The organism is Nocardioides sp. Root1257, assembly GCF_001425175.1.
Taxonomy (GTDB): Bacteria; Actinomycetota; Actinomycetes; order Propionibacteriales; family Nocardioidaceae; genus Nocardioides.
On record NZ_LMDV01000008.1, the window covers coordinates 1,179,629 to 1,233,510 of the forward strand.

The 53,882-nt window shown below is 72.2% G+C and carries 62 protein-coding genes, 4 tRNA genes and 1 riboswitch (2 of these 67 running past the window's edge); of the genes, 31 read left to right on the forward strand and 35 right to left on the reverse strand.

Features of this window, described 5'->3' with window-relative positions; translation table 11 throughout:
* The 3 genes in view from ASC77_RS13720 to ASC77_RS13730 are tightly spaced (at most 17 nt apart) and all read right to left on the reverse strand, a layout consistent with a single transcriptional unit that may run on beyond the window.
* Positions 1–496: the 5' portion of an enoyl-CoA hydratase gene (locus tag ASC77_RS13720; RefSeq protein ID WP_056153592.1), read on the reverse strand. It extends 278 nt beyond the left edge of the window; only the first 496 of its 774 coding nucleotides appear in the window; it begins with the start codon at positions 494–496; the stop codon falls past the left edge of the window.
* Entirely contained in the window at positions 489–1,064 is a 576-nt protein-coding gene (locus tag ASC77_RS13725; RefSeq protein WP_056154160.1) for an isochorismatase family protein, read from the reverse strand. Before ASC77_RS13725 ends, ASC77_RS13720 begins: the two co-directional genes overlap by 8 nt.
* 17 nt (positions 1,065–1,081) lie before the next feature.
* Entirely contained in the window at positions 1,082–2,377 is a 1,296-nt protein-coding gene (locus ASC77_RS13730) for a nicotinate phosphoribosyltransferase (RefSeq protein ID WP_156391070.1), read from the reverse strand.
* Positions 2,378–2,404: 27 nt separating this feature from the next.
* Here ASC77_RS13730 and clpS point away from each other — a divergent pair, with 27 nt between their 5' ends.
* The 7 genes from clpS to ASC77_RS13765 are packed head-to-tail and all read left to right on the forward strand — an operon-like array spanning position 2,405 to position 6,008.
* Complete coding sequence (clpS, locus tag ASC77_RS13735; RefSeq protein ID WP_235547638.1) at positions 2,405–2,695, forward strand: ATP-dependent Clp protease adapter ClpS; 291 nt, start codon at positions 2,405–2,407, stop codon at positions 2,693–2,695.
* Entirely contained in the window at positions 2,692–3,276 is a 585-nt protein-coding gene (locus ASC77_RS13740) for a DUF2017 domain-containing protein (RefSeq protein ID WP_056153595.1), read from the forward strand. Before clpS ends, ASC77_RS13740 begins: the two co-directional genes overlap by 4 nt.
* Positions 3,273–3,755: an NUDIX hydrolase gene (locus ASC77_RS13745; RefSeq protein WP_056153598.1), complete on the forward strand. Its 483-nt coding sequence runs from the start codon at positions 3,273–3,275 to the stop codon at positions 3,753–3,755. Before ASC77_RS13740 ends, ASC77_RS13745 begins: the two co-directional genes overlap by 4 nt.
* Before the next feature lie 18 nt (positions 3,756–3,773).
* A complete protein-coding gene (locus ASC77_RS13750; RefSeq protein ID WP_056153600.1) occupies positions 3,774–4,211 on the forward strand; it encodes a Mov34/MPN/PAD-1 family protein in 438 nt (145 codons plus the stop codon).
* A gap of 14 nt (positions 4,212–4,225) precedes the next feature.
* A complete protein-coding gene (locus tag ASC77_RS13755) occupies positions 4,226–4,498 on the forward strand; it encodes a MoaD family protein (RefSeq protein ID WP_056153603.1) in 273 nt (90 codons plus the stop codon).
* 5 nt (positions 4,499–4,503) lie between these two features.
* Positions 4,504–5,061, forward strand: a complete 558-nt coding sequence (locus ASC77_RS13760) for an NYN domain-containing protein (protein WP_056153606.1) — start codon at positions 4,504–4,506, stop codon at positions 5,059–5,061.
* Positions 5,058–6,008 carry a PLP-dependent cysteine synthase family protein gene (locus tag ASC77_RS13765; RefSeq protein ID WP_056153609.1) on the forward strand — a complete coding sequence of 317 codons (951 nt, stop codon included), beginning with the start codon at positions 5,058–5,060 and terminating at the stop codon, positions 6,006–6,008. The genes ASC77_RS13760 and ASC77_RS13765 overlap by 4 nt, the downstream gene beginning before the upstream one ends.
* A 35-nt stretch (positions 6,009–6,043) precedes the next feature.
* On the opposite strand, the gene ASC77_RS13770 is transcribed toward ASC77_RS13765, so the two are convergent.
* Positions 6,044–7,054 (reverse strand): alkaline phosphatase family protein, encoded by a 1,011-nt coding sequence (locus tag ASC77_RS13770; RefSeq protein ID WP_056153612.1) that lies wholly within the window; start codon positions 7,052–7,054, stop codon positions 6,044–6,046.
* 100 nt (positions 7,055–7,154) lie between these two features.
* Here ASC77_RS13770 and murI point away from each other — a divergent pair, with 100 nt between their 5' ends.
* The 3 genes from murI to ASC77_RS27240 all read left to right on the forward strand — a co-directional run bounded on the left by murI (position 7,155) and on the right by ASC77_RS27240 (position 9,471).
* Positions 7,155–7,979, forward strand: a complete 825-nt coding sequence (gene murI / locus ASC77_RS13775; protein ID WP_156391072.1) for a glutamate racemase — start codon at positions 7,155–7,157, stop codon at positions 7,977–7,979.
* Positions 7,976–8,743, forward strand: a complete 768-nt coding sequence (locus ASC77_RS13780; protein WP_056153614.1) for an MBL fold metallo-hydrolase — start codon at positions 7,976–7,978, stop codon at positions 8,741–8,743. The genes murI and ASC77_RS13780 overlap by 4 nt, the downstream gene beginning before the upstream one ends.
* Positions 8,744–8,859: 116 nt before the next feature.
* Complete coding sequence (locus ASC77_RS27240) at positions 8,860–9,471, forward strand: hypothetical protein (protein WP_056153617.1); 612 nt, start codon at positions 8,860–8,862, stop codon at positions 9,469–9,471.
* Between the two features lie 39 nt (positions 9,472–9,510).
* On the opposite strand, the gene ASC77_RS13790 is transcribed toward ASC77_RS27240, so the two are convergent.
* Together ASC77_RS13790 and ASC77_RS13795 are read right to left on the reverse strand one after the other, a co-directional pair.
* Positions 9,511–10,119, reverse strand: coding sequence for a response regulator (locus tag ASC77_RS13790; RefSeq protein WP_414813184.1), 609 nt, complete (start codon positions 10,117–10,119; stop codon positions 9,511–9,513).
* Between the two features lie 65 nt (positions 10,120–10,184).
* On the reverse strand, positions 10,185–11,345 hold the full coding sequence (locus ASC77_RS13795) for a sensor histidine kinase (protein ID WP_056153622.1): 1,161 nt from the start codon (positions 11,343–11,345) through the stop codon (positions 10,185–10,187).
* A gap of 128 nt (positions 11,346–11,473) precedes the next feature.
* Here ASC77_RS13795 and ASC77_RS13800 point away from each other — a divergent pair, with 128 nt between their 5' ends.
* The 7 genes from ASC77_RS13800 to ASC77_RS13830 all read left to right on the forward strand — a co-directional run bounded on the left by ASC77_RS13800 (position 11,474) and on the right by ASC77_RS13830 (position 16,807).
* Positions 11,474–12,376 (forward strand): ATP-binding cassette domain-containing protein, encoded by a 903-nt coding sequence (locus tag ASC77_RS13800; protein WP_056153625.1) that lies wholly within the window; start codon positions 11,474–11,476, stop codon positions 12,374–12,376.
* Between the two features lie 67 nt (positions 12,377–12,443).
* Positions 12,444–13,253 carry an ABC transporter permease subunit gene (locus ASC77_RS13805; RefSeq protein ID WP_056153629.1) on the forward strand — a complete coding sequence of 270 codons (810 nt, stop codon included), beginning with the start codon at positions 12,444–12,446 and terminating at the stop codon, positions 13,251–13,253.
* A gap of 1 nt (position 13,254) precedes the next feature.
* Positions 13,255–14,058 (forward strand): ABC transporter permease subunit, encoded by an 804-nt coding sequence (locus tag ASC77_RS13810; protein ID WP_056153630.1) that lies wholly within the window; start codon positions 13,255–13,257, stop codon positions 14,056–14,058.
* A 79-nt stretch (positions 14,059–14,137) separates the two neighbouring features.
* On the forward strand, positions 14,138–14,896 hold the full coding sequence (locus ASC77_RS13815; RefSeq protein WP_056153633.1) for an SGNH/GDSL hydrolase family protein: 759 nt from the start codon (positions 14,138–14,140) through the stop codon (positions 14,894–14,896).
* The gene (rph, locus tag ASC77_RS13820; protein ID WP_056153636.1) at positions 14,893–15,627 is read left to right on the forward strand and encodes a ribonuclease PH; all 735 of its coding nucleotides are present in this window, start codon (positions 14,893–14,895) and stop codon (positions 15,625–15,627) included. The genes ASC77_RS13815 and rph overlap by 4 nt, the downstream gene beginning before the upstream one ends.
* Positions 15,624–16,223: an RdgB/HAM1 family non-canonical purine NTP pyrophosphatase gene (rdgB, locus tag ASC77_RS13825; protein WP_056153638.1), complete on the forward strand. Its 600-nt coding sequence runs from the start codon at positions 15,624–15,626 to the stop codon at positions 16,221–16,223. Before rph ends, rdgB begins: the two co-directional genes overlap by 4 nt.
* Positions 16,220–16,807, forward strand: coding sequence for a lysophospholipid acyltransferase family protein (locus tag ASC77_RS13830; RefSeq protein WP_056153641.1), 588 nt, complete (start codon positions 16,220–16,222; stop codon positions 16,805–16,807). The genes rdgB and ASC77_RS13830 overlap by 4 nt, the downstream gene beginning before the upstream one ends.
* Here ASC77_RS13830 and ASC77_RS13835 read toward each other — a convergent pair.
* From ASC77_RS13835 to bcp, 3 genes are all read right to left on the reverse strand, one after another.
* Positions 16,795–17,664: a bile acid:sodium symporter family protein gene (locus ASC77_RS13835; protein ID WP_056153643.1), complete on the reverse strand. Its 870-nt coding sequence runs from the start codon at positions 17,662–17,664 to the stop codon at positions 16,795–16,797. The genes ASC77_RS13830 and ASC77_RS13835 overlap by 13 nt on opposite strands.
* A gap of 44 nt (positions 17,665–17,708) precedes the next feature.
* A tRNA-Leu gene (locus ASC77_RS13840) sits at positions 17,709–17,790 on the reverse strand.
* 80 nt (positions 17,791–17,870) lie between these two features.
* Positions 17,871–18,368 (reverse strand): thioredoxin-dependent thiol peroxidase, encoded by a 498-nt coding sequence (gene bcp / locus ASC77_RS13845; protein ID WP_056153647.1) that lies wholly within the window; start codon positions 18,366–18,368, stop codon positions 17,871–17,873.
* Positions 18,369–18,484: 116 nt separating this feature from the next.
* Between bcp and ASC77_RS13850 the strand changes: the two genes are divergently transcribed.
* The 6 genes from ASC77_RS13850 to ASC77_RS13875 are packed head-to-tail and all read left to right on the forward strand — an operon-like array spanning position 18,485 to position 21,545.
* A complete protein-coding gene (locus ASC77_RS13850; protein WP_056153649.1) occupies positions 18,485–19,183 on the forward strand; it encodes an energy-coupling factor ABC transporter permease in 699 nt (232 codons plus the stop codon).
* Entirely contained in the window at positions 19,180–19,464 is a 285-nt protein-coding gene (locus ASC77_RS13855; protein WP_056153652.1) for a PDGLE domain-containing protein, read from the forward strand. The genes ASC77_RS13850 and ASC77_RS13855 overlap by 4 nt, the downstream gene beginning before the upstream one ends.
* A 1-nt stretch (position 19,465) precedes the next feature.
* Positions 19,466–20,134 carry a cobalt ECF transporter T component CbiQ gene (gene cbiQ / locus ASC77_RS13860; RefSeq protein ID WP_056153654.1) on the forward strand — a complete coding sequence of 223 codons (669 nt, stop codon included), beginning with the start codon at positions 19,466–19,468 and terminating at the stop codon, positions 20,132–20,134.
* Positions 20,135–20,141: 7 nt separating this feature from the next.
* Positions 20,142–20,894: an energy-coupling factor ABC transporter ATP-binding protein gene (locus ASC77_RS13865; protein ID WP_056153658.1), complete on the forward strand. Its 753-nt coding sequence runs from the start codon at positions 20,142–20,144 to the stop codon at positions 20,892–20,894.
* A gap of 57 nt (positions 20,895–20,951) precedes the next feature.
* Entirely contained in the window at positions 20,952–21,206 is a 255-nt protein-coding gene (locus tag ASC77_RS13870) for a DUF3618 domain-containing protein (protein ID WP_056153661.1), read from the forward strand.
* A 39-nt stretch (positions 21,207–21,245) separates the two neighbouring features.
* Positions 21,246–21,545, forward strand: a complete 300-nt coding sequence (locus tag ASC77_RS13875) for a GroES family chaperonin (RefSeq protein ID WP_056154171.1) — start codon at positions 21,246–21,248, stop codon at positions 21,543–21,545.
* Between the two features lie 13 nt (positions 21,546–21,558).
* Here the strand turns inward: ASC77_RS13875 and ASC77_RS27000 are convergent, their stop codons facing one another.
* Positions 21,559–22,899 (reverse strand): hypothetical protein, encoded by a 1,341-nt coding sequence (locus ASC77_RS27000; RefSeq protein WP_056153664.1) that lies wholly within the window; start codon positions 22,897–22,899, stop codon positions 21,559–21,561.
* 190 nt (positions 22,900–23,089) lie between these two features.
* On the opposite strand from ASC77_RS27000, the gene ASC77_RS13885 reads away from it, so the two are divergent.
* Positions 23,090–25,480: a penicillin acylase family protein gene (locus tag ASC77_RS13885; protein ID WP_056153667.1), complete on the forward strand. Its 2,391-nt coding sequence runs from the start codon at positions 23,090–23,092 to the stop codon at positions 25,478–25,480.
* Here ASC77_RS13885 and ASC77_RS13890 read toward each other — a convergent pair.
* The 5 genes from ASC77_RS13890 to ASC77_RS13910 form a co-directional block, all read right to left on the reverse strand.
* Positions 25,467–26,318 carry a trypsin-like peptidase domain-containing protein gene (locus ASC77_RS13890; protein ID WP_056153668.1) on the reverse strand — a complete coding sequence of 284 codons (852 nt, stop codon included), beginning with the start codon at positions 26,316–26,318 and terminating at the stop codon, positions 25,467–25,469. The two genes, ASC77_RS13885 and ASC77_RS13890, sit on opposite strands and share 14 nt — an antisense overlap.
* 41 nt (positions 26,319–26,359) lie before the next feature.
* On the reverse strand, positions 26,360–26,779 hold the full coding sequence (locus ASC77_RS13895) for a PPOX class F420-dependent oxidoreductase (RefSeq protein WP_056153673.1): 420 nt from the start codon (positions 26,777–26,779) through the stop codon (positions 26,360–26,362).
* A gap of 1 nt (position 26,780) precedes the next feature.
* Entirely contained in the window at positions 26,781–27,128 is a 348-nt protein-coding gene (locus ASC77_RS13900) for a hypothetical protein (RefSeq protein ID WP_082574691.1), read from the reverse strand.
* 58 nt (positions 27,129–27,186) lie between these two features.
* A tRNA-Lys gene (locus ASC77_RS13905) sits at positions 27,187–27,262 on the reverse strand.
* A gap of 65 nt (positions 27,263–27,327) precedes the next feature.
* A complete protein-coding gene (locus ASC77_RS13910; RefSeq protein WP_056153675.1) occupies positions 27,328–28,899 on the reverse strand; it encodes a phytoene desaturase family protein in 1,572 nt (523 codons plus the stop codon).
* 144 nt (positions 28,900–29,043) lie between these two features.
* Between ASC77_RS13910 and ASC77_RS13915 the strand changes: the two genes are divergently transcribed.
* Entirely contained in the window at positions 29,044–31,104 is a 2,061-nt protein-coding gene (locus tag ASC77_RS13915) for an ATP-binding protein (RefSeq protein ID WP_156391073.1), read from the forward strand.
* Between the two features lie 2 nt (positions 31,105–31,106).
* On the opposite strand, the gene ASC77_RS13920 is transcribed toward ASC77_RS13915, so the two are convergent.
* The 13 genes from ASC77_RS13920 to ASC77_RS13980 all read right to left on the reverse strand — a co-directional run bounded on the left by ASC77_RS13920 (position 31,107) and on the right by ASC77_RS13980 (position 41,050).
* Positions 31,107–31,961, reverse strand: a complete 855-nt coding sequence (locus tag ASC77_RS13920) for a helix-turn-helix domain-containing GNAT family N-acetyltransferase (RefSeq protein WP_056153680.1) — start codon at positions 31,959–31,961, stop codon at positions 31,107–31,109.
* 47 nt (positions 31,962–32,008) lie between these two features.
* Positions 32,009–32,875: an alpha/beta hydrolase family protein gene (locus tag ASC77_RS13925; protein ID WP_056153683.1), complete on the reverse strand. Its 867-nt coding sequence runs from the start codon at positions 32,873–32,875 to the stop codon at positions 32,009–32,011.
* A gap of 83 nt (positions 32,876–32,958) precedes the next feature.
* Entirely contained in the window at positions 32,959–33,153 is a 195-nt protein-coding gene (locus ASC77_RS13930) for a ferredoxin (RefSeq protein ID WP_056153686.1), read from the reverse strand.
* Positions 33,150–34,346 carry an NADH-ubiquinone oxidoreductase-F iron-sulfur binding region domain-containing protein gene (locus ASC77_RS13935; protein WP_056153688.1) on the reverse strand — a complete coding sequence of 399 codons (1,197 nt, stop codon included), beginning with the start codon at positions 34,344–34,346 and terminating at the stop codon, positions 33,150–33,152. Before ASC77_RS13935 ends, ASC77_RS13930 begins: the two co-directional genes overlap by 4 nt.
* Complete coding sequence (locus ASC77_RS13940) at positions 34,343–34,945, reverse strand: hypothetical protein (protein WP_056153691.1); 603 nt, start codon at positions 34,943–34,945, stop codon at positions 34,343–34,345. Before ASC77_RS13940 ends, ASC77_RS13935 begins: the two co-directional genes overlap by 4 nt.
* Entirely contained in the window at positions 34,942–35,856 is a 915-nt protein-coding gene (locus ASC77_RS13945) for an FAD:protein FMN transferase (protein WP_056153694.1), read from the reverse strand. The genes ASC77_RS13940 and ASC77_RS13945 overlap by 4 nt, the downstream gene beginning before the upstream one ends.
* Complete coding sequence (locus ASC77_RS13950) at positions 35,853–36,146, reverse strand: hypothetical protein (protein ID WP_056153697.1); 294 nt, start codon at positions 36,144–36,146, stop codon at positions 35,853–35,855. Before ASC77_RS13950 ends, ASC77_RS13945 begins: the two co-directional genes overlap by 4 nt.
* A 93-nt stretch (positions 36,147–36,239) precedes the next feature.
* Positions 36,240–37,589: a sensor histidine kinase gene (locus tag ASC77_RS13955; RefSeq protein WP_056153702.1), complete on the reverse strand. Its 1,350-nt coding sequence runs from the start codon at positions 37,587–37,589 to the stop codon at positions 36,240–36,242.
* Positions 37,586–38,275 (reverse strand): response regulator transcription factor, encoded by a 690-nt coding sequence (locus ASC77_RS13960; RefSeq protein WP_056154174.1) that lies wholly within the window; start codon positions 38,273–38,275, stop codon positions 37,586–37,588. The genes ASC77_RS13955 and ASC77_RS13960 overlap by 4 nt, the downstream gene beginning before the upstream one ends.
* Before the next feature lie 16 nt (positions 38,276–38,291).
* A complete protein-coding gene (locus ASC77_RS13965) occupies positions 38,292–38,780 on the reverse strand; it encodes a DUF2231 domain-containing protein (RefSeq protein WP_082574692.1) in 489 nt (162 codons plus the stop codon).
* A gap of 177 nt (positions 38,781–38,957) precedes the next feature.
* Positions 38,958–39,033: transfer RNA gene (locus ASC77_RS13970), tRNA-His, on the reverse strand.
* Between the two features lie 41 nt (positions 39,034–39,074).
* Positions 39,075–39,731 carry an oligoribonuclease gene (gene orn, locus ASC77_RS13975; protein WP_056153707.1) on the reverse strand — a complete coding sequence of 219 codons (657 nt, stop codon included), beginning with the start codon at positions 39,729–39,731 and terminating at the stop codon, positions 39,075–39,077.
* A gap of 77 nt (positions 39,732–39,808) precedes the next feature.
* Positions 39,809–41,050, reverse strand: coding sequence for an OmpA family protein (locus tag ASC77_RS13980; RefSeq protein ID WP_056153711.1), 1,242 nt, complete (start codon positions 41,048–41,050; stop codon positions 39,809–39,811).
* A 139-nt stretch (positions 41,051–41,189) separates the two neighbouring features.
* Here ASC77_RS13980 and ASC77_RS13985 point away from each other — a divergent pair, with 139 nt between their 5' ends.
* The 4 genes from ASC77_RS13985 (at position 41,190) to ASC77_RS14000 (ending at position 44,242) form a co-directional block, all read left to right on the forward strand.
* Entirely contained in the window at positions 41,190–41,663 is a 474-nt protein-coding gene (locus tag ASC77_RS13985; protein WP_056153715.1) for a MauE/DoxX family redox-associated membrane protein, read from the forward strand.
* Positions 41,663–42,400 (forward strand): DsbA family protein, encoded by a 738-nt coding sequence (locus ASC77_RS13990; RefSeq protein WP_056153718.1) that lies wholly within the window; start codon positions 41,663–41,665, stop codon positions 42,398–42,400. Before ASC77_RS13985 ends, ASC77_RS13990 begins: the two co-directional genes overlap by 1 nt.
* 19 nt (positions 42,401–42,419) lie before the next feature.
* Positions 42,420–43,460 (forward strand): adenosine deaminase, encoded by a 1,041-nt coding sequence (locus ASC77_RS13995; RefSeq protein ID WP_056153720.1) that lies wholly within the window; start codon positions 42,420–42,422, stop codon positions 43,458–43,460.
* 125 nt (positions 43,461–43,585) lie between these two features.
* Positions 43,586–44,242 carry a response regulator transcription factor gene (locus ASC77_RS14000; RefSeq protein ID WP_056153723.1) on the forward strand — a complete coding sequence of 219 codons (657 nt, stop codon included), beginning with the start codon at positions 43,586–43,588 and terminating at the stop codon, positions 44,240–44,242.
* On the opposite strand, the gene ASC77_RS14005 is transcribed toward ASC77_RS14000, so the two are convergent.
* The 5 genes from ASC77_RS14005 to ASC77_RS14025 form a co-directional block, all read right to left on the reverse strand.
* Positions 44,243–46,522 carry an SCO7613 C-terminal domain-containing membrane protein gene (locus ASC77_RS14005; protein ID WP_056153726.1) on the reverse strand — a complete coding sequence of 760 codons (2,280 nt, stop codon included), beginning with the start codon at positions 46,520–46,522 and terminating at the stop codon, positions 44,243–44,245. It abuts the gene before it with no gap.
* Positions 46,523–46,672: 150 nt separating this feature from the next.
* Positions 46,673–47,431 (reverse strand): hypothetical protein, encoded by a 759-nt coding sequence (locus tag ASC77_RS14010; protein WP_056153729.1) that lies wholly within the window; start codon positions 47,429–47,431, stop codon positions 46,673–46,675.
* A gap of 26 nt (positions 47,432–47,457) precedes the next feature.
* Positions 47,458–47,531, reverse strand: a tRNA-Arg gene (locus ASC77_RS14015).
* Between the two features lie 248 nt (positions 47,532–47,779).
* Positions 47,780–49,456: a peptidoglycan DD-metalloendopeptidase family protein gene (locus tag ASC77_RS14020; RefSeq protein ID WP_156391074.1), complete on the reverse strand. Its 1,677-nt coding sequence runs from the start codon at positions 49,454–49,456 to the stop codon at positions 47,780–47,782.
* 156 nt (positions 49,457–49,612) lie between these two features.
* Entirely contained in the window at positions 49,613–50,869 is a 1,257-nt protein-coding gene (locus ASC77_RS14025) for an MFS transporter (protein ID WP_056153735.1), read from the reverse strand.
* Between the two features lie 211 nt (positions 50,870–51,080).
* Between ASC77_RS14025 and ASC77_RS14030 the strand changes: the two genes are divergently transcribed.
* Positions 51,081–52,253 (forward strand): glycoside hydrolase family 6 protein, encoded by a 1,173-nt coding sequence (locus ASC77_RS14030; RefSeq protein ID WP_056153737.1) that lies wholly within the window; start codon positions 51,081–51,083, stop codon positions 52,251–52,253.
* A gap of 6 nt (positions 52,254–52,259) precedes the next feature.
* Here the strand turns inward: ASC77_RS14030 and ASC77_RS14035 are convergent, their stop codons facing one another.
* Positions 52,260–52,664, reverse strand: coding sequence for a PGPGW domain-containing protein (locus ASC77_RS14035; protein WP_056153740.1), 405 nt, complete (start codon positions 52,662–52,664; stop codon positions 52,260–52,262).
* Positions 52,665–52,794: 130 nt separating this feature from the next.
* Positions 52,795–52,939: riboswitch (cyclic di-AMP (ydaO/yuaA leader) on the forward strand.
* On the opposite strand from ASC77_RS14035, the gene ASC77_RS14040 reads away from it, so the two are divergent.
* On the forward strand, positions 52,938–53,258 hold the full coding sequence (locus ASC77_RS14040) for a transglycosylase family protein (RefSeq protein ID WP_056153743.1): 321 nt from the start codon (positions 52,938–52,940) through the stop codon (positions 53,256–53,258). (Overlaps the previous riboswitch by 2 nt.)
* A gap of 32 nt (positions 53,259–53,290) precedes the next feature.
* On the opposite strand, the gene ASC77_RS14045 is transcribed toward ASC77_RS14040, so the two are convergent.
* On the reverse strand, positions 53,291–53,882 hold the end of the coding sequence (locus ASC77_RS14045; protein ID WP_056153745.1) for an aminopeptidase P family protein. The gene runs 776 nt beyond the window's last position; 592 of the gene's 1,368 nt are visible here — the last part of the coding sequence; its start codon lies off the right edge, out of view — the gene reads right to left on this strand; its stop codon occupies positions 53,291–53,293.

The window sequence follows — 53,882 nt, forward strand, 5'->3', positions numbered from 1 at the left end:
ACAGCGGCTCGCCCAGCAGCGCGATCCGCATCGCCCGTGCCCGTCCGACGGAGGCGGCGACGGTGGCCGATGACCCGCCGTCGGTCATCAGCCCGATCCGGGAGAAGGGCAGCAGGAAGGCGGCCGACTCCGCGGCCACGATGATGTCGGAGACGAGGGCGGCCGAGCAGGCGACGCCGGCCGCGATGCCGTTGACGGCCGCCAGCACGGGGACCGGGCAGTCGACGACGGCACGGATCACCCGGTTGGCGGCGTCCATGGTCTCGACCGGGTGCTCGGGCGCGAGCTGCAGCAGCTCCATGTCGGCACCGGCGCTGAACCCGCGGCCGGTGCCGGTGACCACCACGGCACGTACGTCGTCGCGGGCCCGGGCGCCCTCGAGCTCGCTCGCGAGGGCGGTCATCATCTGACCGTCGACGGCGTTCAGGACCTCGGGCCGGTCGAAGGTCAGCCAGAGCACGCCGTCCTCGACCCGGACCAGCAGGTGGTCAGACAACGGACACCCCGGCGGCACGCATCTCGTCCAGCGCCGCCGCCGTCGACTCCGGTGCGACGCCCGCGCACAGGTCCACGATCAGCCGCGTCTCGAACCCGGCACCCACGGCGTCCAGGGCGGTCGAGCGCACGCAGTAGTCGGTCGCGATCCCGCAGACGTCGACCGTGGTCACCTCGTGGGAGCGGAGCCAGTCGACCAGGCCGACGCCGTCGACGGTGCTCCCCTCGAAGCCGGAGTACGCCGCGGTCTGCTCGCCCTTGAGGAAGATCGCGTCGAAGGGCTGCGGGTCGAGGTTGGGGTGGAACGCCTCGCCGTCGGTGCCGACCCGGCAGTGCACCGGCCACGACTCCGCGTAGTCGGGCTCCCGCGACCAGTGCCCGCCCGGGTCGACGTGGTGGTCCTTGGTCGCGACCACGTGGTCGTACGCCGGGGAGTCCGGCCCGTGCGCCGCCCAGGACCGGAGCAGGGCCCCGATGTCGGCGGCGACCCGGGCTCCACCGGTGACGGGCAGCGAGCCGCCCTCGCAGAAGTCGTTCTGCACGTCCGTGACGATCAGCGCGCGCTTCATGCTCGCGAGCGTATCGGTCACTCGTGGATCGTCGGGATGACCGGCTCGCCGCGCGACATCTGCTGGACGGCCACCGGCAGCTCGCCGCGCGAGCCCAGGTGGCGCGAGCGCGCGGCCTCCAGCGACTCCCGTCCGACCACCTCGCCCGACCGCACCAGCGGCACCAGCAGCGCGCGGTCGTCGCCGTCGTCGGTCGGCCGGTGGCCGATGCCGACGACCTCGGCCTCCGCCACGCCGGCCGCCGTACGCCGGCGCAGCGCGTACTTCCGCCCGCCCACCGAGATCTTGTCGACGCTCTTCTTGGCCACGGACTCCAGCTCGCCGCCGGCCGACTCGCGCGCCACCAGCTTGTAGACGAAGCCGCAAGTCGGGTGGCCGCTGCCGGTGACGAGCTGCGTGCCCACGCCGTACCCGTCCACGGGCGCCGCGGCGAGGGAGGCGATCGCGAACTCGTCGAGGTCGCTGGTGACGATGATCCGCGTCGACGTCGCCCCGAGGGAGTCGAGCAGCTCGCGGACCCGCACGGCCTGGACCCCCAGGTCGCCCGAGTCGAGGCGGACGGCCCCCAGCCCCGGCCCGGCGATCTCGACACCGCGGCGCACGGCGGCCTCGACGTCGTAGGTGTCGACGAGCAGCGTGGTGTCCGCGCCGAGCGCGTCCACCTGGGCACGGAACGCGTCGTCCTCGGTGTCGTGCAGCAGGGTGAAGCTGTGCGCGCTGGTGCCGGTGGTGGGCACGTCGTACCGCTGCCGCGCGGCGAGGTTGGAGCTGGCCGCGAAGCCCGCGACGTACGCCGCGCGCGCTGCGGCCACCGCCGCCTCCTCGTGGGTACGCCGCGAGCCCATCTCGATGCAGGGCCGGTCGCCGGCAGCGAGCGTCATCCGCGACGCCGCGGAGGCGATCGCGGAGTCGTGGTTGTAGACCGAGAGCAGCACGGTCTCGAGCAGCACCGCCTCGGCGAAGCTCGCCTCCACGATGAGCACGGGGGAGTAGGGGAAGTACGTCTCGCCCTCGCCGTAGCCCCACACATCGCCGGAGAAGCGGTACGACGCGAGCCAGTCGAGCGTCGGTCGGTCGACGACGTCCTCCAGCGCCGCCAGTGTCGACGCGTCGAAGGTGAAGCGCTCGATGGCGTCGAGCGCGCGGCCGACACCCGCCACGACGCCGTACCGACGCCCCTCGGGGAGCCGCCGTGGGAAGAGCTCGAAGACCGAGCGACGGTGCGCCGTGCCGGAGCGCAGCGCGGCCTGGAGCATGGTCAGCTCGTAGTGATCGGTGAGCAGGGCTGTTGACCGGGTCACGGCAGGAGGCACGTGGGCCAGTGTGCCAACATTGGCGGTGTGACCGCGCCCGTCGAGGTCGAGCCGACCGCCACCCCCGATGAGATCGTCCAGACGGCCAAGCCGTGGGTGACGATCGTCTGGAACGATCCGGTCAACCTGATGTCCTACGTCACCTACGTCTTCCAGAAGTACTTCGGCTACTCGAAGAAGAAGGCGGAGAAGCTGATGTACGAGGTCCACGAGGAAGGCAAGTCCGTGGTCAGCCACGGCAGCCGCGAGGAGATGGAGCGCGACGTGCAGGCGATGCACGAGTACGGCCTCTGGGCGACCATGGACCGTCAGGAATGAGTGGGTTCCACCGGCACCGCCGGAGCAAGCTGATCATCGCGAACTTCTCCGGCTTCGAGGCCGACCTGCTGCGCTCGCTCGCCGGCCAGCTCGTCGAGCTGCTGCGCAACGAGGCGGCTGTGCCGCGCGACGACGTCGACCCGTTCGAGGCCCTGATGGACTTCTCCGGCCCGACCCAGGAGCCCGAGGACCCGGTGCTGGCCCGGCTCTTCCCGACGGCGTACCCCGACGACGAGGAGGCCGCGTCGGAGTTCCGCCGCTTCACCGAGGGCGGGCTGCGTGACGGCAAGGCGGCCGCGGCCGTCGCGATCATCGACGGCCTCGAGGAGGCCGGCCTCCCGCAGGAGCTCACCGAGGACGGCCTGATGATCGACGTCGAGCTCGACGCGCCCACCGCGGAGATGTGGATGCGCTCCTTCACCGACCTGCGCCTGGCGCTGGCCACCCGGCTCGAGATCGAGGAGGGCGACGAGGCCTACTGGCACTCGCTCTCCGACGACGACCCGCGCGCCCAGGCGCACGACATCTACGAGTGGGTCGGCTACCTGCAGGAGACCTTGGTGGGAGCGTTGAGCGCATGAGCCCGATCCCGCCGTACGTCGTCGAGATGCGCTCCCTGATCGGGAAGCGCGAGATGTGGCTGCCGGGCATCACCGCGATCGTCGTCCGCGGCAGCGGGGCCGACACCGAGGTGCTGCTCACGCTGCGCGCCGACAACGGGGAGTGGGCGCCGATCACCGGCATCCTCGACCCCGGCGAGGAGCCCGCCGTCGGGACGGCTCGCGAGGCGTTCGAGGAGTGTGGCGTCGAGGTGACCGTCGACCGGCTCGCGTCGGTGGGCGTGAGCCCCCAGATCACCCACACCAACGGGGACCTGGCCGTCTACCTCGACCTGACGTTCCTGTGCACCTGGGTCTCGGGGGAGGCGCGGGTCAACGACGACGAGAACGTCGACGTCCGCTGGTGGCCGACGACCGCGCTCCCGCCGATGGCGGACTGGCTCGTCGAGCGGATCGACGACGTCCTGGCGGACGAGACCGCCGCCCGCTTCCGCACCTGAGCCTCGTAGGCTGGACCGGTGCTGACCATCGACCGAGCGACGTACGACGGCATCGTCGCCCACGCGAAGCGGGACCACCCCGACGAGGCGTGCGGCGTCGTGGCGGGGCCCGAGGGCAGCGACCGGCCCGAGCGCCTGGTCGAGATGGTCAACGCGGCCGGGTCGCCGACGTTCTACGAGTTCGACTCCACGGACCTCTTCCAGCTCTACAAGGAGATGGACCAGAACGACGAGGAGCCGGTGGTCGTCTACCACTCCCACACGGCCACCGAGGCCTATCCCAGCCGCACGGACATCGGCCTCGCGAGCGAGCCGGGGGCACACTATGTGCTGGTGAGCACCCGGGAGCACGGGAATAACGAAGGCCCCGTGGAGTTCAGGTCCTACAGGATCGTCGACGGCGAGGTGACCGAGGAAGAGGTCACGGTCGTGGACGAGCTGACAGCAAGCAACTGAGGAGTCACAGAGCCATGGCCATCGAGGTCCGCATCCCCACCATCCTGCGCAACTACACCGACGGTGAGAAGGCGGTGAGCGCCGACGGCGCCAGCCTGAGCGCGCTGATCGACGACCTCGAGGCCAACCACCCCGGCATCAAGGACCGCCTGATCGAGAACGGCGACCTGCGCCGCTTCGTCAACGTCTACGTCAACGACGAGGACGTGCGCTTCATCGGCGGGCTCGAGGCCGAGCTCAGCGACGGCGACCAGGTCGTCGTGCTCCCGGCCGTCGCCGGCGGCTGACAGCGATGGCCGAGCGTCGTACCTTCGTCCTCGTCGACGGCGAGAACATCGACGCGACGCTCGGCAACTCCCTGCTGGGCCGACGCCCCGCGCCCGAGGAGCGACCCCGCTGGGAGCGGGTGACGGAGTTCGCGGAGCGCACCTGGGGCCAGCCCGTCACGGGCCTCTTCTTCCTCAACGCCAGCAACGGCAACCTGCCGTCGTCGTTCGTGCAGGCGCTGCTGGCGATGGACTACCGCCCCATCCCGCTGGCAGGCACGTCGGACCAGAAGGTCGTGGACGTCGGCATCCAGCGCACCCTGACGGCGCTGCTCTCGCACGACGACGCCGACGTGCTGCTCGCGAGCCACGACGCCGACTTCGCCGAGCACCTCGGCGACCTGCTCGGTGCGGGCCGGCGGCTCGGCCTGATCGGGCTGCGCGAGTTCATGAGCAACCAGCTGACCGGGCTGGGCGTGCCGCTCTTCGACCTGGAGGACGACGTCAACGCGTTCATCCAGCCGCTGCCGCGGGTGCGGATCATCCCGCTCGCCGAGTTCGACCCGGAGAAGTTCCTCAGATGACGCGCTACGACAACCTGCTCGCCTCCGTCGGCGGCACCCCGCTCATCGGGCTGCCGAGGCTGTCGCCGAGTCCCGACGTACGCCTGTGGGCGAAGCTCGAGGACCGCAACCCGACCGGCTCGATCAAGGACCGCCCGGCCCTGAAGATGATCGAGGAGGCGGAGAAGGACGGCACCCTGCGCCCCGGCTGCACCATCCTCGAGCCGACGTCGGGCAACACCGGCATCTCGCTCGCGATGGCGGCCAAGCTCAAGGGCTACCGGATCGTCTGCGTGATGCCCGAGAACACCTCCGAGGAGCGACGTCAGCTGCTCCGGATGTGGGGCGCCGAGATCGTGTCGTCGCCCGCCGCGGGTGGCTCCAACGAGGCGGTCCGGGTCGCCAAGCGGATCGCCGCCGAGCACCCCGACTGGGTGATGCTCTACCAGTACGGCAACGCCGCGAACGCCCGCGCGCACGAGGAGGGCACCGGACCCGAGCTGCTGGCCGACCTGCCCTCGATCACGCACTTCGTCGCCGGGCTCGGCACCACCGGGACGCTGATGGGCGTGAGTCGCTACTTCCGCGGCGCCAAGCCCGACGTCCGTATCGTCGCGGCCGAGCCGCGCTACGGCGAGCTCGTCTACGGCCTGCGCAACCTCGACGAGGGCTTCGTGCCCGAGCTGTACGACGCCGAGCTGATCGACACCCGCTTCTCGGTCGGCCCGCGCGACGCCGTACGCCGGGTGCGCGAGCTGCTGGAGCTCGAGGGCATCTTCGCGGGCATCTCGACGGGCGCGATCCTGCACGCCGCGCTGGGCCAGGCAGCGAAGGCGGTCAAGGCCGGCGAGAGCGCCGACATCGCGTTCGTGGTCGCCGACGGCGGCTGGAAGTACCTGTCGACCGGCGCCTACGAGGGCACCATCGACGATGCCGAGAGCCGCCTCGACGGCCAGCTCTGGGCCTGAAGCTCTAGGCCTGAAGCTCTGGGCCTGACGTCGGATCAGCTGACGTCGAGGTCCTGCTTCGCGTCCAGCTCGCTGCCCGGGATGGCCTTCATCCCCAGCAGGTCGAGCGACAGGTTGCCCAGGTCGCCGTTGCGCACCGGCTGACGCTTCGCGGCGTACCGGGGCCGTCCCGTGCCCGGGTCCCGGTAGTCCGGGTTGAGCGCGTAGAGGTCGCCGGCCGTCACGCCGGGACCCCAGACGAGGAACGGGATGCGGTAGTTGGCCAGCACCTTCGGGGTGTGCGTGGTCCGGCCGGGCATGAAGCCGTGGTCGGCGGTCAGGACGACGACGACGTTGTCGAGCGACGGGTCGCCGTCGATGGTCGCGAGCACCTCGCCGAGGTCCCGGTCGGTCTGGCGGACGGCGGAGAGGTACTGCGCCGACATGCCGCCGTACTCGTGCCCGAAGCGGTCGGGGAGGGAGACGTGCAGGAACGTGAACGCCCGGTCGGTCGAGGCCAGGTCGGCGGCGGCCCGGCGCACCAGGGCCGTCTGGTCCTCGTTGACGAAGAACCGGTCGATGCCGCGGGGCCACGAGCGCTCGTAGAGGCCGAACTTCTCCTTGGTGGAGAAGAGCGCGGTCCGGTCGCCGGCGGCGTGGACGACACCGAAGACGGACTGCACGGGGTGGCCGGCCGCGCGGCCGACGGTCATCCTGCGGCGGTCGTCGTCCCAGGTGACCCCGTGGCCGCCGTGCCGGCGGTCGACGCGACGGCTGGTCATCATCCCGGTGTGGTTGGGCAGGGTCACGTTCTGCTCGAACTCGGTGCGCGCGTTCAGCGTCGAGGCACCCTCCGACAGGAGCCGGTGGAAGGTCGGCGCGCCGGCCGAGCCCAGCCGCCGGATCGCGTCGGTGTTCAGCCCGTCGACCGAGATCGCGAGCACGCGCGTCGCGCTCGGCGCGGGCTCGTGCCGGACCGAGGCGGCCGGCGTCTGCGCGCCCGCGCAGGCGGGGGCGACCAGGGTCAGGGAGAGGGCGCAGGCAACGGCACCGAGACGCGAGAGCATGCCCCCGACGCTACCTGCCGACCGCTCCGTGACCGGCATCTCCAGTGACGTGGGTCGCGCGGGCCGCGCGGTGACGGTCCGACGCTCTAGCCTTGCCTCCGTGCACGACCTGACCAGCGCCGACCCGAGGGATCTCCCGATCGGCATCTTCGACTCCGGGTTCGGCGGGCTGACCGTCGCCCGGTCGGTCATCGACCAGCTGCCGCACGAGTCGATCGTGTACGTCGGCGACACCGCGCGCCAGCCCTACGGCCCCAAGCCGATCGGCGAGGTGCGCGAGTACGCACTGGAGTGCCTCGACCACCTCGTCGCGCTCGGTGTGAAGGCACTGGTCATCGCGTGCAACTCGGCGAGCGCGGCGATGCTCCGCGACGCACGCGAGCGGTACGACGTGCCCGTCGTCGAGGTGATCCTGCCGGCGACCCGTCGCGCTGTCGCGGCCAGCCGCACCGGGCGGATCGGTGTGATCTGCACCCGCGCCACCGCCGAGTCGATGGCGTACGACGACGCGTTCGCCGCCGCTCCGCACGTCGAGCTCGTCACCCAGGCGTGTCCCCGCTTCGTCGACTTCGTCGAGGCCGGCGTCACCGGCGGCGACGAGCTGATCGGCGTGGCCCACGAGTACCTCGACCCGCTGATCTCCGCCGGCGTCGACACCGTGATCCTCGGCTGCACCCACTACCCGCTGCTCACCGGCGTCATCTCCTACGTGATGGGCGACAACGTGACGCTCGTCAGCAGTGCGGAGGAGTGCGCGAAGGACGTCTACAAGATGCTCGTGGGCACCGACCTGATGCGGCCGGGCGGCGACCCGTCGTACACCTTCCTCACCACCGGGTCGCCGGCCGAGTTCGAGTCCATCGGCAGCCGGTTCCTCGGTCCGGAGCTGGGGGCGGCCAAGCAGTTCGTCGGGGGCCTGGCGTGAGGCTGACGATCATCGGCTGCTCCGGGAGCTACCCCGGCCCGGACTCCCCGGCCAGCTGCTACCTCCTCGAGGGCGAGGCTCCGTCCGCCGAGGGCGGCCGGACGTGGCGGGTGCTCGTCGATCTCGGCAACGGCGCGCTCGGCGCGCTGCAGCGGTACGTCGACCCGCTCACGATCGACGCCGTCCTGCTGAGCCACCTGCACGCCGACCACTGCCTCGACCTGTGCGGCTACTACGTGATGCGGAAGTACCACCCCACCGGTCCGCAGCCGCGGATCCCGGTCTGGGGGCCGCCCGGCACCGCCGAGCGGATGGCGCGCGCCTACGACCTGCCGACCGACCCGGGGATGACCGCCGAGTTCGACTTCCAGACGTGGGCGGACCCGGTGACGATCGGCCCGTTCACGGTGACCCCGGTGCCGGTGACCCACCCGGTGCCCGCGTTCGGCCTGCGGATCAGCGCCGGCGGCGTCACCGTCGGCTACACCGGCGACACCGGGCCCTGCGCCGCGCTCGACGAGGTCGCCCGGGACGCCGACCTGCTTCTCGCGGAGTCGTCCTTCCTCTCGAGCGTCGACAACCCGCCCGACCTGCACCTCACCGGTGCCGACGTCGGTGCCGCGGCGACGAGGGCCGGCGCGCGCCGGGTCGTGCTCACCCACGTGCCGCCCTGGCACGACCCCGAGGTCTCGCTGGCCGAGGCGCGGACGACGTACGACGGTGCCGTGGAGCTCGCGGTCGCCGGGGCGACGTACGACCTCTGAGGGCTCCGCAGCTGCCGTCGAATTGACCCAGATGGGTCACGCCGCGCTCGGGTGCCAGCGGTCTCCTGAACAGACGAGTCGGACCATCGCGGTCCGGACGGTCCCGAGGAGCCCTCATGCGCCTGCCCCGCATCACCCCGTCCTTCGTCATCAGCATCGTCGCGCTCGGCGTGGCCACGAGCGGCACGGCGTACGCCGCGGGCGTGCTGCCCGGCAACAGCGTCGGCACCCCGCAGCTGAAGAGCAACGCCGTCGTCTCCGCCAAGGTGCGTGACCACACGCTCACGGCCCAGGACTTCAAGCGCGGGCAGCTGCCGAAGGGCGCGAAGGGCGACCAGGGGATCCAGGGTGTGCAGGGGGAGAAGGGCGTGCAGGGCGAGAAGGGCGACAAGGGTGACAAGGGCGACAAGGGCGATCCCGGCTCGGCGGTCGGCTGGGTGACGGTCGCGTCGGACGGCTCGGTCTACACCCACGGCGGCTCCCTGGGGACCCCGACGATCACGCATCCCTCGACCGGGCTCTACTGCATCACCGGCACCGGCTGGGTGCAGCAGGGTGGTCCGTACGCGGTGACGCCGATCAACTCCGGGCAGGGTGGTCAGGCGACCCTCAACCCGTACTTCTGGGGCAGCGGCTGCAACGCGGCCGGCTACAACATCACCGTCTCGACGTTCAACGCGAGCGGGACCCTCGCCAACAGCTACTTCACCCTGACCAAGCTGGGTTGAGCGTCGGCGTCCCGATCTCCCGACGTCCTCCGGACTTCGCTAGCTCAGTCCGGCGTCGTGGGTGCAGATGGCGATCTGCACCCGGTTGGTGACCTGGAGCTTGTCGAAGAGCCGGGAGACGTGCGCCTTCACGGTCGGCACCGACAGGTGCAGCTCGGAGGCGATCTCGGCGTTGCTGAGGCCGCGTCCGATGGCCAGGGCGACCTCGTGCTCGCGTTCGGTCAGGGCCGTGAGCCGGCGCTGGGCGTGCGCGGCGCGCTCGCGGCCGGTGTCCGGCTCGGCGCTGTCGGCGCGGAGCCGGCGGATCAGCGTGCGGGTGACCGAGGGGGACAGCATCGGCTCGTCGTCGACGACCTTGCGGATGGCCGCGACGATCTCCGGGGGCGGGGTGTCCTTCAGCAGGAACCCGTCCGCGCCTGCGGCCAGTGCCTCGACGACGTGCTCGTCGGCGTCGAACGTGGTCAGCACGATGACCCGCGGCGGGTCGGGTCGGGCGTGCAGCTCGCGGGTCGCGGCGAGCCCGTCCAGCCGCGGCATCCGGATGTCCATCAGGACGACGTCGGGGCGCAGCTCGGCACTCAGCCGGACGCCCTCCCAGCCGTCGGCCGCCTCACCGACGACCTCCAGGTCGGCCTGGCCGCCCAGCATCAGCCCGAGCGCCGAGCGCACCAGCGGATCGTCGTCGACCACCAGGACCCGCGTCGCCGAGACGTTCACGCTCCCCACGGTATCCATCCGTGCAGCACGAACATCGACCCGTCGCGCCGGGCGTCCAGCCGGCCGCCGCGCAGCTCGGCCCGCTCGGTCAGGCCGATGAGACCGAGTCCGGCGCCCGGGGTCTGGGTGGGACCGAAGCCGAGCGGGTTGCGCAGCAGCACGTCGATGCCGTCGTCCGGCGTGCCGGTGATGCGCACGGTGAGCAGGGCGCCGGGGGCGTGCTTGCGGACGTTGGTCATCCCCTCCTGGACGATCCGGTAGACCGTGCGCCCGGCCGCGTCGGGCATCCGCGGGCCGTCCTCCGGGACCAGGTCGTCGAGGTCCACCCGCAACCCGCTGTCGCGAGCCTCGGTGACCAGGCACGCGAGGTCGGCGTACGTCGGCTGCGGCGCGCTGTGGCGCTCGCCGGTCTCGTCGCGCAGCACCCCGAGCACGTCGCGCAGGTCGGTCAGCGCCTCGTGTGCCTGGTCGCGGATCACGCCGGCGCTGGCGCGGGTCTCGGCGGGCGTCAGGTCCTCGCGGTAGGCCAGCGCGCCGGCGTACATCGAGATCTGCGAGATCCGGTGGGCGAGCACGTCGTGCATCTCGCGGGCGATCCGGGCCCGCTCGGTGGTCCGCGCCTGGACGACGCGGAGCTCCTGCTCGGCCTCGGCGCGCTCGGCCCGGTTGCGCAGGGTCCAGATCAGCTCGCGACGCGAGCCGATGTACAGGCCCCACGCGAGCACGGCGGCGGTCGCGACGACGTTGACGGAGAGGGAGACCCAGACGGAGTCGTCGTCGGTCGGCAGCACCGTGCTGAAGAACTGGCTGGCGGCGAACGCGACCGAGCCGACGAGGGCGATCTCCCGCCACCGGCGCCGGGACGCCAAGGAGACGACCGCGAGCACGGCCGGCCCGGACGCCGTGCCGGAGACGGCACTGAAGAGCGAGAGCACCAGCGCGATGGGGACCGGCCACCGGCGACGGTAGAAGACGAGGACGAAGGAGATCGCGCCGAGCAGCAGGTCGGCCATGACCCAGAGCTCGGAGATGCGCTCCTGGTCGCTGGAGACCGGGAGCCAGGCGACGGCCGAGATGGCCAGCATCAGGACGACGCGCCACACGTGGCTCCAGAGCCGCAGCGGCGGCTGGTAGTCCTCGGGGGCGGGGCGGTCCACGCCGCAAGGCTAGGCCGCGCCCGCTCCCGACGGACCGGCCGTGGGTCGCTGGTGACCCCCTACTAAGGTCTCGCGGCACGCGCCCGACGAAGGATGTTTCTGGCGGCGCGGTACGGCAGGCTGGACCCATGATCACCGTCGAAGGACTCACCAGGAAGTACGGCACGTTCACGGCAGTGGACGACGTGAGCTTCGTCTGCCAGCCCGGACGGGTGACCGGCTTCCTCGGTCCCAACGGCGCCGGCAAGACGACCACGATGCGCATCATGGTCGGCCTCACCGCGCCGACCGCGGGGCGGGTGACCATCGGCGGTCACCTCTACCAGGACATCCCCAACCCGGGCCGCCACGTCGGCGTTCTGCTCGACGCGTCCGCGCAGCACGCGGGCCGCACCGGCCGCGAGATCCTCGAGCTCGGCGCCCGCACGATGGGCCTCGACGGCTCCCGGGTCGACGAGATGCTCGAGCTGGTCTCGCTCACCCCGGGCGAGGCGAAGCGCCGCCTGCGCAACTACTCGCTCGGCATGAAGCAGCGCCTCGGCATCGCCCACGCCCTGCTCGGCGACCCGTCGGTGCTGATCCTCGACGAGCCCGCCAACGGCCTCGACCCGGCCGGCATCCGCTGGATGCGCGGCCTGCTCAAGGGGTACGCCGAGCGCGGCGGCACGGTGCTGCTCTCCAGCCACCTCCTCAACGAGGTCGAGCTGATCGCCGACGAGATGATCCTCATCGGCCACGGCAAGATCGTCGCGCAGGGCGACAAGAAGTCGCTGCTCGCCGGCGCCAAGGGCTCGGGGACGACGTTCGTCACCGCGCTCGACAACCAGGTGCTCGCCGAGGCGCTCCAGGCCAAGGGCTTCGTGGTCGCCGGGGCGGGCGACGGCCTCCGGGTCGAGACCGAGCCGGTCGAGGTCGGCCGCACGGCCGCCGAGAAGGCGATCGTGCTCACCGACCTGCGCGCCGCCGACGGCGGCCTCGAGGACCTCTTCCTCGAGCTCACCTCCGACACCCAGCGCGAGGGCATGGCATGAACACCCCACGAAACTGCGCGCTTCCCCCGCTTCGCTCCTCCAGCCCACACTTCCGAGGGGACCCCGCATGAGCACCACCGCCCCCGGCCTCGGCCACGCGCTGGACATCTCCTCGACGTCGCCGACGCCCTTCTCGCGCCTGGTCCGGGTCGAGCTCCGCAAGACCTGGGACACCCGCGCCGGTCTCTGGCTGCTGATCTCGACGGCCGTCGTCACCGCCCTCGTGATGGTGATCCAGCTGGCGGTCGTCGTCGCCAACGACCTGCAGGTCTCCTACAACGACTTCCTGACGTCGACGAACTTCTCGATCGGACTGCTACTCCCGGTCATCGGCATCCTGCTGCTGACGAGCGAGTGGAGCCAGCGCACCGCGATGGTGACCTTCTCGCTCGAGCCGCGGCGTCCGCACGTGATCGCTGCGAAGTTCGTGGTCGGCATCGGGCTGGCCGTCGTGGCGGTGATCATCGCGCTGGTGCTCGCCACGATCTGCAACGCGCTGTACGGCGCACTGTCCGGTGACACGGTCGTGTGGGACCAGAGCGCGGAGCAGACGGCGTACTTCGTGCTGCTCCAGGTGATCGGCATGCTGACCGGCTTCGCGTTCGCGGCCCTGCTGCTCAACTCGCCGGCCGCGATCGTGCTCTACATGGTCTACTCGTTCGTCCTGCCGGGGCTCTTCGGCCTGGGCGCCGCACTGATCGGGTGGTTCGAGAAGATCCAGCCCTGGATCGACTTCAACGACGCGCAGACCGGGCTCTTCGACGGCAACGGGATGTCGGGCGACGACTGGGCCCACTTCGCGGTGTCCGGATTCATCTGGCTCGTCGTGCCGCTCGGCATCGGCATCGCTCGGGTGCTCCGGGCGGAGGTGAAGTGAGATGAGCGCGACCACCCCCGCCCTGGGCCACGCGCTGGACATCTCCACGACGAGGCCGACGCCGTTCTCGCGCCTGGTCCGGGTGGAGCTGCGCAAGTCCTACGACACCCGCGCAAGCTTCTGGCTGCTGATGGTGATCGGCCTGATCGTGCTGGCCACCGAGGTCATCGTCCTGATCGTCACGACGGTCAACGACGAGTCGATCCAGTTCGGCGACTTCATCGGCGCCGCCGCGTTCATGACGTCGTTCCTGCTGCCGGTGCTCGGCATCATGCTGGTCACCAGCGAGTGGGGCCAGCGCACCGCGATGGTGACCTTCGCGCTCGAGCCGCGACGTCCGCGGGTGATCGCCGCGAAGGCGGTCGTCGGCGTGCTCCTCACCCTGGCGACCGTCGTGGTCGCCATCGTGCTCGGCCTGGTCTGCAACCTGGTCTACGGGGCGATCCAGGGCGACGCCGACTGGACCTTCGGCTGGGCGGGGTTCTTCGCCTTCATCGTCAACCAGACCTTCGCGATGCTCGGCGGGTTCGCGCTGGCCGCGCTGCTGCTCAACACGGCCGGCGCCATCGTCGTCTTCTTCATCTACAAGTGGGTGCTGCCGATCCTGATCGGGATCGGGGCCGCCCTGATGGCCTGGTTCGACAAGCTGGCGCCGTGGATCGACTTCCTCAGTGCGCAGAACGAGCTCTACGACTGGCCGCTGACCGGCGACCAGTGGGCGCACCTCGTCGTGTCCGGCTTCATCTGGCTGGTCATCCCGATCGTGATCGGCGTCTGGCGCATCCTGCGCGCCGAGGTCAAGTAGACCCGACCCGTCACGCAACGTTGACCGACACGACACCTCGTGGCGGTCGGCGGGAACCGGGCCCGGACACGCTGAGGGCATGTACCTGCGGCTGGCAGCCCTCGGTGACAGCACGACGTACGGCATCGGCGACCCGGTGCCAGGAGGCTGGCGGGGCTGGGCCCGGCTGCTCGCCGGCGCGCTCGCCACGACGTACGACGTCTCGGCCTGCAACGTCGCCGTCTCCGGCGCCACGGCCGCCTCGGTGCGGGCCGACCAGCTGGAGGCGGCGCTGACGCACCGGCCCGACGTCGCGTCGCTGGTGGTCGGCATCAACGACACGATGCGTTCCGCGTGGGACCCGGCCCGTCTGCGCGAGGACCTGATGACCTGCGCGGATGCCCTGCACGGGTCCGGCGCGCTGCTGCTGACCGCGCGCTTCCACGACCACGGCTCGGTGTTCGGGCTGCCCGGCGTGCTCCGGCGCCCGCTCGCCGAGCGGATCGAGGCCGTCAACCGCGTCTACGACGAGGTCCACGCGACGTACGGCGGCCTGCGCCTCGACCTCGCCGCGCGACCGGAGGTCACCGACCGCAGGTTCTGGTCGGTCGACCGGCTGCACCCGTCCGAGCTCGGGCACCGCGTCCTCGCCCACGCGTACGCCGGGCTGCTCGCGGAGGTCGGGTTCTCCTGCGAGCCACCGAGCCTGGTGACGGCCGGCGGCTACGACCCGAGCTGGCGGCGTGACCTGGCGTGGATGGCGACGGAGGGGGCGCCGTGGGTCGGGCGCCGGGCCCGGGACCTGGCCCCGTGGGCGGTGCGGATGGCGTGGTCCGAACGCACTAGGGTCACCACATGAGTGCGCGCGAGGACGGCAGGACCGACGACCAGCTCCGACCGGTGACGATCACCCGCAACTGGCTGGACCACGCAGCGGGCTCCGTGCTCATCGAGTTCGGCCGCACCAAGGTGCTGTGCGCCGCCTCCGCGTCGCCCGGCGTGCCGCGCTGGCGCAAGGGATCCGGCCTCGGCTGGGTGACCGCCGAGTACGCGATGCTCCCCGCGTCCACCAACACCCGCTCCGACCGCGAGTCGGTCAAGGGCCGCATCGGGGGCCGCACCCACGAGATCAGCCGGCTGATCGGCCGCTCGCTGCGGGCGGTCATCGACTACCAGGCGCTCGGCGAGAACACGATCCAGCTCGACTGCGACGTGCTTCAGGCCGACGGCGGCACCCGCACCGCTGCGATCACGGGCGCGTACGTCGCCCTGGCCGACGCGGTCGCCCACCTGCGCTCGACCGGCGCCTTGCCGGCCGGAGATGCAGCAAGTCCGTTGACCGGGTCGGTCGCCGCGATCAGCGTCGGGATCATCGACGGGGTCCCGCGTCTCGACCTCCCGTACGTCGAGGACGTCCGCGCCGAGACCGACATGAACGTCGTGATGACCGGCACCGGCAAGTTCGTCGAGGTCCAGGGCACCGCCGAGGGCGCGGCGTTCGACCGGACCGAGCTCGACGCGCTGCTGGCGCTGGCCGAGAAGGGCTGCGCCGACCTGACCCGCCTCCAGCAGGAGGCGCTGGCTCGATGAGGGTCTTCCTCGCCTCGCGCAACCTCAAGAAGATCGAGGAGATGGAGCGCATCCTGCGCGAGCACCTCCCCGAGGTCGAGGTCCTCGGCATCGACCAGGTCGACGGCTACGACGAGCCCGTCGAGGACCAGGCGACGTTCGAGGGCAACGCGCTGCTCAAGGCCCGCGCGGGCGTGCTGGCGACCGGCCTGCCGTCGCTCGCGGACGACAGCGGGCTCTGCGTCGACGCCCTCAACGGGATGCCGGGCGTGCTGTCGGCGCGTTGGTCGGGGCCTCCGAAGGACGACGCTCGCAACAACGAGCTCCTCCTCGCCCAGCTCGACGACGTGCCGGACGAGCGGCGTACGGCCCACTTCCACTGCGCGGTGGCGTTCTGCCACCCCGGGGGCGAGGAGCTGACGAGCGGGACGATGCCCGGACGGGTGATCCGCGAGGTGCGGGGAAGCGGCGGGTTCGGGTACGACGTGCTGTTCGAGGCCGAGGCGCGGCCGGGCCTGACGACCGCGGAGCTGAGCGTCGCCGACAAGGACGCGATCTCGCACCGCGGCTGGGCGCTGCGTCGGATGGCCCCGATCGTCGCCCGGATCCTGCGATGAGCCGACACTTCTTCGTCCGTCGCAACCTGGCACGCGTGCTGCTGAGGCTCTCGCGCTGGAAGACGGTCGGCGAGGTGCCGAAGAAGGGCATCCTGGTCGGCGCGCCGCACACGTCCAACTGGGACTGGGTCCTGACGATGCTGCTGGCGTGGGACAACAACGTGCAGATCCGGCTGCTCGTGAAGGACTCGTTCTTCAAGGGGCCGCTCGCCCCGATCATGCGCGCGTCCGGCGCCGTCGAGCTCGACCGGGCCAACCCCGGTGCGACGATCCGCGGCCTGCTCGCCGACGCCGAGACCGACGAGACGTTCCTGCTCGGCATCGCGGCCGAGGGGACCCGGAGCAAGGGTGAGTACTGGAAGTCCGGCTTCTACCGGATCTCCCAGCAGACCGGTCTGCCGATTACGCTGGCCTTCCTCGACGCGCCGTCGCGCACGGTGGGCTGGGGCCCGACCTTCGCCGTGACCGGCGACGTGGTCGCCGACATGGACAGGATCCGCGCCTTCTTCGCCGACAAGACCGGCATCAAGCCGGAGGGCACCACCGTGCCGCGGCTGCGCGAAGAGGGCTCTCAGGCGGGCTGAGCCGTCTTCGCCAGGTGCCGGGTGAGCACCACACCCCACAGCGCCGCGAACGCGAACATGAAGATCGAGTAGACCGCGGCCGGGATCGAGATCTGGGTGCTGTCGAGCACCTCGACCGCGACGTAGATCGCCAGGGTGGCGTTGTGGACCCCGATCTCCATCGAGGACGCGACCGCCTGCGCCTCGCGTACGCCGGCGGCGCGCGGCACGACGTACCCGGTGACGAGGGAGATCGCGCAGAAGAGCGCGGCGGCGAGACCGACGTCGGCGAGGTAGCCGGCCGCGTCCTCGCGCTGGTCGATGAGCACCCCGAGCACGAGGACCGCGAGGATCACGGCCGAGCCGATCCGCACCGGCTTGTCCATGCGCGTCGCGAAGCCCGCGGCACGGGCGCGCACGAGCATGCCGATCGTGACGGGCACCAGCACGATCGCGAAGACCTCCACGACCTTCGTGAACTGGAGCGACACGGTGTCGCCGAGGTCGTAGTGGCTGATCGCGAGGTTGGTGATCAGGGGCAGCGAGATGATCGAGATGATCGAGTTGATCGCGGTCAGCGACACGTTGAGCGCGACGTCGCCGCGGAAGAGGTGGCTGAAGAGGTTGGCGCTCGTGCCGCCAGGAGACGCCGCAAGCAGCATCATGCCGACCGCCAGCAGCGGCGGCAGGTCGAGCAGCTTCACCAGGCCGAAGCAGACCACCGGCAGGATGATCAGCTGGCAGGTCAGCGCGACGGCGACGGCCTTCGGCGCGCTCGCCACCCGGCGGAAGTCGGCCGGTGTGAGCGAGAGCCCGAGGCCGAACATGATGATGCCGAGCGCCAGCGGGAGGGCGACGGTCGTGAGCGCGGAGTCCATGCGCGGAGTCCAGTGACCGCCGTCACACCGTGGGTCGAAACGAGTGCCGAAGGGGGGACTTGAACCCCCACGCCCGAAGGCACAGGTACCTAAAACCTGCGTGTCTGCCAGTTCCACCACTTCGGCGAGCGGCGCTCAGTCTTCCATGGGCGCCCGATGGTGGTTTCGAGGCTCGGGCCCAGCGGCCCTCGCACCTCAACCACCACTCAGCGAGGCTCTTCGTCCGCGTGGTTGAGCTCGAGGTCCCGGCGTAGCTTGGCGACGTGGCCGGTGGCCTTGACGTTGTACTGCGCGAGGAAGACCTTGCCGTCCTCGTCGACGACGACCGTGGAGCGGATGACGCCCTCGACGACCTTGCCGTAGAGCTTCTTCTCGCCGAAGGCGGCGTACTCCTTCATCACGGTCTTGTCCGGGTCGGACAGCAGCGTGATGGTGAGGTGGTCCCGGGCGCGGAACTTGGCGAGCTTCTCCGGCTTGTCCGGGGAGATGCCGAGGACCTCGTAGCCCTCGGCCTTGAACGAGTCGAGGGTGTCCGTGAAGTCGCAGGCCTGCTTGGTGCAGCCGGGCGTCATCGCGGCCGGGTAGAAGTAGACGATCACCTTCCGGCCGAGGAAGTCGCTCAGCGCCACCTCTGCGCCCGTGTCGTCGGTCAGGGTGAACTCCGGGGCGGTGTCACCGGGGGAGAGGCGCGCGGGCTGGCTCACAGGTCGGAACTCCTTGTCGCAAGTAACTTGCAATAACGTAGGGTGGGCGATCTCGGCCCGTTCAATTTATCCCTGCAATTCATCGCCCGTGACCTCGCCACTGAGCAGGAGAGCGCATGCACGTCCCTGACGGCTTCCTGGACGCACCGACCTCGGCCGCCACCGGCGCCGTCGCGGTCGTGACGATCGGGGTGGCCCTGGTCAAGGCCCGCACCGAGCTCGACGACAAGACCGCGCCGATGGCGGGGCTGGTCGCGGCGTTCGTCTTCGCGGTCCAGATGCTCAACTTCCCGGTCGGCGTCGGGACCAGCGGGCACCTCATGGGAGGTGCGCTCGCAGCCGTGCTGGTCGGGCCGTGGACGGCGATCCTGTGCCTGAGCGTGGTCTTCATGGTGCAGTGCCTGCTCTTCGCGGACGGGGGCATCACCGCGCTCGGCACCAACATCACCCTGATGGGCCTCACGACGGTTGCCGTCGGCTGGCTGGTCTTCAAGGGCCTGCAGATGGTGCTGCCGAAGCGGATCTCCCTGGTGCCCGCCCAGGCCGGGATCGGCGCGCTGGTCTCGGTGCCCGTCGCCGCCCTGCTCTTCGTGGGGCTGTACGCCGTCGGAGGTGCGACCGGCATCGACCTCGGCAACCTCGCCACCGCGATGGTCGGGGTGCACGTCCTGATCGGCATCGGCGAGGGCGTCATCACCTTCCTGGCGATCGGCGCGATCCTCGCCGTACGCCCCGACCTCGTGTACGGCGCGCGCCCGATCCTCGAGCGCCGCGAGCTCGAGATCCGCACGCCCACGTCGGGAGCGGCGGCATGAAGCGCCCCAGCACCAGGCCCAGCACCAAGGTGGTCCTGGTCGCCGTCCTCCTGGTCGCCCTGGCCCTGGCCGGGATCGTGAGCCGCTTCGCCGACAGCAGCCCGGACGGCCTCACCAAGGTGTCCGAGGACCACGGCTTCGCCGGCAGCGGGCGGACCCACCAGGGCCTCTTCGACGGCTACGGCAGCCTGACCGGCGTCATCGGCGTGCTGGTCGTGCTGGCCCTGGCCGGCGGCGTCACGTACGTCGTACGCCGGCGCTCGCGGGACGACCGGTCCTGACGTGGGCGCCGGCCACGGCCACAAGCTGCACTTCCACGGGCACTCGCCGATCCACCGGGTCCCGGCGCACCTGAAGCTGCTGACGCTGCTCGCGTTCATGATCGTCGTGGTCGCGACCCCCCGGGACTGGTACCCCGCCTTCGCGGTCTACCTCGCGGTCCTGGTCGGCGTCATCGCGGTCTCCCGCGTGCCCCCGACGTACCTGCTCAAGCGCACCGTCGTCGAGGTCCCGTTCGTCCTCTTCGCGGTGCTGCTGCCCTTCGTCGCCACCGGTCCGCAGACCGAGGTGCTCGGCGTCAGCGTCAGCCAGCACGGGCTCGAGGCCGGGATCGCGCTGCTGATCAAGGGCACGCTCGGCGTCCTGGCCAGCCTCACGCTGGCGGCGACGACCGAGCCCAACGAGCTGCTGCTCGGGCTGGAGCGGCTGCACCTGCCCCAGCAGCTGGTGCAGATCATGTCGTTCATGGTCCGCTACCTCGACGTCGTCACCGGCGAGATGCAGCGGATGCGGATCGCGCGCGAGTCCCGCGGCTTCACGGCGCGCAACCCGCGGCACTGGCCGGTGCTCGCGCGCTCGGCCGGGGCGCTCTTCATCCGCTCCTACGAGCGCGGCGAGCGCGTCCACCTCGCGATGCTGTCGCGCGGCTACACCGGAAAGATGCCCAGGTGACCACCCCATGAGCACTCCCGTCCTCGACGTCCGCGGCCTGGCCTACGCCTACCCCGACGGCCACCAGGCGCTCTTCGGCGTCGACCTGCACGTCCACCAGGGGGAACGGGTCGCGCTGCTCGGACCCAACGGCGCCGGCAAGACGACGTTGGTGCTCCACCTCAACGGCATCCACACCGCCGGTGCGGGCTCCGTCTCGGTGAGCGGCCTCCCGGTCGAGAAGGCGAACCTCACCGAGATCCGGCGCCGGGTCGGCATCGTCTTCCAGGACCCCGACGACCAGCTCTTCATGGGCACCGTGCGCGCCGACGTCGGGTTCGGGCCGGCCAACCTCGGCATCAAGGGCGCGGAGCTGGACCGCCGCGTCATGCGCGCCCTCGAGCAGGTCGGCATGGCGGAGTACGTCGACCGCCCGCCGCACCACCTCTCCTTCGGCCAGCGGCGCCGGGTCGCGGTCGCGACGGTGCTGGTCATGGAGCCGGAGATCCTGGTGCTCGACGAGCCGTCCTCGAACCTGGACCCCGCCTCCCGGCGCGAGCTCGCCGACATCCTGCGCTCGCTCGACGTCACGGTGCTGATGGTGACCCACGACCTGCCCTACGCCCTCGAGCTCTGCCCCCGCTCGGTGGTGCTCAGCGGCGGCACGGTGGTGGCCGACGGCTCGACGTACGACGTGCTCACCGACGACGCCCTGATGACGGCCCACCGGCTCGAGCTGCCCTTCGGGTTCGACCCGCGGACGGCGACGCCCCGACCCTGACCGGGCAGCGGTGCGGTTGATAGCCTCGCACTCGCAACCGTCGACGGAGGAGAAGAAGTGGGCAAGGACGAATCACTGTCCGCTCTCGAGGCTGAGATCGAGGAGACCAGGGAGCAGCTGGCGACCACGATCGACCAGCTCCTCTACCGGGCGCACCCCAAGACGATCGTGAGCCGCGAGGTCAGCAGCATCAAGGGCCACTTCGTCGACGCTCAGACCGGTCAGCCGCGCACCGACAACATCCTCAAGGTCGTCGGCGGAGTCGTCGGCGTCGTCGTCGTGTTCGCGATCATCCGCAAGGTCGTCAACTGAGCCGTGGGTGACCCGTTGTCCAGCAAGACCCCGATCAAGATGCTCCACGACCGGGTCCTCGTCGAGCTCGACCGGGAGGCCGGTGAGCGCCGGTCGTCCGGCGGCATCGTCATCCCCGCCACCGCCGCGATGGGCGCGCGCCGCCTCGCCTGGTCGAAGGTGGTCGCCGTCGGCCCGCACGCCCGCTCCGTCGAGGTCGGCGACCGGGTCCTCTTCGACGCCGACGACAAGTCCGAGGTCGAGGTCCACGGCGAGCTGTACGTCGTGATGCGCGAGCGGGACGTGCACGCCGTCGCCGCCGACCGGGTCGGCGACGAGGCCACGGGCCTCTACCTCTAGCTCTACCTGTTGGTCAGCGGACCTTGACGGTCAGCGGCTTGGAGGCCACGCCGTCGACCAGCACGCGGAACTTGTAGGTGCCGCGCTTGCCCAGTCGCGGGTAGGTCACCTTGGCGGCACCGTCGTCGATCTGCGCGGTCCGGGTCGCCGTCCAGGAGCCGGCCTTCAGCTGTTGGACCGTGACGACCTCGGCGTCGCTGGACGCGACCGTGATCCAGTCGGCCTGGGGAGCGGCGCCGCGCTTGACCGAGGCGCTGCCGGAGCGGAACCCGAGGACCTGGGCGAGGGCGGCGGGAGCGGCAGCGGCGGGAGCCGGAGCGGCCGGCGCCGGGTCAGCGGGAGCCGGAGCGGCGGCAGCGGGCGCGGCGTCGCCGCAGGCGACCTGACCCTGCCAGTGGTAGTTGGTGCCGCCGACCTGGACCCAGACCACGTCGTACGACGTGAGCCCGGCGGGCCACTGCGCGTGGTCGGCGTACGTGAAGACGGTGTGCCCGTCCCAGGTGCCGGTGTTGTCGTGGAAGTTCAGCGTGAGCTGGCCGCTCGGCGTCGCGAACCGGATGTTGACGTCGTTGGCCTGCCCGGCGGGGATGTTCGACGGGTAGTCGACCGTGAGGGCGTCGCACGACGGGGCGGCGTACTGCCAGTCCCAGCTCCACGGGACCAGCGCCGGGGTCGTCGCGACCGGCGCCGGGTCGGTGGCGGGAGCCGGGTCGGTGGCGGGAGCCGGGTCGGTGGCGGGAGCCGGGTCGGTGGCGGGAGCCGGGTCGGCAGGCGCGGGGTCGGCCGGGGCCGGCTCGGCCGGAGCCGGAACGGGTGCCGGAGTCGGGTCCGGAGCGGGTGCCGGGACCGGAGCAGGAGCCGGAGCCGGAGCGGGGGCCGGGGCCGCGCACGGAGCGACGTGGAAGACCTTGGTCTTCGTGTCGTTGCCCTTCGAGCCCCCGTTCGCGGTGGTGACCTTCACGTGGTAGCCCTGGGCGGCGTTGGCCGCGGGCTTGTCGAAGCTGAGGGTGTAGACCTGCGTCGCGTCGTGGTCGGTGCCGCCGCCGGCGGCGTCCTCGCCGATGAAGACGTGGGTCGAGCCGCTGACCCCGATGGTGACGTCGCTGTCCGCGCCCTGGCCGGCGAAGGAGACGTCCGAGTAGAGGGTGGAGCCGGCGTCGAAGCCGTACCACTGGACCTCGAAGGAGCACGAGAGCTTCGGGTCGTTGCTCTGGTCCTCGGGACCGCCGACCTCGCTCAGCTTGATGGTGCCGTTGTTGCCGCCCGGGCTGGCGGCGGCGACGGCCGGGGCCGCGCCGAGCGCGAGGACGGCCGGCACGAGAAGTGCGGCGGCGGTGACGAGGCGGGTACGCATCGAGGTTCTGCTCCTGGGTCCGAGACTGTGACAGGAAGAGGTTCACACGCCGAAATGCCTCCGTCGCCGGTTGTGGACGAGCCTTGGCCGAGCGGTGGACGAACCTTGCGGAGTCCTTGAGGAAAGCCCGGCGCCCCGGTCTGGGACGGGCCCGCCATAACCCCTCGTCGACCCACGACGTTGACCTGGCATGCGCGCCCTCCTGGTCCTCGCCCTCACGCTCGTGCTGCTCCCGCTGACCGGGCTGCCGGGCGCTCCGGGCGTCCCGGGTGACCTCGCCGAGGCCCGCCCGGCCGCGGCGCCGCGCTACCGGGCGGCCATCGCCTTCACCGAGCACGGGATCCCGCACGTCACGGCGCGCAGCTTCGGGTCGCTGGGCTTCGGGAGCGGGTACGCCGCCACCGAGGCGTCGGTGTGCACCCTGGCCGACACCCTCCTGACCGCGCGCGGCCAGCGCTCGCGCTGGCTCGGCCCGACCGGGCGCTACAACGACCAGGTCACCCTCGACGCGTCCAACCTCCAGGTGGACGCGTTCGTCACCGACCTGCGCCGGCGCAAGGTGGTCGAGCGGCTGCTCCGCGACCCCGTCGCCGGACCGGGTCGTCAGGCCCGCGCGATGGTCCGCGGCTACGTCGCGGGCGCCAACGAGTGGCTGCGCACCCACCGGGTCACCGACCCCGCCTGCCGTGGCGCGGCGTACCTGCGCGACGACGTGACCGTGATCGACCTCTGGTACGGCGTCTACCTGGCCAACCTGCTTGCCTCGTCGGGCGTCTTCGTCAAGGAGATCGTCGACGCCGCGCCGCCCAGCGCGGACGACCCCGGGCTGCCCGAGCTGCCGGTCGATGCCGCCGACGTCGACCGCGACGCGCTGCTCACGGCGCTCGGTCGTGACCCCGACGCACCGTTCGGCTCGAACGCCACTGCGATCGGCGGTTCCGCGTCGACGACGGGCAAGGGGATGCTGCTCGGCAACCCGCACTTCCCGTGGCGCGGCCGCTACCACTTCACCCAGCAGCACCTGACGATCCCGGGCCGCTACGACGTCGCCGGCGCCTCCCTGATCGGCTCGCCCGCGGTCAACATCGGGTGGAACAAGGACGTCGCCTGGAGCCACACCGTGTCGACGGCCTATCGCTTCACGCCGTACGAGTACAAGACGCCCGCGCCGGGCACGACGTACCTCACCGAGGGCGGCCCGCGGCAGCTGGTCAAGGACACGGTGAAGGTGCGGGTCCGCACGAAGGGCGGCCTGAAGACGGTCAGCGAGGATCTCTACCGGACGCCGCAGGGCTACGTCATCGACGCCCCCGCGATGCTGATGCCGTGGGGTCCGGCGAGCGTGTGGGCGATCCGCGACGCCAACGCCGAGCACCTGCGCACCGTCGACACCTTCCTCGCGATGGGCAAGGCGACCAGCGTCCGCGACCTGCTGCGCCGCCAGGACGCCGGGGCCGGGATGCCGTGGGTCAACACGACGGCTGCCGACCGGCACGGTGACGCGCTGTACGCCGACCACTCGGTGGTGCCCAACGTCCCCGACGACCTCGCGGCCCAATGCAAGACGCCGACCGGCGAGGTGCTCGACGCGGTCGCCGGCCTGCCGGGCCTCGACGGGACCTTCGCCGACGGCCGCTGCGCATGGCGGACCGACGCGGACGCCGAGCGGCCTGGCATCTTCGGGCCGGGCAACCTGCCCTCCGAGGTCCGCCGCGACTGGGTCATGAACGCGAACGACTCCTACTGGCTGCCCAACCCGGCGCAGCCGCTCGAGGGCTACGCCGGGATCATCGGCTGCGAGCGGTGCGAGCGCACGATGCGCACCCGGATGGTGTCCCACTACGTGCTGGACCGGCTCGCGTCCGGTCGCAAGGAGTCGCCGCGGACGCTGCGCGGCCACGAGTACGAGAACCGGGTCATGGCGGGTGAGGTGATGCGGCAGAACGGCGCGCTCGACACCCTCTGCGCCGCCACCGGTGAGACCGAGGCCTGCGCCGCGCTGCACCGGTGGGACGGCCACTCCGATGCCCGCTCGCGTGGCTACGCGCTCTTCGAGGAGCTCATCGCCCGCCTGCCCGACACCGGCGTCTGGCTCACGCCGTTCGACCCGGCGGACCCGCTGAACACCCCGCGCGACCTGAACGTCGCGAACCCGCAGCTCGTGCAGGCGATGTCGGACGCGATCGCCGCCCTGCGCTCGCGCAAGATCCCGTTCGACGCCCGCTGGGGCTCGCTCCAGGTCGCGGGCGACCGTGGGGCGAAGCCGTTCCCACTCGGCGGGGGCACCGGCGACGCCGCCGGCAACGCCAACGCCCTGGCGTCACGTTGGCCGCTGAGCAACCGCGGCCGCTACCGCCCGGTGACCTACGGCTCGTCGCACATCCAGGCCGTGTCGTTCCTCTCGCGCGGACGCCTCGACGCGCGCACGATCCTGACCTACGGGCAGTCGGAGAACCCGCGGTCGCCGTACGCCGCCGACCAGACGCGGCTCTTCTCGCAGGAGCGCTGGGTGCGCTTCCCGTGGACCCGGGCCCAGATCGCAGCCGACCTGGTGCGCCGGGTCGTGATCAGCGGGCGCTGAACTCCTCCGTGCCCTTGACCAGGCGCAGGCCCGTGAGTCCGCTGTGTGCCCGGGCGAACGCGAGCTCCTTGCCGAGGTCGCCGATGTTGTTCGAGGCGGGCAGCGGGGCCAGGCCGAGGGTGGAGAGCACGCCGATCGCCTTGCCGTCCTCGCTCAGGAACGCCGATCCGGAGTCGCCGGGCACGCCGGGGGAGACGGTGTAGAGCGGGTGCGACCAGCCGTCCGTGGCGGGGTCGTCGCCGAGGCTGACGCCGGTGTGCGGGGAGAGGACCTCGACGCCGCCGCGGAGGCTGGAGTTGCCGAACGTGTAGACCTGGTCGCCGGCGGCGGTACCGTCGGTATCGATGCCGGTCGGGCCGCCCCAGAACGGGATCGACGGGTTCACCTTCGCGATGTCGCGGGGCTTGACCTTCACCAGCGCGAGGTCGTTGTAGGCGCAGGTGCTGGCGTCGGTGGTGCCGAGGCGGCGCATGGTGCGCCACGACGAGTAGACGAGCCTGCCGGTCGCGAGCCGGGTGCCCTCGTCGGCGACGCTGCCCCCCTGGGTGAACGTGACCGGGGTGCCGAGCGGAAGGGACTTCGCCCGGCAGCCGTCGGTGTCGGTCGCCTCGCCGAGCCCGGCGCAGTGCGCGGCGTACCCGACGAAGACGTGACCGGCCTTGTCCCGGTAGACGAAGTTGGCGGTGCACTGGGCACCCTTCGTGTACATCATCGTGCCGGGGTGGATGGTCGCGGTGTCGGCCGGCGCCCAGCGTGGCGCCGCCGATGCGACTCCCGCGGGCGCGGTCGAGAGGCCGAGCGCGGCGATGGCCAGGGCAGCGAGCATCCGTTTCGACATGCCCAGCCAACGAGACCCCGCACGCGCGGGTTACGTCGCGCTCAGCGCAGCATGCCGTAGGCGTGGGTGGGGGAGACCCGGACGACGACCCGCCGGTCGCGCACCAGCGCGGCGCGGTAGTCGTCCCAGTCCTCGTGCTCGCCCGCGAGGGAGCGGTAGAGGGCGACCGACTCGTCGGCGGCCTCGTCGTGCGGGTCGGCGACGACCGCCGAGACGGTCACGTCGCCCTCGATGACGGCGTAGGACCAGAAGCTGTCGCCGTTGACGTGCAGGGCCGCCCAGGGCGTGCGCACGAGGTTGACGTACTTCGCCCGGTCGGCGGTCGTCGACACCCGGATCAGCCCGTCGTCGCCGACCCCGGCCAGCACGTTGGACAGCTGCGGGCGACCGTCCTGCTTGATCGTGGTGAGGATCGCCTGGCGGTTCGCGCGGATCGCGTCGACGGCCTGCTGGATCTCCATCTCAGGCTCCGAGCCGCCGCAGCACGGCGTACGCGACGCCGGAGGCGACGACCACCGCGACCGGGAGCGCGATCTGCGCGGCGGTCAGGTGCTGCTGGGGACCGTGTCCGCCGTCCGTCTGCGACACGAGGATGCCGCGCGTCGACTGGTGGGAGAGGACCGCGGCGTTGCTCTGGTGCGAGAGCACGGAGAGGCGGCTCATCGAGGAGCCGATGGAGAGGAACGACGCGTACGACCCGACGCTGCCCACCGACAGCGCGGATCCGACGGACCCGATGCTGAGCACCGAGCCGTCCGACCAGAGCGACAGCACGCTGTTGCGCGACTGGAACGAGAGCTTGCTCTGCATGCGACCAGCGTAGGACACACGAAGGGCCGGGAACGTGTGGTTCCCGGCCCTGCGAGGGTGGTACGGCATCAGGGACTCGAACCCCGAACCCGCTGATTAAGAGTCAGCTGCTCTGCCAATTGAGCTAATGCCGCGCGTGGTGAAGCGACGTGAACGATACCAGCGGGGGACCAGCGAGAAAAATCGAGGGGGCCGGCTCTCAGAGCGAGGCCAGCACGGCCTGCGCGGCGCTGTGCCCGCCGAGCCCCGAGACCGCGCCGCCGCGCCGCGACCCGGAGCCGCAGACGAGCACCGAGGCGACGTCGGTCTGCACGCCCCACTGCTGCGCCGGGGTGTCCAGGCGGGCGCGGTTGGGGGCCCACGGCCACTCCAGGTCGCCGTGGAAGATGTGCCCGCCCGGCATCGCCAGGTCGCGCTCGATGTCCTGCGGGATCTTGGCCTCCAGGCACGGCCGCCCCTCGGCGTCGGTCGCCAGGCACGACTCGATCGGGTCGGCGAGGTGCAGGTTGAGCGACTCGACGGCCCGGGCGACCGCGAGGCGCTTCGCCTCCTCGGGGTGGTGGTCGAAGAGTGCGGCCGGGGTGTGGACCCCGAAGTAGGTCAGCGTGTGCTGGCCTGGTGCGGCGTCGCCGAGGATCGACGGGTCGGTGAGCGAGTGGCAGTAGATCTCGCCCGGCAGCACGTAGGGGACCCGGCCGGCGGCCGCGTCGTCGTACGCCGCACCGAGCTGGCTGTAGTCCTCGCCGAGGTGCAGGGTGCCGGCGAAGGCGACCTTCGGGTCGACGCCGGAGCGCAGCCGGGGCAGGCGGTCGAGCAGCATGTTGATCTTGAGCTGCGAGCCGGCCGGCTTCGTGTCCTGCTCCTCGGGGCCGCCGAGCAGGATCCGCAGCACCCAGGGCGCGACGTTGGCGAGCACGTGCCGGGCGCTGACCCGGTGCGTGCCCGAGTCGTCGTCCCACGTGATCTCCGCGCCGTCGTCCGAGGCGTCGATCTTGCTGACCCCCGCGGACGTGATGATCTCGGCCCCGGCGGTCCGGGCCGCGCGCGCGAGCGCGTCCGTGACCGCGCCCATGCCGCCGACGGGCACCCGCCACTCGCCGGTGCCGTTGCCGATCAGGTGGTAGAGGAAGCAGCGGTTCTGCAGCAGGGACTCGTCGCGCATCGACGCGAACGTGCCGATCAGCGCGTCGGTGGCCACCACGCCGCGGACCGTGTCGTCGGCGAAGCGCGCCTCGATCGTCTCGCCCAGCGGCCGGGTCACCAGGTCGCGCCACACGTCCGGGTCGACCTGCTCCCGGATGTCCTTCTCGAGGGGGACGGGTCCGAGCAGCGTCGGGGCGACCACCTCGGCGAGGCCGGCCACGTCGGAGTAGAACCGCTGCCAGGCGGCGTACTCGTCGCTGCCGCCGGTGAGGTCGCGGAACGACTGCTCCGTGCGAGGGCCCTCCGGCCGCTCCACCAGCAGGCCCCCGGCCACGCCGTCGCGCAGCGTCGGGGTGTACGACGCCACCGAGCGCGACGCGAGGTCCAGCTCGAGGTCCAGGTCGGCGATCAGCTGCTGCGGCAGCAGCGAGACCAGGTAGGAGTAGCGCGAGAGCCGCGCCGGGTGACCCGAGAACGCGGGGGCGGAGATCGCCGCACCACCGGTGTGGTCCAGCCGCTCCAGCACCACCACCGAGAGGCCGGCGCGGGCCAGGTAGGCGGCGGCGACCAGGCCGTTGTGGCCGCCTCCGACCACGACGACGTCGTACGACGAGCGCTGCGATGTCATCCGCTCAACCTAGGGCACGTGCCCAGGACCGTTCCGCACGCATCGCCAGTCCCGCCTGCGACACCGCGTACCTACCGAGGGGTACCGACAGAAACCCGCAAGACTCATGCCAGACTGCTGGACTCGCGAGAGGATGAGCGTGCCGTGACCTGGGAGAGCGTGCGGCTCGGGAGGTGGGGAGTGGCACAGAAGTCCTCGCTCCTGCCTGCCGCGGGGATGCTCGCGCTGACGGCGATCTTCGGGACGCTCGCGCTGTACGGCGCGCCCGAGGGTGGCGACGCCATCGGGATCTGGCCGGTCGCGCTCGCGTCGTCGACGCTGCTCGTCTCGAGGCGTCCACCCACGACGGTGGTGCTCGTCCTGGTCTTCGCGATCGCGTTCGGGACCATCTGGACCGAACGTCCGGCGGACGTCTCGCTCGGGCTCGCGCTCGGCATCACCGCCGAGACCTGGGTGGTGTGGTGGATCCTGACGCAGGGCACCCGGGCCCGGCCGTCGCTCTTCACCAACCTCGACCTGGCGCGCTACATCAGCTCGGCCACGATCGGGCACTTCGTCGTCGCGGTCGCCGGGGTCATCACCAGCTACGCCACCGGCTGGGGCAACCCGTGGCTGCTCGGCCTGGCCGTCGGCACGTCGAGCCTGGCCTCGCAGCTCTCGGTGACGCCGTTCTTCTGCCGGCTCCGCCCGCACCGCGGCCTGGCGCAGGCGTTCGAGCGGTCGGCGCAGTGGGCGCTGATCCTGACGGTGACGCCGGTCGTCTTCCTGCTGAACGACTTCCCCGCGATGGTCTTCATGATCATGCCGGTGCTCGCGTGGGGGGCGCTGCGCAGCGGCGCCTACGAGTCGATCGCCCAGCTCTTCGTGACGCTCGGCTTCGCCATCGCCCTGACCACCCGTGGCGAGGGACCCTTCGCCAACGTCCACGAGCGCTACGGGCTGCCGCCGGACGTGCAGGGCATCCTGCTCTCGGTCTTCATCATCGACTGCGCCCTGGTGGTCGTCCCGTTCGTGCTCAGCGTGGGCGAGCAGCTGGAGAACGCGCGCCAGGTCGCCGCGGAGCGCGACCGGGTGCAGAGCATCGTCAACGGGACCACCGGTGTCGCGATCATCGGCTCCGACTCGATGGCCCGCATCACGCTCTTCAACCCGGGCGCGGAGCGGCTCCTGGGCTACGCCGCCGAGGAGGTGCTCGGCCAGAGCTCCCGCATGCTGCACTCGGACGCGGGGATCGCCGAGAAGGCGGCAGAGCTCGGGCTGGAGCCCGACTTCACGACCGTCGCCGCCGCCCTCATCGGCCGGGGTCCGAGCGACATGAAGTTCATCCGCAAGGACGGCGAGGAGCGCAGCCACTCCATGTCGCTCAACCGCATCACCGACGACCGCGGCGAGGTGATCGGCTACGTCAGCACGTCCGAGGACATCACCGAGCGGGTCGAGGCCGAGAACCGGCTGGTCGAGGCCCTCGAGACCGAGCGGCAGGCGGTCGAGCGGCTCCGGGAGGTCGACCGCGTCAAGGACGCGTTCGTCTCCAGCGTCAGCCACGAGCTGCGTACGCCGATCACCAGCATCCTCGGCTACACCGAGATGCTCGAGGACGGCGCCTACGGCCGGCTCGAGGAGGAGCAGCTCGACGCGATCCGGCGGGTCGGGGCGAACAGCTCACGACTGCTGTCGCTCATCGACGACCTGCTGACGCTCTCGCGGATCCAGGACGGCGGGCTCGGGATGGTCGACCGGGTGGTCGACCTGCGCAAGGTCATCGCCGCCGGGTGCGCGGTCGTCGCCCCGTCGCTGGAGCGGCGCGCGCTGCAGCTCGACGTGGAGCTCCCCGAGGAGCCGGTCCCGTTCCTCGGCGACCGCGACATGCTCGAGCGGGTGGTGATCAACCTGGTCGGCAACGCCGTGAAGTTCACGCCGGAGGCGGGGCACGTCGCCGTCCGGCTGGAGGTCGGTCGGGACGAGGTGGTGATCGAGGTGGCCGACACCGGCATCGGCATCCCGAAGCACGAGCAGGCGCAGCTCTTCACCCGCTTCTTCCGGTCCTCGCTGGCCCAGGAGGGTGCGATCCCCGGCAGCGGTCTGGGGCTCTCGATCGCGCACGCGATCGTCGAGCAGCACGGCGGGTCGATGTCCGTCGACTCCGAGCAGGGGGAGGGCACGACGTTCCGCGTCCACCTGCCGGTGCTCGCGCCCGCGGGCTGACCTCAGAGCGGCTTCTCGAACCACGCCTCGGCGTACGGGTTGTCGTTGTAGCGCTCGATCGGGTGGTAGCCGGCCCGGCCGTACATCTCGATCGCCTCGGTGAGCGTGCCGTTGGTGTCCAGCACGACCCGGTCGTGCCCGAGGCGTACGGCGAGTGCCTCCAGCTCACGCAGCATCCGCGACCCGAGCCCGGCGCCGCGCCAGTCCTCGTGGACCCACATCCGCTTGATCTCGCCCGTCCCCGGACCGATCTCGCGGACCCCGCCGTACGCGACGGGGCGGCCGTCGCTGGTGGCCAGCAGGAAGGTGCCCGCATGGTCGGGCTCGCCGGGGTCGAAGCCGCGCGGGAAGCGGCGGTCGAGCTCGGCGAAGTAGCGGCCCGCCGCGTCGATGGCCGCCGGGTCGGTCGGTGCCACCTCGCGCAGCCGGATGGTGGCGGCGCGCACCAGCAGGTCGGCGGTGGCGAGGGCGTCGACGAGCCGCCCGCGCTGGCGTTCGGTCAGTGGCGCGACCAGCTCCCGGGCGAGGGCCTCCGAGCGGTCGTCGAGCTCGCGCCAGGAGTCGAGACCGGCGTCCGTCAGCGTCGTGACCCGGCGTCGCCCGTCGGTCGGGTCCGCCGTCACCTCGACGAGGCCCTCCTCACCGAGGCGCCGCAGCAGACGGGTCAGGTAGCCGGAGTCCAGCCCCAGCCGGTCGCGCAGCTCCCGGACCCCGGCGCCGGCCGGGCCGATCTCGAACAGCAGGCGGGACACCCCGAGCGGGCGTCCGGTGCCGAGGAACGACTCGTCGAGCGCCCCGATCCGTTGCGTGTACGTGCGGTTGAACCGGCGCAGGGTGTCGATGTCGCCAGACGTCATCCTCTGACCATAGTCAGAGGATTGGCCCGCGTCGAGCGGCCATGCGACTACGTCGGCAGGGCGAGCAGCCACTCGGCGATCAGGTCTCCCGAGACGTCCGCCCTGTAGATGCTGTCGTGGTCGGCGCCCGGGACGATCTCGGTCGTCGTCGGGTGCCCTCCGTCCTCCAGCGCCTGCGCGAACTGCGTGGTGAAGTCCACCGGCACGGTGTCGTCGTCCTCGCCGTGCAGGAGGAGCGCCGGCAGGTCCGGGCGCAGCGCCGCCTGGTCGACCGGGTTCGCCGCCTGCCAGGTCTCGGGATCGTCGTCGGGACTGCTGCCGAGGAGCTCCTGGGCGATGTCGGGTACGCGGCTGATGTCGTACGGACCGCTGAGCCCGACCAGGGCGTCCGGGGCGACCGGCGGTGAGTCGCACGTCGGTGTGTAGTCGTCAGCCGCCAGCGCAGCCAGGGCGGCGAGCTGCGCGCCCGACGAGTGCCCGAGCACCGTCACGGGGCCGGGCCGGTAGCCGCGGGCCCGCACCTGGTCGACGGCGACCGCGACCGCGCAGAGGACGTCCTCCACGGGGACGGGGTAGACCACGTCGTCCACCGCCGCCTGGATCGTGGTGGGCGCAGCAACGACGCCCGCCGCCGCGAGGTGGGCGGCGAGCCCGGCGAACCCGGCCGGATCGGCCGTGACCCACGATCCGCCCGGCACCATCACCACCAGTGGCGCCGGCCCCTTCGTGGCGGGCAGGTAGACGTCCTCGGTCTGCCCCGGGGAGTACTCGATGCTGAAGGACGCCTCGGCCGAGGCAGTGGCCGGGTCCGAGGTCGGGTGGGCCGCCTTGCCGCACGCCGTGGTGGCGACCGCCAGGACGACGACGACGACGGTGACGCCGCCGGAGCGGGACCACGCACCCAGGCCGAGCATCGGACACCACCTCCCGTGGCATCAGAGCACGGGGCGGGCCGACCCGGTAGGGGCGTAGGTCCCGGTTGCGACGACGCCGCCCGTCACCCAGGCACGAGCCTCAGCGCCAGGGCAGGACAGGCGCCGACCGCACGTCGGGCGTGCGGCACCAGGTCGTCGCCGATCTCGGGGGTGTCGATGACCGGGAAGCCCCACTCGTCGAGGCCGACCTTCTCGGGGAGGAGGCGCGCGCACAGGCCGTGGCCGTCGCAGCGGGTCCAGTCCACCTCGATCCTCATGACGCACTCCGTACGGCGGGGGCTGGACCGGTCGGCAGCTCCTGCAGCCACGGTCGTCCGCACGTCCCGTGTCGCCGGTGTTCCTCGACCTCGGCGGTCATCGTCGTGAGCGCCGTCCGGATGAACATCGCGGCGCCGTCGGGATGCGCGCAGGCGCCCCGACCGGGCAGCTGGGCGACGCGTCGGTCGAGGTCGGCCGTCGACGGTCGACCGTGCAGCAGCGCGTACGCGTCGCGCGCGACGGCCGGGAGCCCGAAGAAGCACGGACCGCACTGCCCGGCCGACTGGCCGGCGAGCCAGGTGCTGACCGCCACGACCTCGGCAAGCGCGCAGGTGTCGTTCGACAGCCGGGCGACAACGCCCGCGTTGAGAGGCAGCCCCGCCTCCCGGAGCCCGGGTCGCTCCACCCGCAGGTCACGGATGTCGCTGACCCAGCTGCCGTGGTAGCCACCGATCAGCACCGGTCGCGGGTCCGTGTCCTGGCCGGGCAGCAGCGCCGCCAGGGGCAGCCCCGTCGGGACCTCGACCACGCCCGGGCCCGAGACGTCACCGACCAGGGTGAGCAGGGTGGTCCCCGGCTCGGCGGCGCTGCCGATCGCGGCGTACCCGTCGGCACCGAGTGAGCTCAGCAGGGCGAGCTGGGCGAAGGTCTCGACGTTCGACGCGAACGTCGGGGCGCCTCCGACGCCGCTCTCGTGGGGCAGCACGCGCCGCCCGGGCGGCACGGCCGGAGCGCCGTCGACCAGTCGGATCGCGGCGCGCACCTCGCCCGAGACGAACCCGCCCGCGTGCGCGACCACCCGGACCCGGGAGGCGTCGCTCCGCTCGCGGACCGCACGCGTCAACGCGTCCGTGGCCCCGGGGTCGTGGACCAGCACGGTGACGTGGCGCGTGTCGAGGGCACGCGCCACGAGCAGGGCGCCGTCGAGCACGAGGTGCGGTGCCTGACGCATCAGGGTGCGGTCCTTCTGGCTGGCGGGCTCGCTCTCCGACCCGTTGACCAGGACCTGGACGGCTCGGCCCCGAGGCATCGCCGCGAGCTTGGTCGCGACCGGGAAGCCGGCGCCGCCGCGACCGAGCAGGCGCACCTGCTGGGCGAGGCCGACGAGCTCGTCCTGGTTGCGGTGCCGGGGTGTCCCGGCGGGAGCCGTCAGCAGTCGGGAGACGGTCGGGTGGGTCTCGAGCATCGTCATCGGACTCCTCCGGTGGTGAGCTGGCGGCGGGCCGCCGCCAGGGGCGAGGTGGACTCGTGGCGGTCGGCGACGACGAGGCGGGCGACCAGGGCACCCGCGACCGCGGCGGCGCACCCGGCGTACAGGACCCAGGTCCACCAGCGGCCCGTGTCGGTGCCGGCGAGGATCCCGTGTCCCAGGGAGAGCAGCCACACGACGTACGCCGACGCGTGGAGCGCCCGCCAGTGCCGCGCGGAGCGGGCCGAGGCGGCCAGACGGCCTCGGGCGGCCCCGCTGACCGCGACCGCGGCCAGGCTGTACGCCGCGAGGGTGCCGAGCCCGAGCGCGAAGCCGCGGTAGCCGGCCGTGAACGGCACCAGCGCGCCGGGCACGGACAGGTCGACGAAGCTGTCGGTGACGACGAGCACGACGTGCAGCCCGAGCATCGCGACGGTCACGACGGCCGCAGAGCGGTGGGCGAGCTGACGGAGGACGCGCCGGTCACGGGAGCGGTCGTCGGCCCGATGACCGGTGGAGGCGAGCGCGCCGAGCACGACCGACCCGGTTGCGGCGAGGAACGCGATGAGGCCGGCGGCGCGGGCGAGGTACCAGAGCGTCATGCCACGGCCCTCGTGTCCTCGGGCCAGGCGCCGACGGTGACGACGTGACCGTGCCGGTCGACCAGACGGGCGTCGATCCCGACGTCGGACAGGCGGTCCGCGGCCGACTCGCCCCACACGAGCGCGGCCGTGCTCCAGGTGTTCGCCTCGACGGCGGTGGGCGCCCAGACGGTGGCGCTGCGCAGGTCGCCGGTCACCGGCCGCGCCGTCCTGGGGTCGATGACGTGGTGCTCCGGACCGCGGTCGGAGACCCAGCTGCGGGCCAGGACCGACGACGTGGCGAGCCCGCCGTGCGTCAGGTCGACCCGGTACGTCGGACCGCCCAGCACCTCCGCCACGTCGATCCGCCAGGGCCGGGCCAGGTGGCCGGCGACGGCGAGGTCGCCGCCGATCTCCACGAGGGTGGCGACCCCGAGCCGGGCGTGGACCCGCCGGGCCGCCTCGTCGGCGGTCCAGGCCTTGGCGGTCGCACCGAGGTCCAGCCGGACGCCGGCGGGCACGCCGACCCGGTGCAGCCTCCGGTCGACCGCGACCGACCTCCAGTCGGAGCCCGCACGGGCGGCCGTCGTCGTCCGCACCCGTCGTCGGACGACCTCGATGTCGTCGTCGTACCCGGCCGCCAGGAGGTGGGCGCCGACCGTGGGGTCGACCGCCCCGTGGGTGCGGCGGGCGGCCGCGAGGGCGATGTCGGTCAGCTCGACGGTCAACGAGCGGACCGGGACGAGCGAGCCGCCGGCCGCGTTCACCTCGGCCAGGTCGGAGTCGTCGCGGAACCTGCTGACGGACTCGGACACCGCGGCCATGAGCTGCTGCACGACCCGCCGGGCGGTGGCCAGGTCGTCGGTGGACCCGGTGGCGAGGGTGACCCGGACCCGGCAGGACCAGTCCGACCACACGGTGCTCGTGCTCATGACGACTGGGTCCCGCCGTCGGAGCTGCCCGAGCTGGTCGACGACCCGACTCCGCTGCCGGTCGAGCTCCCGGAGCTGTTCGATGATGTCGTCGAGGAGCCGGACGAATCGGACGAGCTGGTCGAGTCGGACGTCGTGCCACCGTTGTCGGTCGTGCCGGAGGCCGCCTGCTGGGTCGTGGTGGCGACCGCCAGGGTGAGGAGCCCGGTCCCGGCCAGGGCGCCGAGGGCGATGCCTGCGGTGCGGGTCCGGGCCCGTCGGAGGAGCGAGGAGCGGCTGTTGTCGGTCATGGCAACAGCGTGCGTGGCCCTGGCTCAGACGGACGGAAACCGCTGCTCAAATCGAGGTCAAAACAACCTGTCAGGCAGCAGTCACGAGCCTGCTCAGCGCGGTCCGAGCACCAGGCGCACGACCGACCATCCGTCGACGGTCAGGAGCTCGAGGCGACCACCCGACGCCTCGGCGCAGCTCCGGGCGATGTCCAGGCCGAGCCCCGTCGAGCCCCGGTCGCTGCGGCCGCGGCCGACCGCCCCCGGTGGGACACCCGGGCCGCGGTCGCGGACGTCGACGTGGACGGCCCCGCCGGGACCGCGGGCCACGACGACGGAGATCGCCGTGCCCTCGTCGGTGTGCGCGACGGCGTTCTCGAGCAGCGCGTCGAGCGCAGAGCCCAGGTCGGCGGCCGCTGCCCGGACCTCGGGCAGCCCGTCCTCGATGTCGAGCGCCACGTCGCGTCCCTGGTCCTCCGCGAGGGGAGCCCAGAACTCGAAGCGGTCGCGGGCGGCCGCCGCGGGGTCGCAGTGCGCCACCGCGCCCTCGCGCTGCGGCCGGCGTGCGGCGTGGATGACGGCGGTCAGGGTGCGCTCGACCTGGGTGAGATGGGCCTCCAGCTCGTCCTTGCGCTCGGACTCGGGCAACGACTCGACGTCGAGCCGGACAGCGGTGAGGGGCGTCCTCAGTCGGTGCGAGAGGTCGGCGACCGTCTCGCGCTCCGCGACGAGCAGCTCGTCGATGCGGTCGGCCAGCCGGTTGAGCGCCGCGCCGACGCGGCGTACCTCCTCCGGGCCGCCGTCGGGCACCCGGGCCGTCAGGTCCCCGTCGCTGAGCCGGTCTGCGGTCTCGGCGGCGGCCGAGAGGTGGCGGACCAGGCGGCGGGTGACGAGCTCGCCGGCACCCGCAGCGGCCAGGAGCAGCACGATGGCAGCGCCGCCGAGGAGCAGGGTCCCCTCGAGCACCGTCTGCCGGACCTGGGAGTCGGGTGCGAGCGCCGCGACCCAGACCGGCCCGTCGGACGTCGAGACCTGGATGACCACGAGCTCCCCGCCGTCGACGGGCCGGGTCTGCGCCTGCGACGTCGGCCGCAGGTCGCCGTAGCGGTTGTCGCTGTCACCGTCGTTGTCCCTGACGCCCCCGCGACGGCCGTCCCCATCGGGGTCGGACTCATCGAGACCGGGCACCGACGCGCCGACGCTGGTGCCGTCGGGCAGCACCACCTCGACCGGGTAGGTGTCGCTGCGGTCGTTGATCCGCTTGACGTAGTCGCTCAGCGCATCGGCGTCGACGGCTCCGGTGCTGACGTAGTCGGCGACGCCTTGGGCGACGTCGGTCGCGCTCTGACGGGTGTCCTCGGTCGCCGACTGGTGCAGCAGCAGCACGAGCGGTACGGCGAACAGCGCCAGGACCGCCGCCGCGGTCCCGACGGTGAGCGCGAGGATCCGGGCCCGCAGGCTCATCGCTCGCCGGGATCGACGAGCTTGACGCCGACACCGCGCACACTCTGGAGGTAGCGCGGCTCGGCGGCGGTCTCGCCGAGCTTGCGACGCAGCCACGAGAGGTGGACGTCGACGGTGCGGTCCGCGCCACCCCAGGGCATCTGCCACACCTCGGCCAGCAGCTGTCGCTTGCTGACCACCTCACCGACGCGCGACGCCAGCGCCAGGAGGAGGTCGAACTCCTTGCGGTTCATGGTGATCTCGCGGCCCTCGAACACCACCGAGCGGGCGACCGGGTCGATGGCGAGGTCCCGCACCACGACCCGTGGGTCGGTCGGCGTCGCCGGCGTCGTACGACGCAGCACCGCCCGGATCCTGGCCATTGCCTGGCCGGCGGAGAAGGGTTTGATCAGGTAGTCGTCGGCACCCGCGTCGAGGAGGCGCACGATCTCGCGCTCGTCGTCGCGCGCGGTCGCGATGATCACCGGGACCGTGCTGCTGGCCCGGATCAGCGCGAGCACGTCGGCACCGTCGAGGTCCGGCAGCCCGAGGTCGAGCATCACCGCCTCGGGTCGGTCGACCGGCAGCGTCTTGATCGCGTCGACCGCGTTGGACACCGCCGTCACCGTGGCGCCTTGCTCGGTGAGGCCTCGGGTCAGCGCCTTGCGGATGGCATCGTCGTCCTCGACGACCAGGATGCGCACCATGGCGGCAGAGTAGCCGTCAGCCGCCACTGGAGGAGCCCGCGTCTGACCACGCAGCCTGGGCGCCGCTGTGCCCGATCCGCGCCACCTGCACCCCGGTGCCGATCGCGGCGAGCACCGCGAGCACGCCGACCCCGGTGACGAGCACCGGCGGCCACGGGCGCTTCGGCGCAGCCGTTTCGCGTGGGGTCCGGGTCAGCCACCAGAACCCCGCGGCCAGGACGAACAGCGCGATCGTGAACGGCAGCAGCTGGTCGCCCAGCTCGGCGTGCCGCTCGATCAGGGCGTTGTGCGGGAGGTCGTGCTCGAGGTTCTCGCCGGTCGCGGTCGAGAGCGGTGTCAGCACCAGCGCGACCAGGCTCACCCCGGCCGGCAGGGGACCTGCCCAGGCGCGGAACCTCGGCCAGCACACCGCCAGCACCACCAGCAGCACCGCGAGCGGCACGAACACCACCGTGGCGTGGACCAGCAGGGGGTGCACCGGGAGGCCGAACATCGTCGAAGGCATCGTCACGTCCTGTCGTACGGCGCGCCCGTCGCGCGCCGACCGGGCCCGAGCCTCCGGTCCGCGAGGTCAGGTAGGCGCCAACGAGACCTCAAATCTGCGTCAAATGAGCCGTCACACGACCCGTGGGAAATGCACGAAGCCCCTGACCTGCTCGTGCAGGTCAGGGGCTTGGCGCTCTGGGGTGAGTAACGGGACTCGAACCCGCGACATCCGCCACCACAAGGCGGCGCTCTACCAGCTGAGCTATACCCACCAAGGCCGGTCCCGGAGGACCGAGGAGAAAGTGTAGGGGAACTACTCGCCGTTCGTGGAATCGGACTGGGCGGCGGGACGCTCGTCGCCGGTGAGACCGGTCAGGGCGCCGCCGTGACGCGCGGCGATCGCCCGCGCGGCCTCGCTCTCCGGGCCCGGCGAGGGCACGAAGACGGCCTCGCGGTAGTAGCGCAGCTCCTCGATGCTCTCCTGGATGTCGGCGAGCGCACGGTGGTTGCCGCGCTTCGCGGGCGCCTGGAAGTACGCGCGAGGGAACCAGCGCCGCGACAGCTCCTTGATCGACGACACGTCGACGATCCGGTAGTGCAGGAAGGTCTCGAGGGTCGGCATGTCGCGCGCCAGGAACGCCCGGTCGGTGGCGACGGTGTTGCCGGCGAGCGGGGGCCGGCTGCCCTCGGGGCAGTGCTCCTTGATGTAGGCGAGCACGCGCTCCTCGGCCTCCTCGAGGGTGACCCCGGAGTCGAGCTCGGCCGACAGGCCCGACTTGGCGTGCATCTCGCGCACGAAGTCGTTCATCTGGTCGATCGCCTCGGGCGGTGGCTTCACGATGATGTCGATGCCCTCGCCGAGCACGTTGAGCTCGAAGTCGGTGACCAGGGCCGCGACCTCGATGAGCGCATCGGCGCCGAGGTCGAGCCCGGTCATCTCACAGTCGATCCAGACGAGTCGGTCGTTCACGAGACGCCACCCTACGCCGAGGAGCCCCGGGGCCAGTCGGCCCCGGGGCTCCCGGACGTCGTTCGCGGCGGTGCCGACTAGCGGTAGTAGACCTCGGCGCGACGGTTCTTCCAGGCGGTGCTGCTGACCGGCTGCTGCATCGCCATCGCGACCTCCGAGACGACCTTCGACTTCACGCCGAGCTCGTCGAGGAAGCCCACGGTGGCCCGGGCGCGGCGCGCCGCGAGGGCCCGCGAGGACGCGCTGTTGCGACCCGGTCCGAAGGTGTGCCCGTAGACGACCACGAGGTCGGCCTTGGCCAGCATCGGCGCGACCTTGCGCAGGGTCGCGCGACCGTCGTCGGTCAGCCGTGCGGAGTTGAACGCGAAGTAGACGGTCGCGCCCAGGTCGAGGCTGTGCTGGGTGCCCGCGGGCTTCGCCGGCACAGTGACCTTGACGGCGTCGGTGCGGACGACGTCACCGCCGTTGCGGACCTCGATGCGGCACACGCCGCCGTCGATCAGCGCGACGTCGCCGTCGGCCGCGCGGCAGACGGCCGCCGGCGTGGCGACGACGCGGTACGACGACTCGCCCTTGCCCAGCACGCCGAGCAGGTCGGTCGCCCGGGCCGTGGCCGGGACGCGGGGGAAGCCCCACACCGGGAAGGACGCCGCAACGGCGTCCGCGCCGGCCTGGGTGGCGCGCAGGCGGCAGCTGCCGGGCCCGGTCAGGCGGACGGCGCCGGCCTCGGTCACGCGGCAGACCTTCGGGCTCAGCGGCTGCACGGCGATCGCGCCGGCAGCGGTCGAGGTGGCCTTGACCGCCGCCGTACCGGCCGACAGGGGCAGGCCCGACGGGACCTTCAGCGTCAGCACGGCCCGGTCGGCGGGTGCCGCCGGGACCTCGGGCAGCGGCAGGACCTGGAAGGCCTGGGTCCGGGGGTCGGCGGCCAGGTAGTAGCCCGCCTCGGGGGCGTCGGCCTGCACCGAGCAGGTACCCGGAGCCACGAGGACGGCGGTGGCGCCGGAGATCGTGCAGACGGCCGGCGTGGTGCTGGTGTAGACCACGACGTTCGGCGGGGAGGGGATCCGGGCGGCGACGCGCACCGGCGCGGTGGACACCGTCGCGAGGAGCGGCACGGGCCCCTGGTCGACGCGGGTGTCGGCGAGCGGCGGGAAGTCGATCTCCTGCGGGATGCCGCAGCCGCCGCGGGCGACCGCACCGGTGCGGCACATCGCGTTGGCGGTCGCGGGCGTGAGCGCGAGGATCGCCCCGGTCAGGGCGGTGAGGACGAGCAGGATGAGCCCGCGGCGACGCCGGGGCGCGGAGGTGCGAAGCATGGAGTCTCTCTCTGGATAGGTAGGTCCTGCAGATCGGCGCAGACCGGCCCGGAATGAGGAGTCGGCCACGAGTCGGGGCCGAGATCAGGGACCTTCGCCTCTCAGACACGCCTCAGCCTCAGCCCCTAGGGTCGGAGCCGTGAAGGAATGGGTCGGCCTCCTGCTGCGCGTCGTCGTCGGCGGGGTCTGGATCTTCGCGGCGGCACTGAAGCTGCCGGACCCGGCGCAGAGCGTCGCCGCGGTCCGCGCCTACCAGCTGCTGCCCGCCAGCCTCGTGACCCCGGTCGGCCAGCTGCTGCCGGTGATCGAGATGGTCGTCGGCGTGATGCTGGTGATCGGGCTGCTGACCCGCGGCGCCGCCGTGATCTCCGCGATCCTCTTCGTCGCCTTCATCATCGGCATCGCCTCGGTGTGGGCGCGGGGGATCAACATCGACTGCGGCTGCTTCGGCGGCGGTGGCGCCGATCCCGATGCTGCGTCCCAGTACCCGTGGGAGATCGCCCGCGACGTCGCCCTGCTGGGCGCCTCCCTGTTCCTCGTCTGGCTGCCGTCGACCCGGCTGTCGCTGGACGCTGCTCTGTTCCGCCGTACGCCCGTGTCCGAAGGATCCTGATGTCGAAGAAGAACCGCACCAACGACCGCGCCGCCCGCGCCGCTGCCGCGCTCGCCCAGCAGCAGCGCGAGGAGGCCCGCCGCCGCAACCTGATGATCGGCGGCGTCGTCGGCGTCATCCTGCTGATCGTGATCGGCGGCTACTTCCTCGCTCGCAACCTCGACACCACCAAGGACGTGACTGCCGAGCCGGCGAGCTCGAGCAGCGACCTCGGCCTGACCATCGGGCCGGACAGCGCACCCAACAAGGTCGTCGTCTACGAGGACTTCCTCTGCCCCTACTGCGGCGACTTCGAGGCCGCCAGCCGCGACGACCTCGCCCAGCTGGCCAAGGACGGCAAGGTGCAGGTGGAGTACCGCCCCTTCAACTTCCTGGTCAGCCTCGGTGACTACTCGGCCCGCTCGGCGGGCGCGTTCTCGATCGTGCTCGACAAGTCCGGCTCCGACGTCGCCAAGAAGTTCCACGACCTGCTCTACGAGAACCAGCCCGACGAGAAGGGCCCGTTCCCGAAGAACGACGAGCTCGCCGACCTGGCCGTCAAGGCCGGAGCCGACGACGCCGCCGTCCGCGACGCCATCGTCAACAACGACGGCCAGGACTGGGTCGACAAGGCCACGCAGGCCGCGGCGTCCGCCGGGGTCGCGAGCACGCCGACGGTGCTGCTCAACGGCGAGGTCTTCCAGGACGGGCGCACCCAGGAGGACATCGCGAAGAACCTGATCGCGAAGCTGCAGTAGGGCCTGCAAGGATCGGCGGATGCCTCCCACGTCTGTGTCCTCCGACTTCATCGCCCGCCTGCCCAAGGCGGAGCTGCACGTGCACCACGTCGGCTCCGCCTCCCCGCGGATCGTGTCCGAGCTCGCGGCGCGGCACCCGGGCTCGGTGCCGAGCGACCCCGACGAGCTGCGACGCTTCTTCGAGTTCCGCGACTTCGGCCACTTCATCGAGGTCTACCTCTCCGTCGTCGGCCTGATCCGGACGCCGGAGGACATCCGCTACCTCACGCACGAGGTCGGCAGGGAGATGGCGACTGAGCAGGGTCTGCGGTACGCCGAGCTGACGTGCACGCCGTACACCTCGGTGCGCCCGGACAGCGACGAGCTGGGCATGCCGATCGAGGCCTACACCGAGGCGATCGAGGACGCGCGTGTCGCGGTCGAGCGCGACTTCGGGCTCGTGCTGCGCTGGATCTACGACATCCCGGGGGAGTCGGGCCTGCCGGCGGCCGACGCGACGCTGGGCTACGCGCTCGACCACGGACCCGACGCGCTGGTCGGCTTCGGCCTCGGTGGGCCCGAGGTGGGGGTGCCGCGTCCGCAGTTCCAGCCGCACTTCGACGCCGCCCGCGCCGCGGGGCTGCACAGCGTGCCGCACGCCGGTGAGACGACCGGCCCGGAGACCGTCTGGCACGCGCTGCGGCTGCTCGGCGCCGAGCGGATCGGCCACGGCACGTCGTCCGCGCAGGACCCGGCGCTGCTGACCCACCTCGCCGAGACCGGCATCCCGCTCGAGGTGTGCCCGTCCTCCAACATCGCCACCCGCGCGGTGGCGAGCCTCGACGAGCACCCGATCCGGGCGTTCCGCGACGCCGGCGTCACGTTCACGGTGAACTCCGACGACCCGCCGATGTTCGGCACGACGCTCAACCGTGAGTACGAGATCGCCGCGGACCTGCTCGACCTCGACGAGACCGGTGTGGCCGACCTGGCCCGCGCCGCCGTACGCGCGTCGTTCGCGGAGGACGCCGTCAAGGAGCGGATCCTCACCGAGATCGATGAGTACGCCGACCGGTCCTGACGAGAAATGAATGAGGCCCCGCGAGCTCATACCAAGCGGGGCCGTGTCCTTTGTATCCCGCGGTGGCCACCAATCGATGCATTGAGGCGCGTGTCGGGCCGGTCACAGCCGTAAGGTTGGCCGCTATGGGAGAGGGACCAATCCGGGTGGCGGTCGTCAACGACTACGAGATCGTGGTCGCCGGCGTCGCCGCCATGCTCGCGCCGCACCGGGAGCGCATCAGCATCGTCGAGCTCGACTCGAGCCTGCCGGTGGTGAGCGACGTCGACGTGATCCTCTACGACACGTTCGCCGCGATCCAGGGCGACGGCGTCGACCTGGACACCCTCGTCCACGGGGGTGATGCCCGGGTCGTCATCTTCAGCTGGAACATCGACGACGAGCTGGTGCGCGCGGCCATCCAACGCGGTGCCGCCGGCTACCTCTCCAAGGGGCTCGAGGCCGAGGAGGTCGTCGCGGGTATCGAGGCGGTGCACCGGGGCGAGACCGTCACGCCGACAGAGTCGGCCGTGGCGGACCGGTCCGCGGCCGGCGAGTGGCCGGGACGGGAGCTCGGGCTGAGCGCGCGCGAGGCGGAGGTCCTGGCGCTGATCACCCAGGGACTCAGCAACCAGGAGATCGCCGAGCGCACCTACCTGTCGATCAACTCGGTCAAGACCTACATCCGCACGGCCTACCGCAAGATCGACGTCACCCGCCGGTCGCAGGCGGTCGCCTGGGGGATGCGGCACGGCTTCGAGCCGGACCGGATGCGCAGCGTGGTGCCGCCCGCCCACCGCTGATCAGCGCAGCTGGCGCAGGTAGTCGGCGGTCGTGCGCACGTCACGCAGCCGGCTCTCCCAGGTGATGCCGACGACGGTGAGCAGGGTGCCGGCGATCCCGATCAGGACCCACTGCGGCACCGTCGCGGCGTACGGCGCGAGCTCGCGCAGCACCAGCACGGCGCCGACCGCCGACCCGCCGACGAGCGGAGCGCTCCAGCGGAGCCGGGTGCCGACGAGCGCCAAGGTCAGGCAGGCGCCGCCGAGCAGCACCGCCCGGGACGACACCGGGTCCACGAGCACCCACAGCAGCGAGGGCACGGTGGCGAGCACCAGTCCGGGCCCGAGTACGTGCCGGGTCGACGCCGTCGGGTTCCGGTGCAGCTGGACCAGGCCGAGGACGATCAGCGCCGCCGCGCTCGGCAGCGTGTAGGGCTCGGGCGCCTGGACGCCGAGGTCGGCGAGCCGGACCCAGGTCGCGGCCGCCAGCAGGGCGCCCCCCGGCCAGCCGAGCAGCCGTCGGTCGGGGTGCACCAGGGCGCTCGCGGTGACCAGGGCGCCTGCGACCGTGAGGTGGACGGCCAGCGAGGTGGTCGGATCGCCGGCCGCGGCGACCGCGCCTGCCGCGGCCACCAGGCCGGCGGCGCAGGCGCCGACCTCGACCTCCGGGGCGGCGAGGACGATCGCCAGCAGCCCGACCACCATCAGCACCGGGACCCCGCTCCACGCGGCGGACACCCCGGTCGCCGCCAGCGCGGACCAGACCAGGGCGCCGGCGGCGACCGGCAGCACCAGGCCGCCGGCCTCCTCGGCGCCGTCGAACTCCCCGCGCCAGCGGACCGCGACGGCGATCGCGACGACCAGCGCCGCGACGAGCGCTGTGAGGCCGGCGCTCGGCAGGGCGATGATGCCGGCCGCCAGCAGGAAGGCCCCAGCCGCCCCGGCCTCGACCGGCCCACGCCGTACGGCGGCGAGCGCGACCCCGATGAGGGCGAGGGCGGCCGCGACGACCCAGATCGGCACGGGGTGGAGCGCCAGGGTGCCCACGGCCCCGGCGGCGACGGTGGCGATGCCGGCGACCACGCGCCCCGCCGTACGCCGCACCAGCGCCAGGAGCGCAGCGACCAGGGCCGCGACGCCCACGGCCAGCAGCCACGGCGACGCCGCGAGGGCTGGGTCGTCGAGCCGTAGGCCGAGGGATCCGGCGAAGGGGGACGTGGTCTCGAGAGCGTTGGCCGCCGCCTCCGGCGCCAGCACGAGGACCACTCCTGCGAGCGGGAGCGCGCCCAGCGCCATCGAGGCGACCGGCACGCTCCGCCAGCTCGTCGGGGTCGCCACGGCGACGACGGTCCAGACGGCCAGCGTGGCGAGGCCGGCGAGGGCGAGCGCCGTCACGCCCTCGTCCAGCGCCGGGACCGAGACCGAGAAGGTGAGCATCGCGACGGCCACGGTGACCAGGGCCCGCACCAACGCGTCGTGGGTGCGGTCGACCAGGAGCGGGAGCAGGAGCAGGAGCGCGGCGACCACGAACGGGTAGCCGTGCCCGTCCAGCCACAGCGCGCGCCAGGTGGTGTGGTCGACGGCCTCGCCCAGCCCGGAGACCGCGAACCCGAGCCACCAGGTCGTGCCAGCGGCGGCCGCGAGGAGCCAGAGGACCTCCAGCCCGGCCCTGCGGGTGGTGGCGGCCAGGGCGGCGTACGCCACCACGACGAGGGCGGCGACCAGCTGCGGTCGCTCGGTCGTGGCCGCGACCCCGAGGCCGAGACCTGAGAGCGCAAGGACAGCGACCAGCTGCGTGGCCACGAGACGGGTGGACAGGCTCAGTGCGAGTGCAGCGGTCAGGAGCGTCGCGCTGACGACCGTGACGAGCTCGGCGGTGTCGAGATCGCCGAGCCAGCCGGCGTTGTCGGCGCCGATCACGTCGAGGGTCAGCAGCCCCAGCGAGACCGTCGTCAGCGCCTCGGCGGCGACCCGCAAGCCGCGTCGGCCGAGGACCACACCCAGGCCGCCGCTGACCGCGGTCAGGCCCACCAGCACCGCCGTACGTCCGCCGATGCCGAGCCAGGTCCATGCGACGGCGAGGAAGATCACGGCTGCGACGAGGAGGCAGAGCGCGCCGAGCGAGAGCAGGATCCGCGGCACCGACGCGCCGCTGAGGCCGCGGGCAGGTCGCGGCGGGATCGCCGGTGCCGGGTACGGCGTCCGCTCGACCACCGGCGTCGGGTCCGCTGCGGATACCGCCTGCAGCCGGGCGAGCAGGTCGTCGGCCGTCCGCAGGGTCTGGAGCAGCTCGCTGGCCATCGGGTGAGCCAGATCGAGGCGGCACGCCGGGCAGCGGGACACGCTGACGGGCAGTCGCGAGTCGCAGCTGGGACAGGTGAACGGATCCGCGTAACGAGGCATGCAGTCATTGACCCACCGGGCCCCGATCGCCGGCCTGAGTACGCGTCCTCAGCTGCGCAGCTCGGCTGCCCACTCCTCGAAACCCGGGAACACCCGGTCGGCAGCCGCGAGCAGCTCAGGCCCGCTGCTCTCCGGACCGATCCCGGTCGCCCTCAGCGCGGTCGCGAAGCCGATGCCCAGCACCGCGTGCACGCGCACGGCCATGACGGTGAGCGCGTCCTGGTACCAGATGTAGTTCTCGGCACCGACCCCGAAGTAGAGCTCGTCGAGGGTCTCCAGCGATCGGTGCTCCGGCGTCACGCTGTCGACCCGGGCCTGCGCGAGGCGGTGCCAGATCTCCGCGTCCGCCGGCCGCTGCTCGGCGAGGAAGCAGTAGGACAGGTACGTCGCGACGAGCTCGACCAGCCATCCCTGTGGCACATCGAGGCCCATCTCCCGGGCGTGCAGGTGGCCGAGCTCGTGCACGGCGATCAGGTCGGCGAACCGCTCCGCAGACGCGCGGGAGCCCACCTCGGCGTACGCGTCGACCAGGAAGTTGCCCGCCGGGTCGGCCGGGATGACCAGATCGAACCCGTTGTCGGAGGCGTACGGGATGCCGTAGGGGATCTCATCCCCGCCGAGGGACCAGCCCCGCGCATCGGCCACCACGACCGACGGCGCGAAGTCGGTGCCGAGGTGCCCGGAGAGGAAGGCGTGCGAGTCACCCACCAGCTCCTGGAGCTCGGCCGCCCGGTCCTCGTACCCGACGCTCGCGCGGGTCCTCGGCTCGCCCGCGATCTCCGCCAGCGTCGTCCAGTCGGTCGTCATGGTGCTCCTCAGCGATCGAGATGAGGCGCCCCCGGCAGGACTCGAACCTGCGACCTAGAGATTAGAAGGCTCTTGCTCTATCCAGCTGAGCTACAGGGGCCGGGGGTCGGTGAGGACCCCGCGCAAGGATAGTGGTTTCGAGGCTTCGAGCCTCGCGGACCCGGCACTCGACGATCGCGCCGACAGCTCCCGTAGACCGCGGTCGCGGCGCCCGGGCTGCGCAAGCCGGGCGCCGCGACCCCCCTACCTGGTGCCCAGCATTCCTCCGGAACCGGGAGAAAACAATGACCGAACGGGTGAAGTGTGTGCCGAGGAGGATGAGATCCGAGTCGCGTGCCGCTCCGGCCGTCAGTAGCTCCAGCCGATCAGGTTGTGCGGGTAGATCTGGTTCGCCTTGCCGTCGAGCTTGATGTCGATGTGCAGGTGCGGTCCCGTCACGCAGCCCCGGTCTCCGGAGTAGCCGAGCAGGGTCCCGGCCTGCACGGTCTGTCCGTTGCTCACCGAGAAGCTGCTCAAGTGCGCGTAGTCGAACCGGTAGGCGTGGCCGTCACGACTCGAGTTGACGATCAGGTCCTGCTGGGTGCGCCCGATCGCTGCGGCGACCGGGCACCACGCGGAGGTCACGGCGTACGCCGCCGGGATGCTCACGGTCCCGCCGTACATCGCGTAGACGGGGGTGCCAATCCCGACGGGGAAGTCGTCACCGTTGTGGCCGGAGTAGGTCGTGAGCTTGGCGTGCGGCTGGATCGGGTAGACCCAGCCGTTCATCCCCGGGAGGGTGGTGGTCTGACCGCCGCCTCCGCCGCCTCCGCAGTTGGGCTCGTTCGCGACGAAGCCCAGGATGCCCTTGGGCACGAGGCCGTCCACGGTCGTCTTGAAGTCCGCGTCGGCCACCCAGTCACCCCAGAGGAGCCGGTGCCAGGTCGAGGTCTTGGCGGTGCCCGGCGTCGCACTTCCGTCGACCGCCTGCCCGTTGGTGATGCCGCAGGTGACCGGGAGCCGCGTCCCCACGGGGTAGACCCGGAACTGCGTGCTGGCGAGCGTCGCCTGCGACTGGCTCTGGGTGCCGGACGCGCCGCCGGCCGTCGAGCCGGTGTAGACCGTGATCCAGCCGACCACGTTCGGTGCCCAGACCGCCTTGCCGTTGGCGTCGTAGACGACGAGGTTGCCGTCGTCCTGCAGCACCAGCTGGGTCCCGCCCGAGCCCCACGAGTCGGTGCTCCACTTCGCCGAGCCGCCGTCGTAGACGACGGCGTTGCCGTCGCCCTGCATGGCGGTCCGGAGGCCGGAGCCGTGCGTCCCGGAGGACCACACGGCGGTCGAGTCCTTGTACTCGACGAGGTTGCCGTCGTCCTGCTGGACCAGCGTGTACTGGCCGCTGGGTGAGCGGAGGTACTGCCCGGCCAGCAGCGTCTGGCCGGCACCGAGGGCGCTCGGCACCGCGACCGTCACTGCGGCCGAGGTCACCGACCTGGCCGCGTGACCGGCCTTCGCGCCCGTCACCGTCACGCTGATCGCCGCGCCCTCGTCTGCGAAGCCGACGGCGTACGTCGGCCCGGTCGCGCCGCTCACGGCGGCCCCGGAGCGGCTCCACTGGTAGCGCAGCGTCGTGCGAGGGCTCCAGGTGCCGGGTACGGCGGTCAGGGTCGAGCCGACCGTCGCCGGCCCGGAGATCGTCGGGCTCGGTCCGGCGAGCACACCGGGCGTGACCTTCTTCGCGGCGGAGGCCCTGCTCGCCGTGGCGTAGCCGGCCCTCCGAGCGGTGACGGTGACGTGGATGCGCTTGCCGGACACGGCGGCGGGCAGCTTCCAGGACCTGCCGGTCGCGCCCTTGACCGCGTGGGAACCGACGTACCACTGGTAGGAGAGGCTGGTCGGTCTGGGCGCCCACTTCCGTGGGTTCGCCGTGACCGTCGACCCGACCCGCAGGGTGCCGCTGACCGCCGGGACGGGCTTGGTGGAGAACGACTTGGTCGCCGAGGCCGAGCCGACCGGACCGACCAGGGCCAGGACGACGGCCGACACCACGAGCAACGTCGAGGCTGAGCGCCCCGTCTTCCACCGGAACGACATGTTTCCCCCGCAGCTGCCTCTACGACCCGGACGAGCAGGGAGTCTGTCCGAATCGGTGCGGACGACATGACGGAATCCGGCAACTCGCGCCGGGTGGCCCAGACCGGATCAGGCCGCCGCGTCGGCCAGCGCGGGCTCGTCGACCGGGGCACCGACGGCGGCGTCGGCGAGGGCGGTGCGCAGGCGGCGCTGGGAGAGCGACACCAGGGTGAGCGCGCAGGCCATGGCCGTGACGGTGACCGCGAAGGCAGCGGTGTAGCCGTGGGCGTCGGCGAGCCGACCGGCGGCGCTGGAGCCCAGGGCGTAGCCGACGCCGGTGGCGCTGGCGAGGACGGTCATCGCGGTGGCGACGCGGCCGGGGGAGACGACCCGCTCCGCCAGGGTGAAGACGCCGATCATGAACGGCGCGACCGCGCAGCCGAGCAGGGCGACCGCCGCGACGAGGGCCGGCAGGCTGCCGACGAGGAGCAGCGGCAGCGACAGCACGAGCAGGGCGCCGGCGGCGACCAGGATGCGGCGCTCGGGGCCGAAGCGCTCGGGGATGTACGCCGTGGCGATGCCGGCCAGCGCGCTGCCGAGGCCGAGGGTGGCGTGGACCAGACCGGCGATGCCGGGCTGGCCGACCTCCGTCGCGAGCACGGTCGTGCCGGTCTGGGTGGCGCCGAAGAGCGTCCCGATCAGCAGCTGCGCCGAGACGAGCACGAGGAGGACCGGGGTCACCAGGCGACCGGTGGGCAGAGCGGCGCCCTGGCCGCGGACCACGCGGGCCGTGCGGTGCAGCGCGAACGCCGTGCCGAAGACTGCCAGCAGCGCGGCCGCGAGCAGCAGCGCACCGCCGGGGGAGACCAGCACGACGCCGAGGCCGACCAGGGCCGGGCCGATCGCGAAGGACGCCTCGTCGGCTGCGCCCTCGTAGGAGAACGCCACGTCGACGAGCCGGCGCTGCTGGGCGCCGGTGCGCGAGGTGATCGGCCGCCAGCGCACCCGCGCCAGCGGGCCGACCTGGGGCATCGCGAGACCGGCGAGCGCGGCGGTGCCGACGATCGCTGCGTCCGAGGCGCCCGCGTGGACCAGGGCGACGAGGAGGGTGAGCGAGGCGGCGCCGGCGATGGACTGCACCAGCACCACGTGGCGCTGGCCGACCCGGTCGGCGAGCGAGCCGGCGAACGGCGCACCGATCGCGTTCGCCACGGCCAGGGCGCCGGCGGCGAGACCGCCGAGGCCGTAGCTGCCGGTGGCCTCGGAGACCAGGAGCAGGGTGCCGAGCTGGCTCATCGCGAGCGGCAGCCGGGCGAGGAACGCGACGACGACGTACGGCGTCCCGGCGAGCTCGAAGAGCCGCCGGTAGGAGGCGAGGGGTGACACGGTGGGTGCCTTTCGGGTGCGTCTGTACGACGCGCCGAACCCACCTCCAAGACGCGTGAAACCCTCTGCGCCTCCATCGTACGACGCGCGCGGACGGACGGCCGATTCCCGGACCACTCAGCAGAGCGCCAGTTCTGCCGATCCGTGAACAGGCCGGACCTCCGGTGGGCACCCTGGTGTCCAGACCACTCAGCCGCTCGGGAGGAGCACCATGCGATCAGCCGCCCGCGGCAGCCTCGCGCTGCTGCTCCTCGCGACCCTGCTGACCGTCCCGGTCCCCAGCGCCTCGGCGGCCCGGGAGCCGCTGCTCCCCTCGGTCGAGGTGTGGCAGCAGGCCCAGCCGGCGTACGCCGAGAACCCGACGAACCCGCTCGCCGGGCGACTGTGGGGCGTCTACCAGGGTCCGCAGGACCAGGTCTCCGGCCCGTTCCTGAAGGCGCGCGGCGCCCAGGCGGCGCTGCTCGCGAAGATCGGGCTGCGGCCGCGGACGAAGTGGTTCGGGGGCTGGGTCGCGGACTCCGAGATCCGGACCACGGTGCAGAAGCACATCGCCGCGGCGCAGGCGGGCGACCCGGACAAGCTCGTGCAGATCGCGGTCTTCCGGATGAAGCCGTGGGAGCAGGAGGGCTGCACGCGCCGGTCCACGTCGGCGGAGAAGCGCAGCTACCGCCGGTGGATCAACCAGCTCGCCGCCGGCATCGGGGACACCCCGATGCTCGTGGTGATGCAGCCGGACGGGCCGTTCCTCTGGTGCGTCCCTGACCGGGCCGCGAAGTCCCGGCTGCTGAGCTACGCGACCCAGAAGCTGTCGGCGCTGTCGCGCACCAGCGTCTACATCGACGCCGGTGCCGCGGACTGGTGCCAGAACGGGTACGGCGCCGACCCGGAGCGGTGCGCGGCGCTCCTCGAGCGCACCGGGATCGAGTACGCGCGCGGCTTCGCCCTGGACTCGACCCACTACAACGGCCCGGACGCCAACATCGCCCAGGGCGCGAGCATCGTCGAGATCCTCCAGCGCGACGGGTACGGCGAGAAGCACTTCATCCTCGACACCGCCAAGAGCGGTCGCCCGATGGCGTGGTCGGACGTGATCCCGGCCCGCAAGGGCGACCTCAAGGACAACGCCCGCGTGTGCCGGACCGCGGCCCAGACCCGCTGCGTGACGCTCGGCATCCCGCCGACGACCCGCACCGCGGACGCGATCTGGGGGCTGACGGAGGAGAACCGGACGACGGCTCGTCGCTACGTCGACGGGTTCGTGTGGTTCGGCCGGCCCTGGCTCTACAACCAGGCCGATCCGTTCGTGATGAAGCGGGCGATCACGATGGCCAGGTCGACGCCGTGGCCGGGCCCCCTGCTGCCGACTCCGCTGCCGACCCCCTGAGAGGGATCAGGCCAGCGCCTGGGTGCCGATCAGGGCGGTGACCGCCGAGGTCAGCACCGTGGTGGCGACGACGAAGCCGGCCGTCGCGACCACGCCGACCAGCTTGCGGGCGGGCGTGCCCTCCCGGGGGAAGAGCGCCTGCTTGACGCGGCCGAGCCCGTGGCCGAGGAGCCCGAGCGCGTGCCGGGCCCAGGCGTACTCGAGCGCGAGCAGCGCGAAGCCGAGGGCGATGACGACGAGGCCCGGACCGGGCAGCACCAGCATCGCGATGCCCGCGGCGATGACCAGGGGGCCGGCGATCGTGACCATGACCTTCACCACAACGGCGCGCACCGGGCCGGCGTCCGACCACGAGTCGATGCGGGTCAGCAGCGCCTGGGCGCGCGGGGAGAGCGAGTGGTCAGCGGGCATGCCTCAGGGTGACAGCCCGGCCTGAGAGGTGTCTGAGCGAGTTTGGATCGTCTGGTCCCGCCGCTTACCGTCGAGGAGTCCCGGCAGACCGGGACCGCACGCAGCCACGCCGAGCCCCGTCCGGCCGCGAGTGACTCGAACACCGAGGACGGGGACGGGGGACCCAGGTCTCCGGGTCGTACGACGACCCTCGGGGTGAAGCCGCACCCGTGCGGCCGGGCCACATCTCCGCCCGAACCCGACAGCTAACTCCGCAGGCGTCGAGGAGAACCCATGCGCATGCGCACTCTCGTGTCCGCGGCTGCCCTGACGGCGGCCACCATCACCCCCGTCGTCGCGACCACGACGACGGCCGACGGGGCGTCCACCCGCACCTGGGACCGGATCGCCCACTGCGAGTCCGGCGGTCGCTGGCACATCAACACCGGCAACGGCTACTACGGCGGCCTCCAGATCAGCAAGTCCACCTGGAACGGGTACGGCGGCCGCAAGTTCGCCCACCTGCCGAGCCGCGCGACCAAGCGCGAGCAGATCCGGGTCGCCGAGCGGATCCAGAACGGTCAGGGCTGGGGCGCCTGGCCGAGCTGCGCCTGATCCCGATCAGCTGACGGGCGGACCGCCTGTGCTCAACCGCGCAGGCGGTCCATCCACTCCTCGACCTCGGTCGAGGTGCGGGGGAGGGCGGCCGACAGGTTCGTCGACCCGTCGGCCGTGACGAGGATGTCGTCCTCGATCCGGATGCCGATGCCGCGCAGCTCCTCCGGCACCAGGAGGTCGTCCTCCTGGAAGTACAGCCCCGGCTCGACGGTGAGGACCATGCCCTCGACGAGGGTGCCCTCGGCGTACGACTCGGGTGCGGCCTGGCCGCAGTCGTGCACGTCCATGCCGAGCATGTGGCTGGTGCCGTGCAGGGTCCAGCGGGCGTAGACCCGGCTCTCGGGGTCGAGCGCCTCCTCGGCCGAGACCGGCAGCAGCTTCAGGTCCTCGAGACCGTGCGCCAGCACGTCCATCGCCGCGTTGTGACCGACCCGGAACGCCTCGCCCGGCCGGATCGCCTCGATGCCGGCCTGCTGGGCGGTGTAGACGAGGTCGTAGAGCTCGCGCTGCAGGCTGGTGAACCGGCCGTCGATCGGCAGCGTGCGGGTCACGTCGGCGGTGTAGAGCGAGGTGTTCTCGACGCCCATGTCGAGCAGCACCAGCTCGCCCGGCGTGATCGGG

Coding starts and splice junctions, on each gene's coding strand:
- ASC77_RS13725 (WP_056154160.1), bottom strand. CDS start 1,064: ATGAAGCGCGCGCTGATCGTCACGGACGTGCAGAACGACTTCTGCGAG.
- ASC77_RS13740 (WP_056153595.1), top strand. CDS start 2,692: ATGAGTGGGTTCCACCGGCACCGCCGGAGCAAGCTGATCATCGCGAAC.
- ASC77_RS13745 (WP_056153598.1), top strand. CDS start 3,273: ATGAGCCCGATCCCGCCGTACGTCGTCGAGATGCGCTCCCTGATCGGG.
- ASC77_RS13755 (WP_056153603.1), top strand. CDS start 4,226: ATGGCCATCGAGGTCCGCATCCCCACCATCCTGCGCAACTACACCGAC.
- ASC77_RS13760 (WP_056153606.1), top strand. CDS start 4,504: ATGGCCGAGCGTCGTACCTTCGTCCTCGTCGACGGCGAGAACATCGAC.
- ASC77_RS13765 (WP_056153609.1), top strand. CDS start 5,058: ATGACGCGCTACGACAACCTGCTCGCCTCCGTCGGCGGCACCCCGCTC.
- ASC77_RS13770 (WP_056153612.1), bottom strand. CDS start 7,054: ATGCTCTCGCGTCTCGGTGCCGTTGCCTGCGCCCTCTCCCTGACCCTG.
- ASC77_RS27240 (WP_056153617.1), top strand. CDS start 8,860: ATGCGCCTGCCCCGCATCACCCCGTCCTTCGTCATCAGCATCGTCGCG.
- ASC77_RS13790 (WP_414813184.1), bottom strand. CDS start 10,119: ATGCTGGGCGGCCAGGCCGACCTGGAGGTCGTCGGTGAGGCGGCCGAC.
- ASC77_RS13800 (WP_056153625.1), top strand. CDS start 11,474: ATGATCACCGTCGAAGGACTCACCAGGAAGTACGGCACGTTCACGGCA.
- ASC77_RS13805 (WP_056153629.1), top strand. CDS start 12,444: ATGAGCACCACCGCCCCCGGCCTCGGCCACGCGCTGGACATCTCCTCG.
- ASC77_RS13810 (WP_056153630.1), top strand. CDS start 13,255: ATGAGCGCGACCACCCCCGCCCTGGGCCACGCGCTGGACATCTCCACG.
- ASC77_RS13815 (WP_056153633.1), top strand. CDS start 14,138: ATGTACCTGCGGCTGGCAGCCCTCGGTGACAGCACGACGTACGGCATC.
- rph (WP_056153636.1), top strand. CDS start 14,893: ATGAGTGCGCGCGAGGACGGCAGGACCGACGACCAGCTCCGACCGGTG.
- rdgB (WP_056153638.1), top strand. CDS start 15,624: ATGAGGGTCTTCCTCGCCTCGCGCAACCTCAAGAAGATCGAGGAGATG.
- ASC77_RS13830 (WP_056153641.1), top strand. CDS start 16,220: ATGAGCCGACACTTCTTCGTCCGTCGCAACCTGGCACGCGTGCTGCTG.
- ASC77_RS13835 (WP_056153643.1), bottom strand. CDS start 17,664: ATGGACTCCGCGCTCACGACCGTCGCCCTCCCGCTGGCGCTCGGCATC.
- ASC77_RS13850 (WP_056153649.1), top strand. CDS start 18,485: ATGCACGTCCCTGACGGCTTCCTGGACGCACCGACCTCGGCCGCCACC.
- ASC77_RS13855 (WP_056153652.1), top strand. CDS start 19,180: ATGAAGCGCCCCAGCACCAGGCCCAGCACCAAGGTGGTCCTGGTCGCC.
- ASC77_RS13865 (WP_056153658.1), top strand. CDS start 20,142: ATGAGCACTCCCGTCCTCGACGTCCGCGGCCTGGCCTACGCCTACCCC.
- ASC77_RS13875 (WP_056154171.1), top strand. CDS start 21,246: ATGCTCCACGACCGGGTCCTCGTCGAGCTCGACCGGGAGGCCGGTGAG.
- ASC77_RS27000 (WP_056153664.1), bottom strand. CDS start 22,899: ATGCGTACCCGCCTCGTCACCGCCGCCGCACTTCTCGTGCCGGCCGTC.
- ASC77_RS13885 (WP_056153667.1), top strand. CDS start 23,090: ATGCGCGCCCTCCTGGTCCTCGCCCTCACGCTCGTGCTGCTCCCGCTG.
- ASC77_RS13890 (WP_056153668.1), bottom strand. CDS start 26,318: ATGTCGAAACGGATGCTCGCTGCCCTGGCCATCGCCGCGCTCGGCCTC.
- ASC77_RS13895 (WP_056153673.1), bottom strand. CDS start 26,779: ATGGAGATCCAGCAGGCCGTCGACGCGATCCGCGCGAACCGCCAGGCG.
- ASC77_RS13900 (WP_082574691.1), bottom strand. CDS start 27,128: ATGCAGAGCAAGCTCTCGTTCCAGTCGCGCAACAGCGTGCTGTCGCTC.
- ASC77_RS13910 (WP_056153675.1), bottom strand. CDS start 28,899: ATGACATCGCAGCGCTCGTCGTACGACGTCGTCGTGGTCGGAGGCGGC.
- ASC77_RS13920 (WP_056153680.1), bottom strand. CDS start 31,961: ATGACGTCTGGCGACATCGACACCCTGCGCCGGTTCAACCGCACGTAC.
- ASC77_RS13925 (WP_056153683.1), bottom strand. CDS start 32,875: ATGCTCGGCCTGGGTGCGTGGTCCCGCTCCGGCGGCGTCACCGTCGTC.
- ASC77_RS13930 (WP_056153686.1), bottom strand. CDS start 33,153: ATGAGGATCGAGGTGGACTGGACCCGCTGCGACGGCCACGGCCTGTGC.
- ASC77_RS13935 (WP_056153688.1), bottom strand. CDS start 34,346: ATGACGATGCTCGAGACCCACCCGACCGTCTCCCGACTGCTGACGGCT.
- ASC77_RS13940 (WP_056153691.1), bottom strand. CDS start 34,945: ATGACGCTCTGGTACCTCGCCCGCGCCGCCGGCCTCATCGCGTTCCTC.
- ASC77_RS13945 (WP_056153694.1), bottom strand. CDS start 35,856: ATGAGCACGAGCACCGTGTGGTCGGACTGGTCCTGCCGGGTCCGGGTC.
- ASC77_RS13950 (WP_056153697.1), bottom strand. CDS start 36,146: ATGACCGACAACAGCCGCTCCTCGCTCCTCCGACGGGCCCGGACCCGC.
- ASC77_RS13955 (WP_056153702.1), bottom strand. CDS start 37,589: ATGAGCCTGCGGGCCCGGATCCTCGCGCTCACCGTCGGGACCGCGGCG.
- ASC77_RS13960 (WP_056154174.1), bottom strand. CDS start 38,275: ATGGTGCGCATCCTGGTCGTCGAGGACGACGATGCCATCCGCAAGGCG.
- ASC77_RS13965 (WP_082574692.1), bottom strand. CDS start 38,780: ATGCCTTCGACGATGTTCGGCCTCCCGGTGCACCCCCTGCTGGTCCAC.
- ASC77_RS13980 (WP_056153711.1), bottom strand. CDS start 41,050: ATGCTTCGCACCTCCGCGCCCCGGCGTCGCCGCGGGCTCATCCTGCTC.
- ASC77_RS13990 (WP_056153718.1), top strand. CDS start 41,663: ATGTCGAAGAAGAACCGCACCAACGACCGCGCCGCCCGCGCCGCTGCC.
- ASC77_RS13995 (WP_056153720.1), top strand. CDS start 42,420: ATGCCTCCCACGTCTGTGTCCTCCGACTTCATCGCCCGCCTGCCCAAG.
- ASC77_RS14000 (WP_056153723.1), top strand. CDS start 43,586: ATGGGAGAGGGACCAATCCGGGTGGCGGTCGTCAACGACTACGAGATC.
- ASC77_RS14005 (WP_056153726.1), bottom strand. CDS start 46,522: ATGGCCAGCGAGCTGCTCCAGACCCTGCGGACGGCCGACGACCTGCTC.
- ASC77_RS14010 (WP_056153729.1), bottom strand. CDS start 47,431: ATGACGACCGACTGGACGACGCTGGCGGAGATCGCGGGCGAGCCGAGG.
- ASC77_RS14030 (WP_056153737.1), top strand. CDS start 51,081: ATGCGATCAGCCGCCCGCGGCAGCCTCGCGCTGCTGCTCCTCGCGACC.
- ASC77_RS14035 (WP_056153740.1), bottom strand. CDS start 52,664: ATGCCCGCTGACCACTCGCTCTCCCCGCGCGCCCAGGCGCTGCTGACC.
- ASC77_RS14040 (WP_056153743.1), top strand. CDS start 52,938: ATGCGCATGCGCACTCTCGTGTCCGCGGCTGCCCTGACGGCGGCCACC.